Genomic DNA, 56,858 nt, shown 5'->3' on the forward strand with positions numbered 1-56,858 from the left:
TCCGGCACGGCCTGGAACAGATCGGCCTCCAGCCCGTAGTCGGCCACCGCAAAGATCGGCGCCTCCGGGTCTTTGTTGATCGCCACGATCACCTTGCTGTCCTTCATCCCTGCCAGGTGCTGGATGGCCCCCGAGATCCCCGCCGCGATGTACAGCTGCGGCGCAACGATCTTGCCCGTTTGCCCCACCTGCAGGTCGTTCGGGGCGTAGCCCGCGTCCACCGCTGCGCGGCTGGCGCCAATGGCCGCGCCCAGCTTGTCCGCCAGCGGGGTCATGACTTCGTTGAACTTCTCGCTGCTGCCCAGCGCCCGGCCGCCCGAGACGATGATCTTGGCGGCGGTGAGCTCGGGGCGGTCGCTCTTGGTGACTTCGCGTCCTGCAAAGCTGCTCTTGCCGGCGTCGGCCACGGCGGCGGTGGTTTCCACCGCGGCGCTGCCACCCGTGGCGGGCGCCGCGTCAAAGCCGGTGCCGCGCACGGTGATGACCTTGACGCTGTCCGCGCTTTGCACGGTGGCGATGGCGTTGCCCGCGTAGATGGGGCGCTCGAAGGTGTCGGCGGAGATCACTTTGGTGATGTCGCTGATCTGCGCCACGTCCAGCTTGGCGGCCACGCGCGGGGCGACGTTCTTGCCGCTGGCGGTGGCCGGGAACAGGATGTGGCTGTAGTTGCCGGCAATCTGCAGCACCTGGGCGGCCAGGTTCTCGGCCAGGCCGTCCTTCAGGCTGGCGCCGTCGGCGTGCAGGACTTTGGCGACGCCTGCGATTTGGGAGGCGGCCTGGGCGGCGGCCTGCGCGCCTTCACCGGCTACGAGCACGTGCACGTCGCCCCCGCAGGCGAGTGCGGCGGTGACGGTGTTCAGGGTGGCGGCCTTGAGGCTGGCGTTGTCGTGTTCTGCAATGACGAGTACGGTCATGTTGTTTCTCCTGTCCTGCCTTTAGATGACCTTGGCTTCGTTCTTGAGCTTGTCCACCAGCGTGGCGACGTCGGGCACTTTCACGCCGGCGCCGCGCTTCGGGGGTTCGGCCACCTTGAGGGTCTTGAGGCGCGGGGCCACGTCCACGCCGAGGTCTTCGGGCTTGATGGTGTCCAGCGGCTTTTTCTTGGCCTTCATGATGTTGGGCAGCGTGACGTAGCGCGGCTCGTTCAGGCGCAGGTCGGTGGTGATGACGGCCGGGGTGGTCAGTTGCAGGGTTTCCAGGCCGCCGTCGACTTCGCGTGTGACGCTCACTTTGTCGCCGGCGACTTCGACTTTGCTGGCGAAGGTGGCCTGGGGCAGGTCGGCCAGGGCCGCCAGCATCTGGCCGGTCTGGTTGGCGTCGTCGTCGATGGCTTGCTTGCCCAGGATGATCAGGCCCGGTTGCTCTTTGTCCACCAGGGCCTTGAGCAGCTTGGCCACGGCCAGGGGTTGCAGCTCGGCATCGGTTTCCACCAGGATGCCGCGGTCGGCGCCAATGGCCATCGCCGTGCGCAGCGTTTCCTGGCATTGCGCCACGCCGCAGCTCACCGCGATCACTTCCGTGGCCACGCCTTTTTCTTTGAGCCGCACCGCCTCTTCCACGGCGATTTCGTCAAAGGGGTTCATGCTCATCTTGACGTTGGCAATGTCCACTCCGCTGCCGTCCGACTTGACGCGGACTTTGACGTTGTAGTCCACCACGCGTTTGACGGGGACGAGGATTTTCATGGGTAGTCTCTTTCTGTTGGGGAGTTATCGGAGCATGCCCGCCAGGCGCTGGGTGATCAGTGCCTCGGCCTGGGCCATGATGGAATCGATGAGCTGCTGCACGGTGGGCACGTCATGGATCAGCCCGGCCACCATGCCGCAGGACCACACGCCGGCCTGCATGTCGCCCTGCTGCATGATGCGCGGGTAGACGCCGGCCACCTCGGGCGCAATGTCCGCGAAGGTGATGGCGGCGCCCAGCGCGCGCTCCTTGTCCAGCACCCGCTCGGTGGCGCTGTTGGTCAGCACGCGCTCGGTGTTGCGCAGCGGGCGCATGATGAGCCGCGTATCCAGTTCGGAGGCCGCAACGATCGCCTGCTTGACGTTCTCGTGCACCGGCGCTTCCTGGGTGGCGATGAAGCGCGTGCCCATGTTGATGCCGTCAGCGCCAAGCGCCAGCGCAGCCACCAGGCTGCGCCCATCGGCCATGCCGCCCGAGGCGACGAAGGGGATCTTGAGTTCTTCGGCAGCGCGCGGCAGCAGGATGAAGTTGGGAATGTCGTCCTCGCCCGGGTGGCCGCCGCATTCGAAGCCGTCCACGCTGATCGCGTCGCAGCCGATGGACTCGGCCTTGAGCGCGTGGCGCACCGAGGTGCACTTGTGGATGACCTTGATGCCGGCCTCCTTCAGCGCGGGCATCCACTTCTGCGGGTTGTTGCCTGCCGTCTCGACGATCTTCACGCCGCCCTCGATGATCGCCTTCACATAGCCCGGGTAGTCGGGCGGATTCACCGACGGCAGGAACGTGAGGTTCACGCCGAACGGCTTGTCGGTCATCGTGCGGCAGCGTGCGATCTCCTGCGCCAGCAACTCGGGCGTCTTCTGCGTCAGGCCGGTGATGATGCCCAGCCCTCCGGCATTGGAGACGGCTGCGGCCAGCTCGGCATACCCCACGTGGTGCATGCCGCCCTGGAGGATCGGGTGCTCTATGCCGAAGAGCTCGGTGATGCGGGTCTTCATGGCGCGCTCGCTCAGTCGTTGGCGATGCCCTTGTCGCGGATCACCTGGCCCCAGCGGGTGTAGTCCTGCTGCACGCGCTGGCCCATCTGTGCGGGGTCCATGAAATGGGCAATGGCCCCGGCGCCCAGCAGGCGGTCCTGCACTTCCTTCTCGGCCAGGATCTGGCGCACCTCATGGGCCACGCGGTCCACCACGGCCTTGGGCGTGCCCGGCGGCGCCACCAGGCCACCCCAGGACACGGCCTCGTAGCCCTTGAAGCCCTGCTCGGCGATGGTCTTCACCTCGGGCAGCATGGTCACGCGCTGGGGCGAGCCCACGGCAATGGCGCGCAGCTTGCCCGCCTGGATGTGCGGCAGCGCGGCGATGAGGTCTGAATACATCACCGGCACCTGGCCGCCGATGGTGTCGGTAATGGCGGGCGCGCTGCCCTTGTAGGGAACGTGCTGCATGTCGAAGCTGCCCATCTGCTTGAGCAGTTCCATGCTCAGGTGGCCGAAGCTGCCGGTGCCCGAGCTGGTGTAGTTCATCGGCACCTTCTGCGCCTTGGCATGATCGATCAGGCCCTGGAGGTTGGTCACCTTGGGCAGCTGCAGGGGGTTGACCACCACCACGATGGGCAGGTCATACACCATGGCCACGGGCGTGAAGTCCTTGACCGTGTCGTAGCCCGCCTTCTTGTACAGGTGCGGCGCCAGCAGCGTGGGCGTGGCCAGCATCATCAGCGTGTAGCCGTCGGCCGGGCTCTTGGCGACCTGCGCGGCCGCGATAGAGCCCGAGGCGCCCGCGCGGTTTTCCACCACCACGGACTGCTTGAGCCGCTCGGCCAGCTTTTGGCCCACGATGCGCGAGGCCGTGTCGGTGGGGCCGCCCGCCGGGAAGGGGACGATCAGCTTGACCATCTTGTCGGGCCAGGCGGCCTGCGCCAGGGCACCGCCGGCCATGCCGGCAAGCAGCGGCGCCGTGGCCAGGGCCAGGGCGGTGCGGCGGGTGATTGCAGAAAACTTCATGGTGCCTCCTTGAACGAAAAACGAGCCCAGCCCTTGACCATCAAGCGCTGGCAGCTATCTTTTTTGATAAATCATTGCGCCGGCAGCGTGAGCACGCCCTGCGCCTGCAGCGCCTGCAGTTGCTCGTCGCTCAGCGCCAGCAGGCGGTGCAGCACCTCGCGCGTGCCCTCGCCCAGCGTGGGCGGGGCGCTGCGGATCGGCAGGCGCTGGCCATCCAGGCGGTAGGGCGGCGCAAACACCGGCGTGGTGCCCACCACGGGGTGGGGCATGTCCTGCACCAGGCGCCCGCGCTGCGTGCGCTCGCTGGTCAGCGCCTCGTGCAGACCGGCCACCTTGCCGCAGGGAATGCCCGCCGCTGTCAGGCGCTGCAGCAGTTGGTCGCGCGGCTGGGCGCGGATCAGCTCCTTGAGCATCGGGCCCAGCTCCAGGCGATGCTTGGAGCGGTTGACGTTGGTGGCAAAGCGCGGGTCTTCGACGATGTCGGGGCGCTCGATCACCTGACGGCAGAACTTGTCGAACTGCGCGTTGTTGCCCACGGCGATGATCAGCGGGCCGTCGGCGGCCTCGTACATGCCGTACGGCACGATGGAGGGGTGGGCGTTGCCGTAGCGCTCGGGGTCGTGGCCGAGCTTGAGCGCGTCCAGGCCGTAGTAGCCGGTGATGGTGAGGCCGCAGTCGTACAGCGCCATCTCGATCAGGCGCCCGCGCCCCGTTCTGCTGCGCTGGAACAGCGCCGCCAGCACGGCCTGGCCGGCGTACATGCCGGTCATCAGGTCCACCACGGCGACACCGAACTTCAGCGGCGGCGTGCCCGCCTCGCCGTTGAGCGCCATGAGGCCGGTCTCGCCCTGGATCACCAGGTCGTAGCCGGGGCGCTTGGCCTCGGGGCCGCTGGTGTCGTAGCCGGCCACGGCGCAGTAAATCAGATCTGGCTTGATCGCCTTGAGCTGCTCGTAGCCCAGGCCCAGCTTCTCGGCGCCACCGGTCTTGAAGTTGTGGATCACCACGTCGCACTGCGGCAGCAGCTCGTGGACGATCTTCAGCCCCTCGGGGCTTTGCAGGTCGAGGGTGATGGACCGCTTGTTGCGGTTCATGCTGTTGTAGTAGGTGGTCTCGGTCTTGCCGATGCGCATGCCCCAGTCGCGGGTATCGTCGCCGCGGCCCGGGTGTTCCACCTTGATGACCTCGGCCCCCAGGTCCGCCAGTACCTGGCCGCACAGCGGCCCGGCGAACACGCGGGAAAGATCAAGCACCCTCACGCCGTCGAGCGGAAAGTCGATGTCGTGGGTCGGTGCGTTGGATGCCATGTGCTTGTCTCCTTGGATATCGGCCAATACGAAAATCAGTGCGCGCCGCGCAGTTTCGTGTAGTCGGGTGCGCGCTTTTCCAGAAAGGCCCCGATGCCCTCGCGCGATTCGGCGGTCTCCTGCGCGCGCACCATGCACTGCGCCTCCAGCTCCAGCTGCTGCTCCAGCGTGGTGCGCGGCGCGGCGCGGCACAGCTCCTTGATGCGGGCCATGGTCCACGCGGGGCCGCTGGCCACCTGCGCGGCCAGCGCCACCGCATCGGCCAGTGCCTGGCCGGGCTCGGACAGCCGGTTCACCGGGCCGAGCTGGTGCATGCGCTCGCCGCTGATGCGCTCACCCGTCAGGCACAGCTCGGTGAGCACCTGGCGCGAGACGAACTCGGCCAGGAAAGCCGTGGCGCCGCCGTCGGGCGTGAGGCCCACCTTGACGTAGGCCACGGAGAACACCGCGTTCTTTGCCGCCACCAGCATGTCGCAGGCCAGCGCCAGCGACAGGCCGGCGCCCGCGGCCGCGCCCTCCACCGCGGCGATCACGGGCTTGGGGCAGTCGCGCACTGCGCGGATCAGGTCGTGCAGGCCTTCCAGCTTGGCGCGGCGCTCCGCGATGGGCAGCTCGCGGCGCTTGGCCAGCTGGCGCAGGTCGCCCCCTGCGCAGAAGTGCCCGCCCTCACCGGTCAGCACCACGGCGCCGATGGTGGGGTCTGCCACGGCGTCCACCAGGGCCTGGGTGGCGGCGGCATAGAACGCGGGCGACAACGCATTGCGCGCCGCCACATTGTTGTGGGACAACACGAGCACGGCGCCTTCGCGGCGGGTGCGCAGGACGCCGTCTGGCGCGCCATCCAGGGCTTTGTCGGTCACGGGCATCTCCTATGCTATTTATTTTGTAGCTATCCGCGCTTGATGCGCAATGGCTCGTGGCTATTTTTATGCTTAACCCCCTCTTCCAACGAAGAAGGGGCTCCAGAGAACCGCCTCAGGCCGCCAGGGCCATGAAGCGCTGCAGGTGGTGGTCCTCGTCGCCAAACTGGTGGTCGATCATCACCAGACGCTTGGCGTAGTGCGCCAGCGGCAGTTCCCAGGTCATGCCGATGCCGCCGTGCAGCTGGATGCTCTCCTCGGCCACCAGCGTGCCCACGTAGCCCACGGTGTACTTGGCGGCGGACAGCGCCCGGTCGCGCGCGGCCCCCTGGGCGTTGTCGATGGCGTCGGCGGCGTTGATCACGGCCGAGCGCGCCTGCTCGACTTCCAGCAGCAGGTCCGCCATGCGGTGCTGCAGGGCCTGGAAGGTGCCGATGGCCACGCCGAACTGCTTGCGCGTGCGCAGGTATTCCAGCGTCTGGTCCTTGGCCACGTCCATCGCGCCCAGCGACTCGGCGGACAGCGCCAGCAGCGCATAGCCCGCGATGTGCTGCAGCACGGCGTGGCCCTCGCCCTCGGCGCCCAGCAGCGCGTCGGCCGGCAGTTGCACATTGTTGAAGGTGAGTTCGGCCGCACGGCCGCCCTCGAAGCGGTTGTAGGCGCGCTTGGCGATGCCGGCCGCGTTGCCATCGACCAGGAACAGGCTGATGCCCGCCTCGTCCAGCGGCCCGCAGGCCGTGCGTGCCGAGACCAGCAGCAGGTCGGCCTTTTCGCCAAAGGCCACCACGCCCTTGGCGCCGTTCAGCTCCCAGCCGCTGGCCGTGCGTGCGGCAGTGGTGGTCACGCGGTTCAGCTCGTAGTGGCCGCCGGGCTCGTCATGCGCCAGCGCGGCGATGGCGGTGCCGGCCACAAGGTCTTCCAGCCGCGCCTTCTGTGCGTCGCTGCCCGCGGCGATCAGCGCCTGGCCCACCACCAGCGCGCCCAGCAGGGGTTCGGCCACCAGGCCGCGGCCCAGGCTCTCGAACACCACGCTGATGTCAAAGCCCGCGCCGCCAAAGCCGCCTTCGGACTCGGGGAACAACGCGCCGATGGCGCCCAGTTCGGCCAGCTGCGCATACAGCTGCGGGCTGTGGCCCTCGTCGCCATAGGCGATGCGGTTGCGCGCCTCGATGGCGTACTGCTCGGAGACGAAGCGGCCGAGCGTGTCCGCCAGCATGCGGCGGTCTTCGGTGTGTGCGAAGTTCATGTGCTTTTCTTCCCGCGCGATCAGGTCACAGGCCCAGGATCATCTTGGAGATGATGTTCTTCTGGATTTCGTTGGAGCCGCCGAAGATCGACAGCTTGCGGTAGTTGAAGTAGCTGGCAGCGGCGGTGGCGGCCTCGTCGATGCCGCCCACGGGCGCCTCGTTCCAGCCCTCGTACTGGGCCTCGTCGATGTAGGGCACGGCATACGGCCCCATGGCGCGGCGGATCAGCGACAGGATTTCCTGTCGGATCTCGGTGCCGCGGATCTTCAGCATGGAGCTTTCCGCACCGGGCACGCCGCCGCCGGCCACGGCGGCGATCACGCGCAGGTTGGTGGTCTTCATGTTCTCCAGGTCGATCTCCACGCGGGCCATGCGGGCGGCGAACAGCGGGTCCTGGTTCAGCGGCTTGCCGTTCTTGTGCACCTTGGCGGCGATGACCTTGAGCTTGGCCAGCGCCGAGATGCAAAAGCCCACGCCGGCGATGCCGGTGCGCTCATAGGTCAGCAGGTACTTGGCATAGGTCCAGCCCTTGTTCTCTTCGCCGACCAGGTTTTCCACGGGCACCTTCACATCGGTGAAGAAGACTTCGTTGACTTCCTTGTCGCCGTCCAGCGTGCGGATGGGGCGCAGCTCCACGCCGGGCGCCGTCATGTCCACCAGCAGGAAGCTGATACCGGCCTGCGCCTTGGCTTCCTTGTTGGTGCGCACCAGGCAAAAGATCATGTTGGCGTGTTGGCCCTGGGTGGTCCAGGTCTTTTGCCCGTTGACGATGTAGTGGTCGCCTGTTTCGTCAGTGACTCGCACTGCCGTGGTCTTGACCGAGGCCAGATCCGAGCCCGCGCCAGGCTCCGAATAGCCCTGGCACCACCAGTCATCGCCGTTCAGGATGCGGGGCAGCCAGTACTTCTTTTGCTGCTCGTTGCCGTACTTGATCAGCACCGGGCCGAGCATGTTCACGCCAAACGGCACGATGCGCGGGCCGCCGGCCAGCGCGCATTCGGTGTCGAAGATGAACTTCTGCACCGCGCCCCAGCCGGGGCCGCCGTGCTCCTGGGGCCAGTGGTTGGCCAGCCAGCCGCGCTCGTTGAGGATGGCGTGCCATTCCTCCTGGTCTTCCTTGGTCAGGCGCTGGCCGGCCTTGACCTTGGCGGCGATGCGCGCGGGCAGCTTGTCTTTCAGGAACGCACGCACTTCGTCGCGAAATGCCTGCTCCTCGGGGGTGAATTGCAGATCCATGGAAGTCTCTTCAGAAAATTTCAAACAGCCCGGCCGCGCCCTGGCCGCCGCCGATGCACATGGTCACCACGGCCCATTTCACGGACGGGTCCTTGGCCTTGCGGCGCTGGCCTTCCAGCAAGACGTGGCCGGCCAGCCGCGCGCCCGTCATACCGAACGGGTGGCCGATGGAAATCGCGCCGCCGTTGACGTTCAGCCGCTCCATGGGAATGCCGAGCTGCCGCTGGCAGTACAGGGCCTGCGAGGCAAAGGCCTCGTTCAGCTCCCACAGGGCGATGTCTTCGACCTTCAGGCCCGCGCGCTCCAGCAGACGCGGCACCGCGAACACGGGGCCGATGCCCATCTCGTCGGGCTCGCAGCCCGCCACGGCAAAGCCGCGGAAAGCGCCCAGGGCCTGCAGGCCGCGGCGCTCGGCCTCTTTGCCTTCCATCATCACGCAGGCGGCCGAGCCGTCGGACAGCTGCGAGGCATTGCCCGCCGTGACGAACTTTCCCGCGCCCTTCACGGGCTCCAGCTTGGCCAGGCCTTCGAGCGTGGTGCCGGGGCGGTTGCAGTTGTCCATGGTGGCGACCACCTCGCGGTAGGTCACCTCGCCGGTTTCCTTGTTCTTCTCGGCCATGGTGGTGGCGCAGGGCACGATCTCGTTGTCGAACACGCCACTGGCCTGCGCGGCCGCCGTGCGCTGCTGGCTTTGCAGCGAAAACGCGTCCTGGTCCTCGCGCGTGATGCCATAGCGCTGGGCCACCACGTCGGCGGTGTCGATCATCTCCATGAACAGCGCGGGCTTGTGCTCCACCAGCCAGGGGTCCAGGTGCGAGGCGCCGCTGCGGCCGGCGGGGTTCATGAGCGAGATGCTCTCCACGCCGCCGGCCACCATGGCGGGCACGCCCTCCAGCACGATGCGGCCGGCCGCCACGGCGATCGCCTGCAGGCCCGAGGAGCAGAAGCGGTTGATCACCGTGCCGCCCACCGTCACCGGCAGGCCGGCGCGCAGCGCAGTCTGGCGGCCGATGTTGCGGCCGGTGGTGCCCTCGGGGTAGCCACAGCCCCAGACCAGGTCTTCGATCAGGCCGGGGTCGATGCCGGCGCGCTGCACGGCGGCCTGCACCGAGAAGGCCCCCAGCTGGGCACCCGGGGTTTGGTTGAATTCGCCGCGGTGCGACTTGGTGAGCGGCGTGCGGGCGGTGGAAACGATGACGGCTTCGCGCATGGCGGGTCTCCTGGGTGTCTCGGGATGCTGTGTTTTTGATAGCTGCTAGCGCTTGTTCAACGGGCCTTCAAGCATGAAAACCCATTGAAACCTTTGAATGACAAGCGCTGGCAGCTCCTGTTTTTGATAATCGGCCAGAGAATCAAGCTGCCTTGTTCAGGCTGTCGAAGTTGCGGCCCTCGGCCACCAGCTGTTCCAGCAGCGGCGCGGGCTTCCAGAACAGCGGGTCTTCCTTAGCGAAGGCGCGAATGTCGGCCAGCACCTTGTCCAGGCCGGTCATGTCGGCCCACTTCATCGGGCCGCCGCGCCAGCGCGGAAAACCGTAGCCGGACAGGAAGGTCACGTCCACATCCAGCGGGCGCAGGGCAATGCCCTCTTGCACCACCTTGGCGCCTTCGTTGACCATGGCGGCCATGTAGCGGCGCATGATCTCGTCGGCCGTGAATGGGCGCGGCGTGATGCCCTTCCTGGCGCGCTCGGCGTCCACGATGGCCAGCACCTCGGGGTCGGGCTGGCCCACGCGGGCGCCCTGCGGGTAGAGGTAAAAGCCCCGGCCGGTCTTCTGACCGAACCAGCCGCGCTCGCAAACGCGGTCGGCCACCTCGACGTAGCGGGCCTGAGGGTCGCGCGTGGCGGCGCGCCGCTTGCGCGTGGCCCAGCCGATGTCACCGCCGGCCAGGTCGGTCACCTGGAACGGGCCCATCGCAAAGCCGAAGCCGCGCACGGCCTCGTCGATCTCGTAGGGGCTGGCGCCGTCTTCCATCAGGTAGTCAGCCGCCTGCTTGTACACGGCCAGGATGCGGTTGCCGATGAAGCCGTCGCACACGCCGGCGCGCACGGGCACCTTCTTCATCTTCTTGGCCAGCGCGAAGGCGGTGGTCACCACGTCGGGCGCCACCTTGGCGGGCACCACGATCTCCAGCAGCTTCATGATGTTCGCCGGGCTGAAGAAATGCAGGCCGATCACGTCCTGCGGGCGCGAGGTGACGGCGGCAATCGCGTCGATGTCCAGGTACGAGGTGTTGGTGGCCAGCACCGCGCCCGGCTTGCAGACGCGGTCCAGCTCCTTGAACACGGCCTTCTTGACCTCCAGGTCCTCGAACACGGCCTCGATCACCAGGTCCACATCGGCGATGTCGTCGTAGCGGGTGCTGGGCGTGTAGCGCGCCAGGATGGCGGCCTTGCCTTCCGCGGTCATGCGGCCCTTGGCGATCAGGCCGTCGTAGACCTTCTCGACGTTCTTCTGGCCGCGCGCGATGGACTCGGCGTCGCGTTCGATCATGGTCACGGTGAGGCCGGCGTCCAGCGCGGCCACGGTGATGCCTGCGCCCATGGTGCCGCCGCCGATGATGGCGATCTTGGCAAAGTGGCGCGGCGCGGCGGCCTGCGCCTCGGGGATCTTGGCGGTCTCGCGCTCGGCGAAGAACGCGTGCACCAGGCCCTGGCGCTGCGGGCTGTTCAGGCATTCGACGAACAGCGCGCGCTCCTTGGCGATGCCCTCGTCGAACGGCAGCTCCACAGCGGCGCGCACGCATTCCACGATCTTGCCGGGCGAGAACAGGCCGCGGGTCTTCTTGGCGGTCTCAAGCGCCAGCGCGTCCAGCTCGGCCAGCGCGGCGGCCTGGTCGGCAATCTTCAGGTCCCGCGTGCGGCGCGGCTGCGCGCCCTGGGCCAGCAGCTCGTTGGCGTAGGCCAGGCCGGCGGCCACGGGGTCGGTGCCTTCGACCAGTCGGTCCACCAGGCCCGCCGCGGCGGCGGCCTTGGCGCTCAAATGCTTGCCGCTGAGCATCAGCTCGGCTGCCGCCTTCACGCCCATCAGGCGCGGCGCGCGCTGGGTGCCGCCGGCGCCGGGCAGCAGGCCCAGGTTCACCTCGGGCAGGCCCAGGCTGGCCGCGGGCAAGGCCAGGCGGTAGTGCGCAGACAGCGCCACTTCCAGCCCGCCGCCCAGCGCGGCGCCGTGGATGGCGGCGACCACCAGCTTGCCGCAGGACTCCAGGCGGTTGCACACCTCGGGCAGCGACGGCGGCACCGGGGGCTTGCCGAACTCGCGGATGTCGGCACCGGCGATGAAGGCCTTGCCCTCGCCCACGATCAGCAGGGCGCGCACGGCGGCATCGCCCTCGGCCTGCTCCACCGCGGCCAGCAGGCCGGCGCGCACCGCCTGCCCCAGGGCATTGACGGGCGGGTTGTTGATGCTGACCACCAGCACCGCACCTTCGCGGCGGGTCTGGACTTCAGGGGCCTGGGCGGCAGGGCTCATGCGTACGTCTCCGGTGTCTCGTAACGGAAAAGTCGCATTCTTGTTCTGATAATGGTTCTTTACAATCCACAGTCAAATTGACAGAGCGTCAAATCTTTTTGAACAAATACCTACCTTCCACCGGACCCTGACATGGACCTGAATGCCCTGACCCTGCTGGTGGAGATCGTGGACAGCGGCAACCTGAGCCAGGCCGCGCGCAAGCTGAAGATGACCCGCGCCAACGTCAGCTACCACCTGGCGCAGCTGGAGAAGTCGCTGGGCGTGCAGCTCGTCAAGCGCACCACGCGCCGCGTGGAGCCCACCGAGGTGGGGCTGCGCCTGTATGAACATGGCCGCAATGTGCGCAACGAGTTGGCCGCCGCACAGGAGACCATCACCAGCCTGGGCCAGGAGCTGCGCGGGCGCGTGGGCATCAGCGTGCCCAGCGGCTACGGCCAGATGGTGATGAGCGACTGGCTGATCGAGTTCAAGCAGCTGTACCCGGGCATCGTGCTGGACGTGCTGTTCGAGAACCGCGCCGACAACCTGCGCGACGAGGTGGACATCGCCATCCGCGTGATCCAGGAGCCGCCGCTGTCGGTGGTGGCGCGCAGCCTGGGCGACGTGCGCTATGTGGCCTGCGCATCGCTGGACTACGCCGCCCGCCACGGCCTGCCGCGCACGCTGCTGGAGCTGCGCAATGCCCCGGTGATCACGGCCGGCGTGATGGGGCGCCAGTTGCGCCTGGCGGCCTACCAGGGGCTGGAGCGGCAAGAGGTGATGCTGGAGCCCACGCTGATCTCAGAGCACTTTCCCTTCCTGCGCCAGGGTGTGTTGGCGGGCTTGGGCGTGGGCGTGGTGCCGGACTATGTGGTGCAGGACAAGATCGCCAGCGGCGAGGTGCTGACCACGCTGCAGGACTACCGGCTGAGCATCTTCGGCACCCACATGTACCTGCTGTACATGCCCAACCGGCACCAGACGCGCGCGGTGCGCACCTGCATCGACTTCCTGTTGGCCAAGGCCGGCCGCAGTGCGCTGCCGCCCGCCCCGCAGGCGGCGCCAGAGACAGCAGCGACCGGCGGTTGATCGCCGGTCGGGTTCAGCGCGGCCCCCAGCGCCCGCCGCCGCGGTACCAGCCCTGCGGGCCCTGTTGCCAGCGGTAGGGGTGCCACACGTGGCCGCGGTGCGGCGGCACGGCCCAGTAGCCCGGCGTCCATACATAGCGCCCGCCACCCCAGCCCCAGTAACCGTTGATCCACACATGCACCGGCGAGGGCGCGACAGGAATCACCTCGGTGCGCAGCGGCGGCGGGGGCGCCGGCGCATACACCACCTCGCCCTGCGGCACGACGGGGTACGCCGGCGCCACCACGCAGCCGGTCAGTGCCGCGATGGCGCTGGCCAGCGCCACGGCTGGCAGCACGCGGCGCATGCCCAGAGAAACAGGGAAGTTCATCGTCATGGCGCATTCCTGACAGTCATGCTTTTAAAACGCAAAAGCCCCTGCCGGTTGTTGACAGGGGCTTGTGAAGCGAAAGTAAAGACCGTGCGCTGGATCAGGCGCTCGGGCTGTTTTGCAGTGCGGCCACGCGCTCCTCGATGGGCGGGTGCGAGCTGAACAGCTTGCCGATGTTGCCCGTGATGCCCATGGCCTGCAGGCTCGGGGGCATGGCGCCCGGGCGCATGCCGCCCAGACGGCGCAGCGCGTTGATCATGGGCTGCTTGCGCCCCATGAGCTGGGCGGCGCCGGCGTCGGCGCGGAACTCGCGCTGGCGCGAGAACCAGGCCACGATGATGGCAGCCAGGAAGCCCAGCACGATGTCCAGCACGATGGTGGTGATCATGTAGCCGATGCCGGGGCCCGAGCTGTTCTCGTCGTTCCTGCGCAGGAAGCTGTCCACCGCGTAGCCGATCACGCGCGACAGGAACACCACGAAGGTGTTCATCACGCCCTGGATCAGCGCCATGGTGACCATGTCGCCATTGGCCACGTGCGCGACCTCGTGGCCGATCACGGCCTCGACCTCCTCGCGCGTCATGCCCTGCAAGAGACCCGTGGAGACGGCGACCAGGGCCGAGTTCTTGAACGCGCCCGTGGCGAAGGCATTGGGCTCGCCCTCGTAGATGCCGACCTCGGGCATCTGGATGCCGGCCTTTTCGGAGAAGGCACGCACGGTCTCCACGATCCAGGCCTCCTCCCCGTTGCGCGGCGTGTTGATGATCGTGACGCCCATGCTCATCTTGGCGATCGGCTTGCTCATCAGGAGCGAGATGATGGCGCCGCCAAAACCCATGATGAAGGCAAAGCCCAACAGGGCACCCAGGTTCAGGCCGTTGGCCGTCAGGTAGCGGTTCACCCCCAGCAGGCTGGCAACGATGCCCAGCACCACCACGACGGCGACGTTGGTCAGCAAAAAGAGCGCAATGCGTTTCATCGATGGCTTCTCCGTGGAAAGCGACGGTAAGGCCGCGGACAGGTGCGGCGGGCAGAAAACAAGTTGGGGATGGAGCGCGGCGCTTCAAGCCGCGCGGGCAGCGAAGGGTGCGCCTGTTGTGGTTGCGTTATGCGACGCGCGCGCTGCGGAAAACGAGGGAGTCATCATAGAAGCAAAAGTTCTCGTTCTCGGGCCACCAGCCCGGCACCCCCAGAATCGGCAGGGGATTGAACGGCTTGGCCGCGAGCCATGGCGCGCTGAGGTCTCGCGCCAGCGCCTGGTCCACCATTGCTTCGTTTTTGATAGCTGCCTGCGCTTGATAGACGTGCGCTGTGATCGATTTTCGGGGTGAAACCAGTTTTTCCAGCAGGGCATGGCCCAGGACCAGCAGCCGCGCCTGCCGCCACAGCGGGCGCAGTTCCACGCACAGCCGGCGCCACTGGCGCGCGGCCAGGGCTTCGTACAGAGGTTGCGGCGCCAGCAGCACGGCGCCGTTCTCGTCGAACACCGTGACCGCGTCACGCAGCGGCCCGCGCACCGCGCCCACGCCCTGCGCAGCGATGGCGCGGGCCTGCAAGTCGTTGAGACGCCGCTTGGTAGCCGGGTAGTGCAGCCAGATCAGGCCGTTGAAGAAGTCATGCAGGTTGTCGCGCGTGGGCACGCGGCGCTGGCCATGGACGAACTGTTCATAGGCCTCGCCCACTGGGAGTGCCTGCTGCGGCGCAAAGCGAATACCCGGCGCCAGCCCTGCGCCGTCCATGGCAGCGTTGAGCGCGTCGGCCACGCAGGCGCCGGCCTGCACGCGCGCCGCCACCTGTGGCCCCAGCACCGCCAGCGGCGCAAGCCAGGGGCGTTGCCAGTCGATGGCCGCCAACGCCTGCGCGGCGGAGAGTTCGCTCACGTGCTGGCCGGCCCACCGGCGGGCGGGGCCGGAGCACGCGCCGCGCGCTTGTCGCGCACGGCCACGCGCGAGGTGCCCTCGTCGCGGAACTCGAAGGCCTGCGTGGCCGCCAGCAGCTTGGACAGCGAGGCATAGCCGTAGTTGCGGGCATCGAACGAGGTCTTGTTGCCAATCTGTGTGCCCACCGCGCCCACGCGGGCCCAGCCGGTTTCGTCCGCGCACGCCTGCACGGCATCACGCAGCAGGTTCATGAGGCGCGTGTCCTGGCGCAGTTGGGCCGTGGGCACGCGCAGCGTTGCGGGGCACAGCGGCACGCCGGGGGCGGGCACATCCTCGGTCTTGGCGGGGGCGGGGGCGGGGGCGGGGGCGGGGGCGGGTTGCGCGGGCGCGGCCGTGGCCTCGGGCTGCGCCGGCAGGGGTGCGCCCTCGGCGTCTTCCTCGCTGACCAGCGACTCCAGGTACAGGAAACGCGAGCAGGCGTTCACGAAAGGCTTGGGCGTCTGCGCGGCGCCAAAGCCGTACACCGCCGAGCCCTTGGCCCGCAGGTGCATGACCAAGGGGGTGAAGTCAGCGTCGGACGACACGAGGCCGAACGCGTCGGGCCGCTCTGAATAGAGCAGTTCCATCGCGTCCACCGTCATCGCCATGTCGGTGGCGTTCTTGCGCTTGGAGTAGTCGAACTGCTGGATCGGTCGGATGGCGAACTCCAGCAGCCGCTGCTGCCAGCCGCCCAGGCCGGACTTGGTCCAGTTGCCGTAGGCGCGGCGCACGTTGATCTCGCCCAGCGTGGACAGTTCGGTGAGGATCTCGTCGATCTTGTCGGCCGGCGCGTTGTCGGCGTCGATCAGCAGCGCAATGCGCAATTGGCGTTCCGCCATGGGTGACCTCCCCCTGTGTGGGTTGTGACGCTTTTTATGCCACCAGGCGCCAGGGCAGCGCCTCGCCCGCGCGCAGCGGCTTGAGCGCGGCTTCGCCGAAGGCGAAGCTGTCGGGCGGCGTCCAGCTCTCGCGGCGCAGCGTGACCGTGCCCGTGTTGCGCGGCAGACCGTAGAACGCCGGTCCGTGGACGCTGGCAAAGCCTTCCAACTTGTCCAGCGCGCCCGCGTTGTCGAAGGCCTCGGCGTACATCTCGATGGCGGCGTGCGCGGTATAGCAGCCCGCGCAGCCGGTGGCATGCTCCTTCAGGTGCGCGGGGTGCGGCGCGCTGTCGGTGCCCAGGAAGAACTTGTCGCTGCCGCTGGTGGCCGCTTGCACCAGCGCCTGGCGGTGCACCTCGCGCTTGAGCACGGGCAGGCAGTAGTAGTGCGGGCGGATGCCGCCGGTGAAGATGGCGTTGCGGTTGTACAGCAGGTGGTGCGCGGTGATGGTGGCGGCCGTGAAGCGGCCACCCTCCTGCACGTACTGCGCCGCCTCTTTCGTGGTGATGTGCTCGAAGACGATCTTCAGTTCGGGGAAGTCGCGGCGCAGCGGAATGAGTTGCTGCTCGATGAACACCGCCTCGCGGTCGAACAGGTCGATGTCGCTGCTGGTCACCTCGCCATGCACCAGCAGCAGCAGACCGGCCTTCTGCATGGCCTCCAGCGTCTTGTAGGTCTTGCGCAGATCGGTCACGCCTGCGTCGCTGTTGGTGGTGGCGCCTGCGGGGTAGAGCTTGGCGGCGACCACGCCCGCATCCCTGGCGCGCGCGATCTCGTCGGGCGGCAGGTTGTCGGTGAGGTAGAGCGTCATCAACGGCTCGAAGGCCACCCCCTCCGGAACGGCGGCGAGGATGCGCTGCTTGTACTCAGCGGCCTGCTGCGCCGTGGTCACCGGCGGTCGCAGGTTGGGCATGATGATGGCGCGGCCGAACTGCGCGGCCGTGTGCGGCACCACGGTGCGCAGCGGCTCCCCGTCGCGCACGTGCAGGTGCCAGTCGTCGGGGCGGGTGATCGTGAGGGTGTCGGTGGTGGCGGTCATGGACCGCATTGTCCCATCCACTACGTGCGCAACACGCGCAAAAAAGAGCCCCGGCGCCGTAGCGGGCCGGGGCAAACCCCGTAGTAGGGGCGAGGGGTAAGCAAAAGAGAGCCGTAAAAGAGCGGAAGGAACCGGTGCTCAGCAGCCCGCCGGGCGGTTGGGCCGCATGGGGATCACGCCTGATACCGTCACCCGGGCGCCCGACCCGTCGGTGGCCGTCAGCGTCTTGTTGAACAGGCGGATGCGATCGGTGTCGCGCACCACGGCCACGTCGCTCCAGCCGTCGTCGGCGCGGAACTCGCGGTCCATGAAGGTGAAGAAGGCCTCGTACACCGACGTGGCATCGGGCTGGTAGCGGATGTCGCCAAACGCCTGGCCGCTGCCGCCCACGCGGTTGGCACCATCGAAGCGGAAGGTGCACACCTCGGGATAGGAGCCGATGGGGTTCTTCTTGTCCACATCGGTGAGGTTGATGTTGCCGTCGCCATACACCCCGTTGAGGCCGTCCACGGTAGAGCCGGTGACGGTCAGCACGCCCAGTTGGTCGCTGGGCGTGGGATCGTCGTCATTGCCTCCGCCGCAGGCGCTGAGAAGAAGGGCAGTGGCGGCCACCGCCGCGGCGCAGGAGGTTCTGACAAAGGTATTCATGGCGCTGTGTGCTGTTGGGGGTTGAACACCGCCAGCAACGCGTGCTGGCAACATGGGTTCGATCCTAGAAAGCGCGCCCGGGGGCGGCGTATGAGCCACGCACGCCGCCCCCTGTAGGAAAAGCCCCCGCGGCCCGGTCAGCGCGCCAACACCGGTGCCAGCGCCTTGCCGGTGTGCGTGCCCTGGCGCACCACGTCCTCGGGCGTGGCTGCCGCCACGATGCGCCCGCCGTCCTTGCCGCCTTCGGGGCCCAGGTCAATGATCCAGTCGGCCTCGGCAATCACGTCCAGATCGTGCTCGATCACGACCACGCTGTGGCCGCCGTTCACCAGGCGGTGCAGCACCTGGATGAGCTTGTGCACGTCGGCCATGTGCAGGCCCACGGTGGGCTCATCCAGCACGTAGAGCGTGTGCGGGCTTTTCTGCCCGCGCCGGCCTACGTCGTCGCGCACCTTGGTGAGCTCGGTCACCAGCTTGATGCGCTGTGCCTCGCCGCCGCTGAGCGTGGGGCTGGGCTGGCCCAGTGTGAGGTAGCCCAGGCCCACGTCCTTCAAGAGCTGCAGTGGGTGGGCAATGCCGGGCATGCTGGCGAAGAACTCCACGGCCTCGTCCACCTCCAGCTGCAGCACATCGCCGATGCTCTTGCCGCGCCAGGTGACGGCCAGCGTCTCGGGGTTGAAGCGCGCGCCGTGGCAGACCTCGCAGGGCACCTTCACATCGGGCAGGAAGCTCATCTCGATGGTGCGCACGCCCTGCCCTTCGCAGGCCGGGCAGCGCCCCTCGCCGGTGTTGAAGCTGAAGCGCCCGGGCGCATAGCCCCGCGCCTTGGCCTCCAGCGTCTCGGCGAACAACTTGCGGATGGTGTCCCAGAAGCCGATGTAGGTGGCGGGGCAACTGCGCGGCGTCTTGCCGATGGGCGTCTGGTCCACCTCCAGCACGCGGTCGATGGTCTCGAAGCCCGACAGGCCGGTGCAGCCAGCCAGCGGCGGCGCCTTGCCCGCATCCATGGCGTCGCGCCCGGCCTTGGTGGCGCGCTGGCCCACCCAGGCGGCCACGTTGGCCAGCAACACGTCGCGCGCCAGCGTGGACTTGCCCGAGCCGCTCACGCCCGTGACGGCCACCAGCCGCTGCAGCGGCACGCGTGCAGTGACCTGCTGCAGGTTGTGAAGGTGCGCGCCGTGCACGGTGAGCCAGCGCAGGGGTTCCGCATCGTTTTGGCCTCCAGCGCCCGCCGGATGGGCGCCATCAGCTACTTTTTCAATAGCATCCACCGGGCGCCGCGCCTGCAGCGGGTGGCGCATGGCATGCAGCAGGTAGCGGCCGGTCTGCGAGTCCGCAGCCGCCTGCACGTCGGCCACCGTGCCCTGGGCCACCAGGCGCCCGCCGCGCTTGCCCGCGCTGGGGCCGATGTCGATGATGTGGTCGGCGCGGCGGATGGTGTCCTCGTCGTGCTCCACCACCACCAGGGTGTTGCCCTTGTCGCCGAGCTTGTGCAGGGCGTTCAGCAGGATCTGGTTGTCGCGCGCGTGCAGGCCGATGGTCGGCTCGTCCAGCACATAGCACACGCCCTGCAGGTTGCTGCCCAGCTGCGCCGCCAGGCGGATGCGCTGCGCCTCGCCGCCGCTGAGCGTGGGCGCGCCGCGGTCCAGCGTGAGGTAGGACAGCCCGACCTCCTCCAGGAATTCCAGCCGGCTCTGGATCTCAGGCACCAGATCGCGCGCAATCTCCGCCTCGCGCCCCGACAGCTGCAGCCCGGCGATCCACTGCCGCACCTCGGCCACCGACAGACGCGCCACCTCGGTGATCGGCGTGCCGGCGAACCGCACGGCGCGCGCCACCGGGTTCAGGCGCGTGCCCTGGCAGGTGGGACAGGCGGCGTCGGCCACGTCCTCCACTTCGGGCTCGGAAAAGGTTTGCTCGCGGCCGCGGTTGTCCTCCGACTGCACGGAGTCGTCCAACACCTTGCGCTGCGCCGATGTGAGCTTGACGCCCGTGCCCACGCAGTCGGGGCACCAGCCATGCTTGCTGTTGTAGGAGAACAGGGAAGGCTGAAGCTCGGCATAGCTGGTGGCGCACACGGGGCAGGCGCGCTTGGTGGAAAACACCTGCAGCCGCCCGATGTGCGCCGTGGGCGCTCCGTCCTGCAGCGCCTGCTGCAGGCCGTCCAGGCCGCTCAGCACATGCACCACGCCCTTGCCCAGCTCCAGCGCCTTGGACAGTTGCGTGCGCAGCGTGTCTTCATGCTCCGGCGACACGTCCACGCTGGCCACGGGCAGCTCAATGGTGTGCTCCTTGAAGCGGTCGATGCGCGGAAAACCCGCGGTCGGCAGGAAGTGGCCGTCCACGCGCAGGTGGGTGTAGCCACGCGGGCGCGCCCAGTCGGCCAGTTCGGTATAGACGCCCTTGCGGTTCACGACCAGGGGCGCGAGCAGGCCGATGTGCTGGCCGCGGTAGTCGCGCAGCAGTTGCGCGGCGATGCTCTCGCTGGTCTGTGGCTGCACCGCCGCGCCGTCGTGCACGCAGTGCTGCACGCCCAGCTTCACATACAGCAGGCGCAGGAAATGCCACACCTCGGTGGTCGTGCCCACGGTGCTCTTGCGCCCGCCGCGCGACAGGCGCTGCTCGATGGCCACGGTGGGCGGTATGCCGTACACCGCGTCCACCTCGGGCCGCCCGGCCGGCTGCACGATGCTGCGGGCGTAGGCGTTCAGGCTCTCCAGGTAGCGGCGCTGGCCCTCGTTGAACAGGATGTCGAACGCCAGCGTGGACTTGCCCGAGCCGCTCACGCCCGTGATCACGTTGAACCGGCCGCGAGGAATGTCCAGCGTGAGGTGCCGCAGGTTGTGCTCACGCGCGTTCACGATCTCTATGGCGTTTTTGGCCTCTGGCGCTTTTCCATCCAGCGCGAGCAGCTTCTCTTTTCGTAGCACCGCCTGCTGCTCGTGCACCGAATGGCCGCCCTCGCCCAGCGCCAGTTCGTACTCGCGCAGCGCTTGCGCGGTGTGCGACGTGGGGTGCTGGCGCACCTCCTCGGGTGCGCCCTCGGCCACCACCTGGCCGCCGGCGTCGCCGCCTTCGGGCCCCAGGTCGATGAGCCAGTCGCTGGCGCGGATCACGTCCAGGTTGTGCTCGATGACGATGAGCGAGTGCCCCGCGTCCAGCAGCTTGCGCAGTGCGCGCATGAGCTTGGCGATGTCGTCGAAGTGCAGGCCGGTGGTGGGCTCGTCGAACAGGAACAGCGTGCCCTTGCGGGCCAGCGGCTGGCGCGACTTGGCCTGGCTCCGGGCCGCCTCGGCCAGGAAGCCCGCCAGCTTCAGGCGCTGCGCCTCGCCACCGCTCAGCGTGGGCACAGGCTGGCCCAGCTTCACGTACTCCAGCCCCACGTCCACGATGGGCTGCAGCGCGCGGATCACCTCGCGGTCTTTCGCAAACAGCTCTGCTGCCTCGTGCACGGTGAGGTCCAGCGCGTCCGCCACGTTGAGCAGCCTGCCACCGCGTTCGATGCGCACCTCCAGGATCTCGGGCCGGTAGCGCTTGCCGTCGCAGTCGGGGCAGCGCAGGTACACATCCGACAGGAACTGCATCTCCACATGCTCGAAACCCGAGCCGCCGCAGGTGGGGCAGCGCCCGTCGCCCGAATTGAAGCTGAACTTGGCCGCGGTGTAGCCGCGCTCCCGGGCCAGCGGCGCCACAGCGAACAGCTCGCGGATGGCATCCCACGCACCCACATAGCTCACGGGGTTGGAGCGCGCCGTCTTGCCAATGGGCGACTGGTCCACGAACACCACGTCGCTCAAGTGGTCGGCGCCCAGCAGGCGCTCATGCGCGCCGGGCGTCTCCGTGGCCTTGCCGAAGTGGCGCATGAGCGCGGGCGCCAGCACGTCCTGGATCAGCGTGGACTTGCCCGAGCCCGACACGCCGGTGATGGTGACCAGGCGCTGCAGCGGGAACTCCACGTTCACATCGCGCAGGTTGTGCTCGCGCGCACCCTCCAGCACCAGGCGCGGCGTGGCATCCGTCACCAGGCGCTTGAGCCCGGTGCCGATCTGTTTGTGCCCGCCGAGGTACTGGCCGGTCAGCGTGGGCGCGCGGCGCAACTCGCCCACCGTGCCGTCGAACACGATCCGTCCGCCGCGCTCGCCGGGCCCGGGGCCGAAGTCGAGGACGCGGTCGGCCGCGAGCATCACCGCGGGGTCGTGCTCCACCACCACCAGCGTGTTGCCCGCGTCGCGCAGGCGCAGCATGGCCTCGGTGATGCGGTGCATGTCGCGCGGGTGCAGGCCGATGCTGGGCTCGTCCAGCACGAACAGCGTGTTCACCAGCGAGGTGCCCAACGCCGTGGTCAGGTTGATGCGCTGCACCTCGCCGCCCGACAGCGTGCGGCTTTGCCGGTCCAGCGTGAGGTAGCCGATGCCCACGTCGCACAGGTACTTGAGGCGCGTGGCGATCTCGTCATGCAGCAGCTGCAGTGCCTGGCGATCGCCAGCCTGAGAGTCGTTTTGGCCTGTAGCGCTTACCTGGAGAGCGCCACCAGCTATTGAAACAGGAGCATTCTGCACACCCGCCATGCGCGCGAAGAAGCGCCGCAGGCGGTCGATGGGCAGCAACATCAGGTCGTGCAGGCACAGGCCGGGCAGCGCCTCCAGCTGCGCGCGCGTCCAGGCCACGCCCTGCGGCAGGAAGCGCTGCGCGGGGTCGAGCACGGCATCGGCATCCTCCTTGCTGCCCAGCCGCCACAGCAGGCTCTCGGTCTTCAGGCGCGCGCCGGCGCACACCGGGCATGGCGTGTAGCTGCGGTACTTGGACAGCAGCACGCGGATGTGCATCTTGTAGGCCTTGCTCTCCAGGTACTCGAAGAAGCGGCGGATGCCGTACCACTGTTTGTTCCAGTTGCCGTTCTTGAAGCCGGGTGTGCCTTCGATCACCCAGTGCTTTTGCTCCGCGGTGAGCTTGTACCAGGGCGTGTCGCGCGGGATACCGGCGGCCTCGGCGTGGCGCATGAGGTCGTCCTGCGCTTCTTTCCAGGCGGGGGTCTGGATGGTCTTGATCGCACCGGCGCGCAGCGTGAGCTTGTCGTTGGGAATGACCAGGCCGTAGTCCACGCCGATCACGCGGCCGAAGCCCCGGCAGGTGTCGCAGGCGCCCACGGCGGAGTTGAACGAGAACATGGACGCGATGGGCTCGGCGTAGCGCAGGTCGCTCTCGGGGCAATGCAGGCCGGTGGAGAAGCGCCACAGGTCTGCTTCGCCATCGTCCCGCAGGCGATAGACATTGAGCCGCCCCCCGCCGCGCTTGAGCGCGACCTCGATCGCCTCGACCGCGCGCGCGCGCTCCACGTTGCCCATGCGAAAGCGGTCGGCCACCACGTCCAGCAGCTTGCGCGGGCCGGTGGGCGTGGCCACCTCGCGCTCGGCCTGCACCTTGGTGAAGCCACTGGCCGACAGCCATTGCTCCAGCTGTTCCGCGGTGGTGCCCGCGGGCAGTTCCACGGGAAAAGTGAGCACGATGCGCGGGTCGCCCTCGGCGGCGCAGCGCCGCTGCAACTCGGCATGGATGGTGTCCGGCGAATCGTGGCGCACGGGCAGCGCCGTCTCGCGGTCGAAGAGTTGGCCAGCGCGCGCGAACAGCAGCTTGAGGTGGTCGTTCAGCTCGGTCATCGTGCCCACGGTGGAGCGCGACGAGCGCACGGGGTTGGTCTGGTCGATGGCGATGGCCGGGGGCACGCCCTCCACCTTGTCCACGGCGGGCTTGTCCATGCGGTCCAGGAACTGGCGCGCGTAGGCGCTGAAGGTCTCCACATAGCGGCGCTGGCCCTCGGCATACAGCGTGTCGAACACCAGGCTGGACTTGCCGGAGCCGCTGGGGCCGGTGACCACGGTGAGCTCGCCCGTGCGGATGTCCAGGTCGATGTTCTTGAGGTTGTGCTGGCGCGCGCCGTGGATACGGATCAGTCCCTGGGTCATGAGCGGGTCTTTCTGCAATGAGGCGGAACATTCTAGGGACGAGCCGGATTCCGCATCGACCGGGTGGACACCACACCACAGCCGGTCACGCAGGTGATGGCGCATCCGGCCCTATCCGTTAGACTGCGCCGCACCAACAACCAAAGAGAGGAGACGCCATGCAGCCATGGCATAAATGGGGGGCCGCCCTGGTCCTGGGCGCAACGCTGGGCGCAAGCCATGCACAGATCCTGGTGGGGCAAACGGCCGGGTTCTCCGGCCAGGTGGCCGCAGGGGTGCAGGAGACCACGCAGGGCGCCAAGCTGTTCCTGGACGCGGTCAATGGCAAGGGCGGCGTGCACGGGCAGAAGATCGAACTGATCTCGATGGACGACAAGTTCGACCCCAAGACCGCCGGCGAGAACGCGCGCACGCTGATCGAGGACAAGAACGTGCATGTCATGTTCCTCACGCGCGGCACGCCCCACACCGAATCCATGATCCCGCACCTGGACAAGCATGGCGTGGCCCTGGTGGGCCCGTCCACGGGCGCCATGGTGCTGCACCAGCCGGTGCGCAAGCACATCTTCAACGTGCGCGCCACCTACCAGCGCGAGGCCGAGAAGGCCATGACCCACCTGGCCTCGATGGGCATCACGCGCATCGCCGTGCTGTATGCGGACGACAGCTTCGGCGCCGATGGCGTGACGGGCGCGCAAAAAGGCCTGGCCCAGGCCAAGCTGCAGCCCGTGGTGCTGGAGAAGTTCAATCGCGCCAAGCCGGACTTCACCCCGCTGGTGGCCAAGATCTCCCAGGCGCAGGCCCAGGCCGTCCTGATGGTCGCCTCGGGCACGTCGGTGGTGGATGGCTACAACGCGCTGCGCCAGGCGGGCTCCACGGCACAGGTGGTCACGCTGTCCAACAATGCCTCGGGCGGCTTCATCAAGAGCCTGGGCGAAAATGCCCGCGGCGTGATCGTCACGCAGGTCTACCCGAACGAGCGCAGCCTGACCTTCCCGCTGGTCAAGGAAGCCATCGACCTGGCCAAGGCCAAGGGAATGACCGAGGTCAGCCCGGCCATGCTTGAAGGTTTTGCCGCCGCCAAGGTGCTGGTCGAAGGCCTGCGCCGCGCCGGCCCGAAGCCGTCGCGCGAGAAGATTCAGACGGCCCTGGAATCCATCCAGAAGTTCGATCTGGGCGGGCTGGACATCTCCTACGGCCCCGATGATCACACGGGTCTGGACTTCGCAGATCTTTCCATCATCGGCACGGACGGCAAGTTCCGCCGCTGAAGCCCTTTTCGTGAGGTCAGACGCCGCCCGGGTGATTGCGCGGCGTCTGCGGCACGTCATTCCAGCGTAGGCTGCCGCCGATACACTCGCCCCTGCTCGCACTCGCGCGCAAATACACAGGGAAGAGACACCTCATGAAGACACATTGGAAGACGTGGGGCGCAGCGTGCGCCCTGGCGGTGGTCAGTGCGGCCTCATCATTGGCCCACGCGCAGTTGCTCGTGGGTCAGACCGTCGGCATCACCGGGTCCGCGGCGGCAACCGTCAAGGAATCGATGCTGGGCGCGTCGCTGTACCTGGACCACGTCAACGCCCGCGGCGGCGTGAACGGGCAGAAGATCGAACTCGTCGCGCTCGACGACAAGTTCGACCCCAAGCTGACGCAGGACAACGCCCGCACGCTCATCGAGGACAAGGGTGTGCTGGCACTGTTCATGACGCGCGGCACGCCCCACACCCAGGGCATCGTTGCGCTGCTGGACAAGTACGGCGTGCCGCTGGTGGGGCCCTCCACGGGCGCCATGGCGCTGCACCAGCCCGTTTCCCGCAATATCTTCAACGTCCGCGCGCCCTACCAGCGCGAGGTGGAGAAAGCCATCGCCCACCTTGCGCTGCTGGGAGTTCAGCGCATCGGCATCGTGCATGTGGACGACGCCTTCGGCCAGGACGGCCTGGCCGGTGCGCAAAAGGGCCTGCAGAACAACAAGCTGCCCGCCTTGTTCGTGGAGAAGTTCGACCGGGCGAAGCCAGATTTCTCAGCCATCGCCCCGCGCGTGCGTGCGCAGGATCCCCAGGCCGTCATCTTCATCGGCACCGGCGCGGCGGTCGTGGACGGCATCAAGGCACTGCGCGCGGCCGGCGTGGGCGGGCAGATCGTCACGCTGTCAAACAATGCGTCGGGGGGCTTCACCAAGGCGCTGGGCGACCAGGCCCGCGGCGTCATCGTCACGCAGGTCTTTCCGTCCGAGCGGTCGCTGAACTACCCGGTGATCAAAGAAGCCCTGGAATTGGCGAAGGCGCAAGGGCTGAAGGAACTCACTCCGGCCATGGTCGAGGGCTTCGTGAACGCCAAGGTGCTGGCCGAGGGCCTGCGCCGCGCCGGCCCCAAGCCGGACCGTGCACGGCTGCACGCGGCCCTGGAAAGCCTGAGCAAATTCGACCTAGGGGGCCTGGAGCTTTCCTACAGCGCAAAGGAACACTCGGGGCTGGACTTCGCCGACCTGTCCATCATCGGAGCGGACGGCCGATTCCAGCGCTGAGCGGGCCGTAACACCACGGCGGCGGAGTCCACCGCCCCATCCAAAACGCGGAGCCTGGCTCCGCGTTTTGGATGGGTGGGGCCGGTTCACTGCGCTGCGCTGGCGCCGGACGCGGGAGCAGCTGCGGACTCGGGCACATGCGTCGCTTCCACCCCATGCTTTTCACCGCTCATATCCACCTGGTCTCCTGCCTTCATGATCACGAACAGCATGATCACTGCGAACACCACGAAACCCACCACGATCTTCCACATGCTCATCTCCTGAAAATTGTTGTCGACGGAAAAGGGCGGCACCAATAAAAAAGCCTCACACCATCGTGTGAGGCCTGTCTGATCGCAAGCCCGACTCCATTGAATCAGGCTTGCATTGCAGGCAGCTTACGCTGCCGGTGCATCAGAAGTTGTGGCGAACGCCCAGCGCCAGCGAGCTGAAGTCCTGGCCAGCGGCGCCCGTCATGTAGGTAGCACCTGCCTTGTTGTCCACCTTCGTGTAGAAAGCGTACACCTTGGTGCGCTTGCTGAAGTTGTAGTTGTAGCCCAGGGTCCACTGCGTAGCGGAGCTGTCGGCAATGTCGCTCCACTTGCCAGCGCGGCCCACGTTCACGTGGAACTCGGAAGCACCCATCATGTAGGCGCCCGCCAGGCGGAAGTTGTTGCGGTTGCCTGCGCCCGTGGCGAGGAGCTGGTTGTCGTCCTTGTTACGCTGGTAGTAGCCACCCACGACGAACTGGCCGAAGGTGTACAACGCGCGCAGGCCCAGCTGGCGATTGCTGTCCACTTGGCTGTAGCCGGCGCCCAGGTTCAGCGCGCCGATGTTGTAGTTGGCAGCCAGGTCATAGCCATTCTTTTGCGGAATGGCAGCGTTTTTCTCATGCAACGAGACGGAAGCGTCGACCGTCAGCCCACCGAAGCTGGGCGTGCGATAGCCGATCTTGTTGGTGGTGCTCAAGCCGCCGAACCACACGGGATCGTAGTACAGAGCGTCCGAAGACGTGCCCGTGTCATGGTTGTGCATGCTCACGTAGTCGGCCGTAGCGTAGTACGACTCGGGCGTGAAGTTGCCCAGGCGGATCATGCCGAAGCCGCCGGACAGGTTCACTTCGCTCTGGCGGGCGAAGGTCATGCCGGTGGTGGGGTGGGTCCAGCCCGAGCCCGTGCCGGTATCGGAGTTGAAGCCGCTTTCCAGCTGGAAGCCGGCCTTCAGGCCGCCGCCCAGGTCCTCAGTGCCCTTGAAGCCGAAGCGCGAGGAGTTGTTCTGCATGACGGTGTTGCTGGTACCGCCGACCTTCTGGCGTTCCACCGACGTGTTCACGCGGCCGTACAGGGTCACGCTGCTTTGCGCGAAAACAGCGGAAGTACCCAGCAGAGCCAGGGTAGCGAGCAGCAAACGACTTGGTTTTTGCATTTGAGTTCCTTGAATGCTTGTGTCCATCAGTTGTGGTAGGCACAGCTCGCCGCCCGCAGGGAGCCGATTAGCACAATGTGCAGCTACGGCGCAAATTCTAGGTGTAACCATCTGGGCCAACACAGAGGAAAGTCCCGCCTGTAATACCCCTGACGTATTGCCGCCACACTTTCGCACAGGCAAAGGTGTGGCGGCAGGGCTCAGCCAGGGAAAACCCTGACAAAAGAGCGGAACGAGGTCAGTCGTTGGCGTAGATGTCCACGTCCTTGGTTTCGCGGATGAACAGCGTGCCGATCACTGCCGTCATGCCGGCGATGATGATGGGGTACCACAAGCCGTTATACATATTGCCGGTGGACGCCACGATGGCGAACGATGTCGTGGGCAGCAGGCCGCCGAACCAGCCATTGCCAATGTGGTACGGCAGGCTCATGGAGGTATAGCGGATGCGCGTGGGGAACAGTTCCACCAGCATGGCCGCGATGGGGCCGTACACCATGGTCACCAGGATCACCAGATACGTCAGGATGACGATCATCATCACCTTGTTCATCTTGGCGGGATCGGCCTTGGAGGGGTAGCCGGCGAGCTTCAGGTATTCGGCCATCTCCTTCTTGAAGGCGGCGATGGCCTTCACGCTTGCCTCGTCGAACTTGTGGTTGACCACGTTGCCGGTGGGCGCGGTGATGGTCTTTTCGCCGATCTTCACGACCGCGGGCGAGCCCGCGGGGCCGGCCACGTTCTCATAGCTCACCGAGTTCTGCACCAGGTAGCGCTTGGCGATGTCGCAGGAGCTCTTGAAGTCGATCTCGCGTGCCACGGGGTTGCCCTGGAACGAGCAGGTGGCGGGATCGGCGATCACCACGACACCCGCTGTCGCCTGGGCCTTGGCCAGGTCGGGGTTGGCGGCTTCCGTCAGCATCTTGAAGGCCGGGAAGTAGGTCAGCACGGCCAGCACGCAACCCAGCATGATGATGGGCTTGCGGCCGATCTTGTCGGACAGCGAGCCGAACACCACGAAGAACGGGGTGCCGATCAGCAGCGCGGCAGCGATCATCAGGTTGGCCGTGACGGCGTCCACCTTGAGTTGCTGCGTCAGGAAGAACAGCGCGTAGAACTGGCCCGTGTACCACACCACGGCCTGGCCGGCGGTCAGGCCCACCAGCGCCAGGATCACGATCTTCAGGTTCTTCCACTGGCCGAACGATTCGGACAGGGGCGCCTTGGAGGTCTTGCCCTCGGCCTTCATCTTCTGGAAGGCGGGCGACTCGGACAGCGACAAGCGGATCCACACCGAGATGCCCAGCAGCAGGATCGACACCAGGAACGGAATGCGCCAGCCCCAGTCGTTGAACGCCGCCTCGCCCATGGCGGTGCGCGTGCCCAGGATGACCAGCAGCGACAGGAACAGGCCCAGCGTGGCCGTGGTCTGGATCCACGAGGTGTAGGCACCACGGCGGCCGTGCGGGGCGTGCTCGGCCACGTAGGTGGCCGCACCGCCGTATTCACCGCCCAGCGCCAGGCCTTGCAGCATGCGCAGCGCGATCAGGATGACCGGTGCCGCGATGCCGATGCTGGCGTAGGTGGGCAGGATGCCGACGATGAAGGTGGAGATGCCCATGATCAGGATGGTCACCAGGAAGGTGTACTTGCGCCCGATCATGTCGCCCAGGCGGCCGAACACCAGCGCGCCGAACGGGCGCACCAGGAAGCCGGCCGCGAAGGCCAGCAGCGCGAAGATGAACGCCGCGCCAGCATCCAGCCCGCTGAAGAACTGCTTGGCAATGATGGCCGCGAGCGAGCCGTAGAGGTAGAAGTCGTACCACTCGAACACGGTGCCGAGGGACGAGGCGAAGATCACCTTCTTTTCTTCCGCCGACATCGGTCGGGCGGCAGCGCCGGGGCGGCCGGCGTATGCAGTGCTGGTAGCCATGAATGCTGTCTCCTGCTTATTGGGATGGAATCGAAAATGCGCGTAAGAAAGCGCGAAAAACCGACGATCTGAAGCACTCTGCGGTGCTTGCGACGCAATATCGGGCCGCCATCTGACCGAAAGCTGACATGCGCCAAACGCTGCCGCCACCCCAGTCTTACGGCCATCTGACAAACTCCGTGGCAACCCGCAGATCGTTTTTCTTGATGCGAAAAATTGGACTGCGCGAGGCTGCGGTGAGTCCCGCGCACAGCACCAGACACGGGTAACCCCGCAGTTTTTCGCCAGGGTTTGCCCTCCCTAGGACAAACCCTTGACGCATGACAAACCCACACCCGCCGCACAGTGCTGGGCACGGCCCCATGCAAAAAGGCGCCGCAGACAGCGTTCTGCGGCGCCTTGGAACGCCTGCCGCGGCCCCGTCGGCCGCTGCCGAGGAATGCGCTTCAGCGCACGGAAGGCAGGCCCGATGGCACCGCGGGCGCCGCATCCCATGCCGGCCCGTCAAACCACGCGTCGCCGTCCAGGTAGGCGCGCAACATAGGCAGGCTGTCGAGCCCCCAGAACAGGCGCCCATCCACCTCAAAGGCCGGCACGCCAAACACGCCACGGGCCGACGCCTCGTCCGTGTTGGCGCGCAGCAGGGCCTTGGGCAGGGCGCCCGCGCCTTCGGCGTCGGGCCGCAACTGCTCTGCCAGGGCCTGCGCCAGCACGTCCAGGCGCGCGGGGTCCAGCGCATCCTGCCCGCCCAGCCAGACATGCCGCAGCACGGTGCCGGCGACATAGCGGTTGACCGTGCCATCGTCGCTGCACGCCAGCGCCTGGCGCAGCAACGGCAGCGGATTGAAGGGGTGGCGCGCCGGCATGTCCAGACCGCAGCCCAGCGTATGGCCCAGCCAGGTGGCGTGCCGGTACGTCCAGTCGCGCTTGGGCGGCACGCCGGCCGGCCCGGGGTTGGCATGCTGCTGCAGCAGCGCGCCCAACAACACCGGCTTGTAGTGCAGGTGGTAGTTCAGCCCCTCCAGTACCTGCGGCAGCCGCTCGAAGGCCAGCCACGCGTACGGCGAGACGAAATCCAGGTAGAACGTGATGTGCTTCATGCCAGTGGCTCCAACTCTTCGGGAAGGTCCACCCCCGCGCGTTGCAATGCGGCGGTCCAGATCGCGCGGCGCGCGGCGCCATCGGCTTGCGACCAGGCGCGGATCTCGTCGATCGTACGGAAGCACCCCTCGCAGTGGCTGCGGTCGGCCGTCATGCGGCAGACCGACACGCAGGGCGACGGAACCGGCTCCTGGGAATTAAAGCCAAATTGGCCTCTAGCGCTTATTTCACCAGCGCGAGCAGCTATCAATTCAGAAGCATTCACTGCGGCGTCGCTCATGCGCTGATCTCCTGCACCACGTCGGCCACCGGGGCACCGGTGAGCCGCTGCAGATCGTGCGGGCTCAACTGGAACACGCCGTGGGGATGGCCGGCGGCAGCCCAGATCACATCGAAGCGGAACAGCTCGCGGTCGATGAGGGTGACAGGGGCGGTGGAATGGGCTACGGGCGAGACGCCGCCGATGGCGAAGCCGGTCTTGGCCTTGACGAATTCCGCGTCGGCGCGGCCCGTCTTGCCCACGAGGGCGTCGACCTTCTTCTCGTCCACGCGCCGGTCACCGGAGGTAACCACCAGCACGGCTGCGTCATCGCTCTTGCGCCGGAAGATGATGCTCTTGGCGATCTGCCCCAGCGCCACGCCCAGCCCGTCAGCCGCCTGCTGCGCGGTGCGCGCGGCGTCGTCAAGCATGCGCGGCGCGTGGGGGTGGCGCAGGCGCTGCAACTCGGCAGCCACCCGCTGGGTGCTTTCAGGTAATGCGTGCATAACAGGGCAATCCGGGGCCTGGGACGGCGAAGCGCACGCACGGATGCGGAGTGCCTCGGCGCAACCACAAGCCCCAGGCGGGGTTACAGTGTGATGGCTGCCATCCATTGTCCATGAACCTGCTTCGCGCCTGCCTGCTCTTGTGGCTTCTCGTCGGCAAACTGGCCTGGGCCGGTGGCGCCCCTGCGGTGCTGGACGATCACCGCAAGGGCCTATCGCTGGGAAGCACCGGCCAGCTTTTGTGGCTCGTGGACGACCTGGGCACCCTCACCATCGACGATGTGCGCGCAGCGGCTACCGATGCGCGCTTCGGCCCGCCCCCCCCGCATGCCGCTGCGCGGGGCCACACCGGCCTACCACTGGTTCAAAGTGGTCCTGGAGCAGCGCGCGGCCAGCGGCGACTGGGTGCTGGCCACCCAGACCACGTCTTTGCAGGACGTGCGGTTCTACGGCCCGTTCGATGCGTCGGGCACGGCGCTTGCGCCGCCGGTACACACGGGCCTGGCGCAGCCCTTCGCCACGCGGCCCCTGGGCAGCGAGCGCTACCTCATGCGCCTGCAGCCCCCGGGCCCGGGCACCTACACGGTCTACGCCCGGCTGTACAGCGAGACGGCGCCGTCCTTCGACCTGTCCGTCTGGGACACGGCCGAATACCTGCAATGGCGCCAGCACAAGCGGCTGTTCGACGGCATCTGCTACGGCATCCTGATCGCACTGCTGGTCTACAACCTCACGCTCGTGGGCATCTTTCGGGACACCACGTACACCTTCCACGTCGGCCAGTGCATCTTCGCGCTGTTGACGCTGGCCACCTTCAACGGCCACACGGCCCATTACCTGTGGGGCGACGCGCCGTGGTGGCAGGAGCGCAGCTATTTCGTATTGCCCAGCCTGTGGCTGTTCTTCGGCGCGCTGTTCACGCGCAGTTTCCTGGACACCCGGCAGACGCCCTTGATGGACGGAGTGCTGGTGGCAATCGGCCTGCTGGCGGCGCTCACCGCCGTGCTCGGCGGGCTCGGGCAATTTGCCATCGCCCAGACGCAGAACGAACTGCTGGCCAGCGCCGGCATCGCGGCCGCGTCGCTCGCGGCCATTCTGGTGCTGCGCCGGGGCTTCACGCCCGCGCGCTGGTACCTGGGCGCGCAGGCGCTGCTGTTCGTCACGGTGGCCGGCGTGGTGCTGAGCAACTGGAAGGTGATCGACGCGCCCTTCATGCTCGCCAACGGCCTGCAGATCGGCGTGGCGGCCGAGATGGTGGTGTTCGCCGTTGCGTTGAGCACCCGCATCGACAGCCTGAACGCCTCCCAGATCGCCCTGCGGCTGCGCGCGGACCATCTGGCCAAGGCCGCGACCACCGACCCTCTCACGGGCCTGACCAACCGCATGGGGCTGACCCAGGGCGCAACGCAACTGCTGTCGGAAGGGGGCACGCACGCCCTGCTGCTGCTCGACCTGGACCGCTTCAAACCCATCAACGACACCTATGGCCATGACGCCGGCGACGAGGTGCTGCGCGCCGTTGCCACACGGCTGCAGACGCACACGCGGTCCGGCGACATCGTGGCCCGGCTGGGCGGCGACGAGTTCGTGGTCATGCTGGCCCACGCGCCCGCGGGCGACGCCCTGACGGCGCTGGTCAAGCATCTGGAGCTGGCTATCTGCCAGCCGGTGTACTTCCAGCACCAGGAACTGTGCGTGGGCGGCAGCACGGGCGTTGCGCACAGCCCGCAGGACGGCCCCACGCTGACGGAGCTGATGCGCTGCGCCGACCAGCGCATGTACCAGGCCAAGCAGGCGCACAAGGACGCGGCGCAGCACCCGGCAGCGCCGGCTCTGCCGTTGGCCTGACGCCGGGTGGCCGCTCAGCCCTTGCGCTTGGTGAGCACCGCCACGGCCACGCGCGACTGCGGCTTGCGGCCCAGGAAGTCGCTGATGTAGGCGCCGGCGTCGATCAGCTGGTCCAGATCGATGCCGGTCTCGATGCCCATGCCGTGCAGCATGTAGACCACGTCCTCGGTGGCCACGTTACCCGTGGCGCCCTTGGCATAGGGACAGCCGCCCAGGCCGGCCACGGACGTGTCGAACTGCCACACGCCCAGCTCCAGCGCCGCCAGCGTGTTGGCCAGCGCCTGGCCGTAGGTGTCGTGGAAGTGGCCGGACACGTCGTTCAGGTCGTAGTGCTTGAGCGTTGCCTCGATGGCGCGCTGCACCTTGCGCGGCGTACCCACGCCAATGGTGTCGGCCACGCCGATGTGCTGCACGCCGATGCCCTTCATGAGCCCGGCCAGGTATTCCACGCGCTCCGGCGCGATCTCGCCTTCGTACGGGCAGCCCACGGTGCAGCTCATGGCGCCACGCACATACACGCCAGCGGCGCGCGCGGCCTCGACCACGGGGGCGAAGCGCTCGATGCTCTCGGCAATGCTGCAGTTGATGTTCTTCTGGCTGAAGGCCTCGCTGGCAGCGCCGAAGACCACGATCTCGTCAGGCTTGTCGAGCACGGCCGCCTCCCAGCCTTTCAGGTTGGGCGTCAGTACCGAATAACGCACGCCGGGCACGCGTGTAATGCCTTGCATGACCTCGTGGTTGTCGGCCATCTGCGGCACCCACTTCGGAGAAACGTAGCTGGTGACCTCGACTTCCTTGAGGCCCGCCTGCTGCAGGCGGTGTACCAATTCGATCTTGACGGCCGCCGGCACCGGCTGCTTCTCATTTTGCAGCCCGTCGCGCGGGCCCACGTCCACAAGCTTGACGCGGGAGGGGATGTTCGGGTTCATCGGTGGGTGTCCTTGAGTGAGGGATTCGTCAGTAGCCGCGTCCGGCATCCACCACGCCGGCCACGGCCTCGCCGCGCGCCAGCGCCGCGATCTTGCCGGCGATCTGGGCAATGCTCTCGTCGCGCAGCGTGCGTGCCGAAGTGTGGGGTGTGAGGGTGATCTTGGGATGTCCCCAGAAGGGATGCCCGGCAGGCAACGGCTCGGTGCGGAACACGTCCAGCGTGGCGCCCGCCACATGGCCGGCGGCGATCAGCGCGAGCAGGTCCTCCTCGACCAGGTGCGCGCCACGCGCCACATTGATCACGTAGGCGCCGGGCAGGAGGCGGGCCAGCGTGTCGCGGTTCATGATGCCCTGCGTCTCGGGCGTGAGCGGGAGCAGATTGACCAACACGCGGGTAGCGGCCAGGAACTCGTTGAAGCCCTCCTGCCCACTGAAACAGCGCACGCCCGCCATCTGCTTCGGACTGCGGCTCCAGCCGAGCACGGGAAAGTCGAACTGCGCCACCGCGCGCGCCACGCGCTCGCCCAGTACGCCCAGGCCCATCACGCCCACGGGGAAGTCCTGGCGCAGGCGCGGCTTGCGGTAGCTCCACTGGCCCGCCTGCATGGCGGCCTCGTACTGGTCGAACTCGCGGAAATGCCGGATCAGCGCGTGGCACACGTATTCGGCCATCTGCACGGCCATGCCGGCGTCATCCAGACGCACGACGCGCACGGACGGCGGCAGGCGCAGCTTGAGCAGCGCATCCACCCCCGCACCGATGTTGAACAGCGCCCGCAAAGCGGGCTGTTCGTCGATGAACTGCTGGGGCGGTGCCCAGACCACGGCGTAGTCGGCCTGCGGGGCTCCGGGCTGCCAGACGGTAATGTCGGCTCCCGGCAGGGCGGCGGCCAGCCCCTGCAGCCAGGGTTCGGCCTTGGTATCGGTACAGCAAAAGGTGATCTTCATGGCCAACGAGCGTACCGCGGCTGGGCAAGCCCCCGCCGTCACTCGGCGGAAAGCCGCAGCAGTTCTGCGCCTTCGGCCACCTGGTCGCCTGGCGCGTAGAGCAGCTCCTGCACCACGCCATCGGCGGGGGCGGCGATGGTGTGCTCCATCTTCATGGCCTCCATCACCGCCAGGGGCTGGCCCTTGGTCACCTTGTCGCCGGCCTGCACGGCAAACGACACCACCTTGCCCGGCATGGGCGCGGTGAGACGCCCGCCCTCGCTGGCGGCTTCGCCCGCATGGGCCAGCAGGTCCAATGCCTCGATGCGCGTGGCGCCACGGGGGGTGAAGATGTGGTCGGTCTCGCCCTGGGCATAGACCGTTGCGCAGGTGCGCTGGCCGGCGTATTGCAGGTCCAGGCCGCCCGCCAAGGGCGTGAAAGCCAGCGGACCCCGCGCGGCTCCCTCGCCTTCTCCCACGGTCAGTTGGTAGCCGCCATCGCGTTCATAGGTCAGCCAGGCCTTGGCATGTGTGCCATTGAAGTCGAACTCGAAACGCCGGCGGCACGCTACCAGCGAACGCCAGCCGTCGCGGCGGCTGAACGGATTGGCGCCTTCCTGCGCCTGCTCACGCTGCAACTGGCTGGCCACGGCGGCTGCCGCGGCCAAAGGCAGGCCTACGCGCTCCTGGCCGAACAACACGGCCTCTTCGCGCGGGATCAGCGCGGTGTCCAGCCGCGCCTGGGCGAACGAATCGCTCTTCACCACATGGCGCAGGAACTGCACGTTGGTCGCCAGGCCCACGATGTGGGTCTGCGCCAGCGCATCGTCCAGCCGCGCCAGGGCCTGCGCGCGCGTGTCGCCGTGCACGATGAGCTTGGCGATCATGCTGTCGTAGAAGGGGCTGATGGCGTCGCCCTCGCGCACGCCGTCATCCACGCGCACGCTGCCCCGTTCGAAGCTGGTGCATGCCGGCTTGCGGTACACGTGCAGCTGGCCGGTGGCGGGCAGGAAGTTGTTGTCAGGGTTCTCGGCGCAGATGCGCGCCTCGATGGCGTGGCCGATGATCTTCAGCTCGTCCTGGCGCTTGGGCAAAGGCTGCCCGCTGGCCACGCACAGCTGCCACTCCACCAGGTCTTCGCCGGTGATGGCCTCGGTCACGGGGTGCTCCACCTGCAGGCGGGTGTTCATCTCCATGAAGTAAAACTTCATCTGCTCCGGCGCGTCGTAGCCGCCGGGCTGTTCCACGATGAACTCCACCGTGCCCGCGCCCACGTAGCCCACGGCCTTGGCGGCTGCCACGGCAGCCTCGCCCATCTGGCGGCGCAGGGCCTCGGTCATGCCGGGGGCGGGGGCTTCTTCCAGCACCTTCTGGTGGCGGCGCTGCACGGAGCAATCGCGCTCGAACAGATAGACGCAGTTGCCCTGCGTGTCGCCGAACACCTGGATCTCGATGTGGCGCGGGCGCAGCACGTACTTCTCCACCAGCACGGCATCATCGCCAAAGCTGTTGATGGCCTCGCGCTGGCAGCTGGCCAGCGCCGCGGCAAAGTCCTCGCTCTTTTCCACCAGGCGCATGCCCTTGCCGCCGCCACCGGCGCTGGCCTTGATGAGCACGGGGTAGCCGATACGGTCGGCCTCGCGCTGCAGCAGTTGCGGGTCCTGGTCCTTGCCGTGGTAGCCAGGCACCAGCGGCACGCCCGCCTTCTCCATCAGCTGCTTGGACTCGGCCTTCAAACCCATGTCCTTGATGGCCGAAGGCGGCGGGCCGATGAACACCAGCCCCGCATTGGCACAGGCCTGGGCGAAGTCTTCGTTCTCGCTCAGGAAGCCGTAGCCTGGGTGGATGGCCTGGGCACCCGTGGCCTGGGCGGCCTCGATGATGCGCTCCCAGCGCAGGTAGCTGTCCTTGGGGGCGCTGCCGCCGATATGCACGGCCTCGTCGCAGGCGGCCACGTGCTTGGCCTGGGCATCGGCGTCGGAGTACACGGCCACGGTCTTCACGCCCATGCGGCGGGCGGTTGCGGCCACACGGCAGGCGATCTCACCCCGGTTTGCAATCAGGATTTTTTGGAACATTCAGGCCACCTTGGCGGAATCGGAAAAGAAAGAGGAAATGCGCCGCAGCACGGCGCGCAGGAACTTGAACAGCACCACCAGCAGCAGCGCCGACAGCGCCAGCATCACCACCAGCGCGATACCGAAGGCCAGCGGATACTGCGTGGCCAGCCAGACCACGCCGACGACCAGGCCGTCCTCAAAGAACGACAGGCCCCAGTTGGAAAACGGCTCGGGCGAGGTGTTGGCCGCCGCCCGCGTGGTCATCTTGGTGGCCAGCGCCGTGGCCGAGAGCGAGCCGCCCAGCAGCCCCGCGGCCAGCGCCATGGTGGCGTTGTCGGCACCGAACACGCCGGCGGCCAGCAGCGCGCCGGCGGGCACGCGGATGAAGGCGTGGATGGCATCCCAGGCGCTGTCGAACCAGGGCACCTTGTCAGCGAAGAACTCCACCAGCAGCATGAAGCCGCTGGCCATCAGCACCAGCGGGTGCTGCAGCAGCGCCAGCCCCGGCGGCAGTGGCAGCCAGCCGGCCACGCCCATCACGCCCACTAGGAATACCACGGCGTACAGGCGAAAGCCGCTGGCCCAGCCCAGTGCGGCTGCCAGCGCCAGCAGGGCGGGCATGTCCAGCTGCTGCGTGGCGCGCGCAGCCCCTTCGGCCACCGCCTGGGCGGTACCCGCATCGACATGCAGCCCCACGCTGTGGAGCCACTGCACGATCTGGAGCCAGAGCGCGTCCATGGCGGATCAGCCCAGCCAGGAGGGCTTGCGCTTTTGCAGGAACGACTGCACGCCCTCGCGGCCCTCGCTGCTCGCGCGGATGTCGGCAATGCCCTCCACGGTGGCGGCGATGAGTGCGGCGTCGATCTCGCGCCCGGCCACGTCGCGCACCAGCGTCTTGCAGGCGCGCACGGCGTTAGGGCTCGCGGCCGTCAGTGCCTTGAGCAGCTCGTCCACCTGGGCGTCGAGTTGCTCTGCGCCGACCACTTGGTGCACGAAACCGATGCGCAAGGCCTCGGCCGCGCTGAAGCGTTCCGCGGTGAGGAAGTAGCGGTGCGCGGCGCGCGCGCCCATGGCGCGGATCACGTAGGGGCTGATGGTGGCGGGGATCAGGCCGATCTTCACCTCGGACAGGCAAAAGCCCGCGGTATCGACCGCCACCGCCATGTCGCAGGCCGCGACCAGCCCCATGCCGCCGGCGTACACGTCACCCTGCACGCGCGCCACGGTGGGCTTGGGGCATTCGTAGATCACGCGCAGCATCTCGGCCAGCTTGGCGGCGTCGGCAAGGTTCTCTTGCCGCGTGTAGTCGGCCATGCGGCGCATCCAGTTCAGATTGGCACCCGCGCAGAAGGCCGGCCCCTCAGCGGCCAGCACCACGGCGCGCACGTCCGCGCGGCCCCCGACTTCCGTGAAGGCCGCGGTGATCTCTGCGATCACTTCGTCGCTGAAAGCATTGCGGATTTCGGGCTGCGTCAGCGTGATGCGCGCCACCGCGCCCAACTGGGTGATGGAAAGGTTCTGGCTCATGGCGTATCCGGGTTCTGCAGGAAGTAGACAAGGTCGAGCGACGGGCACGGCTGGCCCAGCGCGGTGAGTGCCGCCGTGATCTGTCCGCGGTGGTGCGTGCCGTGGTTGAACACATGCGCCAGCGTGGCGGCAAACGGCAGCACGGCGGGCGTGCCGCGCGTGGTGGTGTAAGACAGCGCACCCTCCCAGCGCGCTGGCGCAAAGCCGGCGATCAGCGGCTCCCAGCGCGCGGTGCCTTCCCGCAGCCGCTCGGCCAGGCGCGCGCGATCGCTCTCCACCTCGGCATCCAGCGCCATGCGGGGCGACGCGCCTTCGGCAAAGCGCGCGAACCACAGCAGGTGCTCGCCCACCAGCAGATGGTTGAGCGTGCCATGGATGCTGCGAAAGAACAGGCCCATGTCGCGCCGGTAGTCCGCCTCGGGCAGCACCTGCACGGCTGCCAGCAGGCGCGCCGTGGCCCACACGTTGTAGCGCGCGAGCCGGCTGAAATGGGTAACGGCATCCATGGACGCGCCTTACATGCGGAACACGCCGAACTTCATGTCTCCGATCGGCGCGTGGCGCGAAGCCGCCAGCGCCAGCGCCAGCACGCGGCGCGTGTCGGCGGGGTCGATGATGCCGTCGTCCCACAGGCGGGCGGTGGCGTAGTAGGGGTGGCCCTGTTCCTCGTACTGGCGGCGGATGGGCGTCTTGAAGGCCTCTTCTTCCTCCATGCTCCAGCTGCCGCCCTTGCCCTCGATGCCGTCGCGCTTGACGGTGGCCAGCACGCTGGCGGCCTGCTCGCCGCCCATCACGCTGATGCGCGCGTTGGGCCACATCCACAGGAAGCGCGGCGAGTACGCGCGGCCGCACATGCCGTAGTTGCCCGCGCCGAAGCTGCCGCCGATGATCACCGTGAACTTGGGCACGTTGGCCGTGGCCACCGCCGTGACCATCTTGGCGCCGTGGCGGGCGATGCCCTCGTTCTCGTACTTGCGCCCGACCATGAAGCCGGTGATGTTCTGCAGGAAGACGAGCGGAATCTTGCGCTGGCAGCACAGCTCGATGAAGTGCGCGCCCTTCTGCGCGCTCTCGCTGAACAGGATGCCGTTGTTGGCCACGATGCCCACGGCCATGCCCTCGATGCGCGCGAAGCCGCACACCAGGGTGTTGCCGTAGCGCGCCTTGAACTCGTCGAACGCACTGCCGTCCACGATGCGGGCGATGATCTCGCGCACATCGAAGGGCTTGCGCGTGTCCACGGGGATCACGCCATACAGCTCGTCTGCTGCATATTTAGGAGCTACTGGCGCTTGATCTGCGGGTGCTACAGGCTGATTTCTATTCAAATTTCTGACGGCCCCGCGCGCCAGCGAGAGCGCATGCAGGTCATTCTGTGCCAGGTGGTCGGCCACGCCGGACAGGCGCGTGTGCACGTCGCCGCCGCCCAGGTCTTCGCTGCTGACGACCTCGCCCGTGGCGGCCTTCACCAGCGGCGGGCCACCCAGGAAGATGGTGCCCTGGTTCTTGACGATGATGGTCTCGTCGCTCATGGCCGGCACGTAGGCGCCGCCGGCCGTGCACGAACCCATGACCACGGCGATCTGCGCCAGGCCCTGCGCGCTCATGTTGGCCTGGTTGTAGAAGATGCGGCCGAAGTGGTCGCGGTCGGGGAAGACCTCGTCCTGGTTGGGCAGGTTGGCGCCGCCCGAGTCCACCAGGTAGATGCACGGCAGGCAGTTCTGCTGCGCGATCTCTTGCGCGCGCAGGTGCTTCTTCACCGTCATGGGGTAGTAGGTGCCGCCCTTCACCGTGGCGTCGTTGCACACGATCATGCAGGCGATGCCGGCCACGCTGCCGATGCCCGCGATCAGGCCCGCGCCGGGCGCGTCGTTGCCGTACATGTTGAGGGCCGCCAGGGGGGCGATCTCCAAGAACGGCGTGCCGGGGTCCAGCAGCATCTCCACGCGCTCGCGCGGCAGCAGCTTGCCGCGCGCCACGTGCTTGGCGCGGGCGGCCTCGCCGCCGCCCTGGGACACGCGCTCGATCTGGGCGCGCAGGTCCTCCACCACGGCGCGCATGGCGGCGGCATTGGCCTGGAAGTCGGCCGAGCGCGGGTTGAGTTGGGATTCAAGAATCATGGCGGTGGCTCGTTTCAAGCGGTTTTGTCTTCGGCAAGGCCCAGCTCGTCTTTCATGACGTCGCGGATCTTGAACTTCTGGATCTTGCCCGTCACCGTCATCGGGAAGCTGGTAACGAAGCGGATGTAGCGCGGCACCTTGTAGTGCGCGATCTGGCCTTTGCAGAAGGCACGGATGTCGTCCTCGCTGGGGCGCGTGCCGGGCTTGGCGATGATCCAGGCGCACAGCTCCTCGCCGAAGCGCTGGTCGGGCACGCCCACCACCTGCACGTCCTGCACCATGGGGTGGCGGTAGAGGAATTCCTCGATCTCGCGCGGGTACACGTTCTCTCCGCCGCGGATCACCATGTCCTTGATGCGGCCGACGATGTTCACGTAGCCCTCGTCGTCCATGGTGGCCAGGTCGCCCGTGTGCATCCAGCCGCCTTCGTCGATCGCCTCGCGGGTCTTGGCATCGTCGCCCCAGTAGCCGTGCATGACGGAGTAGCCCTGGGTGCACAGCTCGCCGCGCTCGCCGCGCGGCACCACGGCGCCGGTCTCGGGGTCGATGATCTTCACCTCCAGGTGCGGCTGCACGCGGCCCACGGTGGACACGCGCTTGGCCAGCGGCGTTTCGGCGTCGCTCTGGCAGCTCACGGGGCTGGTCTCGGTCATGCCATAGGCGATGGTGATCTCCGACAGGTGCATGTCGCCCACCACGCGCTTCATCACCTCGATCGGGCACGGGCTGCCAGCCATGATGCCGGTACGCAGGGTGCGCAGGTCGAACTCGGCAAAGCGCGGGTGGTCCAGCTCGGCAATGAACATGGTGGGCACGCCGTGCAGGCCGGTGCAGCGCTCGGCCTGCACGGTCTCCAGCACGGTCAGGGCGTCGAAGCCGTCGTTGGGGTACACGATGGTGCTGCCGTGCGTGAGGCAGGCCAGGTTGCCCAGCACCATGCCGAAGCAGTGGTACAGCGGCACGGGAATGCACAGCCGGTCCTCGGGCGTGAGGCGCATGCACTCGCCGATGAAGAAACCGTTGTTCAGGATGTTGCGGTGCGTGAGCGTGGCGCCCTTCGGGAACCCGGTGGTGCCGCTGGTGAACTGGATGTTGATGGGGTCGGTGTTGTGCAGCTGGGCGGCAATGGCGTCGATGCGCGCGTCCTGCGCGTCGCCCCGCGCCATCAGCGTGGAAAACCGCAGCATGCCCGGCTGTTCGTCGCCTTGGCCCGCCACGCCTGAGCCGGCCGCGTCGATCCACACCACCGTGCGCAGCGTGGGCAGGCGCGCGGCCTGCAGTGCGCCGGGCTGGGACGCGGCCAACTCGGGTGCCAGCTCGCGCAGCATGCCCAGATAGTCGCTGGTCTTGAACTGCGGCATGGCCACCAGCGCCTTGCAGCCGACCTTGTTCAGCGCGTACTCCACCTCGGCCGTGCGGTAGGCCGGGTTGATGTTCACCAGGATCAGGCCCACCTGCGCCGTGGCCAGTTGCATCAGCACCCATTCGGCGTTGTTGTGCGACCAGATGCCGATGCGGTCGCCCTTGGCGAGCCCCAGGCCCAGCAGCGCGCTGGCCAGTTGGCGGGCCGCCTGGTGCAGCTCGGCGTAGGTGTAGCGCAGGCCCTGGTGGCGGCTGACCAGTGCCTCGCGCGTGGGCTGGCGCTGCGCCATGCCGGCGAAGAAGTCGCCCAGCGTCTGCTCGATGAGGGGGGTGGCGGCACTGCCACGCGCATGGCTCAACGCGGCCGATGGGGTGGATGCGGGTTCCATGGGCTTGTCTCCTGATCGGGGGGGGCCAGCGCCCGCGCGGGGCCCGGCAACAGGCTGCACAGCATACGCCGCACCCCCGCACGCGCGGTGACCGGGATGGGTCAGAAAGGTTGCAAATTGCGCCACGGAGTTGCAGACTCCACGCATGCCCGACCGCCCTGACCCCGCGCCGCCACCGCCCGCACCCACCGCACTCCTCGCTACACCCACTGCCGCCACGCCCATGGCGTTTGTGCAGGCCATCGTGCAGGCCTACGCAGCGCGCGGAATGGACGCGGCGCAGGTGCTGGCGCTGGCACAAATCCCGCCAGAGCAGGTTGGCAACTCTGCGGGCCGCATCACGGCGCAGCAGATGGAGATGCTGTCCGCCGCTGCGATGCGCGAGCTGGACGACGAAGCCCTGGGCTGGTTCAGCCGCCGCCTGCCCTGGGGCAGCTACGGCCTGCTGGCGCGCGCCTCGCTGAGTGCACCCACACTGGGCCTGGCGCTGGCGCGCTGGTGCCGCCACCACGCGCTGCTGACGGACGACATCACGCTGCACCTACACGCCGAGGGCGAGCAGGCCACGCTCACCATCGCCGAGCAGCGCGACCTGGGCACGCTGCGCGAGTTCTGCCTGGTTTCCACGCTGCGCAACGCGCTCGGGCTGGCCAGCTGGTTCATCGACTCGCGCCTGCCGGTGCTGGCGGCCGAGTTCCCCTTCGCGCCACCGCCCCATGCGCAGGCCTATGGCGTGCTCTTCAGCGGCCCGACGCGCTTTCAGGCACCGCGCGCGGCGGTGCATTTCGATGCGCGCTACCTCGCGCTGCCGATCACGCGCGACGAGGCGGCCATGCGCCAGATGCTGCAGCACGCGCTGCCCCTCACCGTGCGCCAGTACCGCCGCGACCGGCTGCTGGTGCAGCGCGTGCGCCAGGTGCTGGCCGCCCTGCCCGACGCGACCCACAGCGCACACACGCTGGCCGAGCAGCTGCACGTCTCGGCGCGCACGCTGCACCGCCAGCTCAAGGAGGAAGGCGCGTCGCTGCAGTCGCTGAAAGACGAGGTGCGCCGCAGCCGCGCGATCGAGCTGCTGCACCGCAGCGACCGCCCCATCAAGCAGGTGGCGCAGGCCACGGGCTTTGCCAGCGAGAAGAGCTTCATCCGCGCGTTTCGCGGCTGGACAGGCCAGTCGCCCGCGGAGTTCCGCCGCGGCGCGCGCTCCGTAGCGGTATAGACGCTCATTTATTAGTAGCTGCTAGCGCTTACCCAGCAATCGCTAGAGCCCAATTTGGCTTAAACCGCAACGCGCATGGCCTGCAGCAGCGCGGGCAGTTCTGCCATATCGGCCATGACCTGCACGGCGCCAGCGGCGCGCAGCGCCTCGGCAGAGCCATGGCCCACGGGCGACGGGCTGTAGCCCAGCACCGTGGCGCCCGCGGCCACGCCGGCCGTGACGCCCGTCACCGTGTCTTCCACCACCAGGCAGCGCAGGGGCGGCACGCCCAAGGCTGCGGCCGCTGCCAGGTACACGTCGGGTGCAGGCTTGGTGGCGGGCATCTCGTGGCCGCTGAAAACGCGTCCCGCGAACAGCGGCGCCAGGCCCACCTGCGCCAGTTGCATCTCCACCTTCTGCCGGTCGGCGCCGGAGGCACAGGCGATGCGCCCGTGCAGCAGCCCGTGCACGGCGCGCACGGCTTGGGGCGCGTTGGGGATGGCTACCAGCTCGGCCTGCAGGCGTGCGTTGCGGCGCGCGTAGAACTCGGCCATCCACGCGTCGGTGAGCGGGCGGCCGGTCTCGGCCTCGATGCGCGCAGCCTCGCTGCGCACGGTCTTGCCGATGAACAGGCGCATGCACTCCTCGGGCGCCAGCAGCCAGCCGGCTTCATTGAGCATCTCGCACAGCACGCCGTTGGTAATGGGCTCGCTGTCCACCAGCACGCCGTCGCAATCGAACAATATCGCTTCAAATGTCATAGGTCAGCATGATCGCAGGCGCGGGCTGCCCGGCCTCGTACAGGGTGGCCGCGCACTGCGCGTCGTAGCTCACCACGCGGTCGCGGCCCAGCTGTTTGGCGCGGTACAGCGCGGCGTCTGCCTGCTGGAACAGGGGCTGGGCCGCGTCCACGCCGGCGCGCGTTTCGGTGCCTGCGGACACGACGTCGGCCGGACGCAGGTGGGCCAGGCCCATGCTTGCGGTGACGGTGAATCCGCCCGGGTTGGCGCGGTGCTCCAGCGACAGGGCGCGCAGCACCTCCTGCAGGCGGTGCGCCACGGCCAGGGCGGCATCGGCGTCCGCGCCCGGCAGCAGCACGGCGAATTCCTCGCCCCCATAGCGCGCCAGCAGGTCACCCGGCCGCCCCAAGGCCGACGCCAGCGCCGACGCTACGCGCTGCAGGCAGCGGTCGCCCGCCACGTGGCCGTAATAGTCGTTGTAGGCCTTGAAATGGTCCACGTCGATCATCAGCAGCGCCAGCGACGAACCCTCGCGCAGCGCCTGGCTCCAGGCGCGCGCCACGGCCTCGTCCAGCGCCAAGCGGTTGGCCACCTGGGTGAGCGGGTCCATGCGCACCTGCGACTCCAGCGCGTTGCGGTAACGCGCGAGTTCGTCCTCGGTGTGCTTGCGGTCGGTGATGTCCTGCACGGTGCCGGTCATGAGCAGCGGCTCGCCGTTGCCGGCGGAGTCGCCGTACTCGCCCCACACCTCGATCCAGCGCACCTGGCCGTCGCCGTTGCGTTGGATGCGGTACTGGGTGCGCAGCGGAATGCGCTCGCTCATGGCACGGCCGTGGATCTCCAGGGTCTGCGCGCGCTCGTCGGGGTGCAGCATCCCCACCCACTGGCGCAGCGTCATGCGCCCGTCGGATGGCAGGCCGAAGATGGCGCTGGCCATGCGCGACATGATGAATGCCTCGCTCTGCCCCTCATAGACGAAGTAGCCCACCGAGGCCGCCTTCTGCGCATTGTCCAGCCAGCGCAGGTTGCGCTCCAGCTCCGCCTTCAACGCCCGTTCGCGCCGCCAGGCCCGCCCCTGCCACAGCACCACGACGCAGCCCAGCGACAGCAGCCCCAGGCTGACGAACAGGCTCAGGGCCAGCCATTCGCGCCGCTGGGCAGCGGTGAAGGCGTCGGCCACGTCCACCTTGGACACCAGCAGCCAGGGCGAGTCCGGCACCGCGCTGGCCACCGCCAGCACCGGCTGGTTGCGATAGTCGCTGCCGTAGAAGGCGCCCCGCACGCCCGCGACGGCCAGCACCATGGGATCGCGGCTGCCCGGCTCCGCCGGAAGGCGCAGCGCCAGTGGTTCATCGCTGCGATGGCGCAAGGGGCTGAGGAACAAGGCCGTGTCGTCCTGCCGCTCCACCAGCACCGATTCGGCGGTGCGGCTGCTGGTGGGCCAGGTCTCCAGCAATGGGTAGAGCGTGGTGCGCGCATCCATCACCAGCCAGATGGCCCCCAGCGACGCGGTTCCGTCGTACAGCGGCGCCAGCAATCCGAAGAACGGAAAGGCGAAGGCCGGGTCGCGGCGCAGCTCGACAACGCCGGGCTCGGCCCGCGCCAGCGCGCCCTCCAGCGCGCGCATCTCGGGTGGCTGCAGCGTGCCCGTGGCCGGCCCGCCGGCATCCAGGATCAGCCGGCCCTGCGGATCGACGAAATAGGCAGCGGTATAGCGCACATGCTCGACCAGGATGCGCAACCGCTCACGCACCGCCTGTTCGGCGTCAGGCGCCGCCGTTGCGCGCCAGCGGGCCACCGCCTGTGCCAGAAGGCGGTCGTCGGTGAGTGCCGCCGCCTCCTGCAAGCGCCGGCGCCGCCAGTCCGTCACCCCCCGCACCTGCATGTGGTTCACGGCCTGCAGGCCGCCTTCGATCTGGTGGCGGTAGCGTTGCTCACGCGCCTGGTAGATGGCATGCACCCCCCAGCCAATCGCCGCAAACAGCAGGGCGACAAGCAACCCGAGCGCCCACCACGCGCGGGCAGGCGCCGGTAGGCGGAGCGAGGCCACAGGCGAAGTCATAGGTGAAAACGGCGCGGGTTGAACCCCCAGGGGACGATAGGAATAGCCAATGTGCCCCTACTATGTCACAGTCTGTAGCATTCGAGCACCGGGGCCACAGGCCCCCCATCCCTGATGGTGTAGCCCATGCCTGCGCAGCCTCCCACTTCCCTCACCCGCCGTGCCTGCCTGGCCCAGGCCCTCGCGCTGTGCGCCGCGCCGGCCGCCGCACAGGTCTCACCGCGTGCCGCGGAACGCTCCGTGGTGATCAACCTCTCCCTGGAGCCCGACAGCCTGGACCCCACCATGGCCGCCGCCGCCGCCGTGGGCGAGGTGACGCACTACAACGTGCTGGAGGGGCTGACGCAGATCACGGAAAACGGCGCGGTACAGCCACTGCTGGCCGAGTCCTGGAACACCGACCCGAACGGCCTCGCCTGCACCTTCCGGCTGCGCCAGGGGGTGCGCTTTCACGACGGCAGCGCGCTCAACGCGGCGGCCGTGCGTTTCAGCTTCGAGCGTGCCGTCGCGCCCGGCTCCACCAACAAGTCCCGCAAGGCGCTCTTCGACAACATCGCCACGGTGGTCACGCCCGATGCGCACACCGTCACGCTCACGCTGCACCACCCCGATCCGCACCTGCTCTTCCGCCTGGGCGAGGGGCCGGCCGTGATCCTGCACCCGGACACGGCCGCACAGGCGGCCAGCGCCCCGGTGGGCACGGGCCCCTACCGCGTACAGCGCTGGGAGCGCGGCCAGCGCATCACGCTGGTCAAGGCCGAGTCCCACCGCCACGCAGCCCAGGTGCGCATGGAGCGTGCCGTGTACCGCTTTCTGCACGACCTGGAGGCGCAGGACAACGCCCTGCGCGCGGGCGAGATCGACGTGCTGTTCAACTTCGCCACGCAGACGGTGCGGCGCTTTCAGGACAACAGCCATTACCAGGTGTTGATCGGGGCCTCCGGCGGCAAGGGGATGCTGGCGTTGAACCACCGCAGCAAACCCCTGGACGACGTGCGCGTGCGCCGCGCCATCACCCACGCCATCGATCGCGAGGGCTTTATCCGCACTGCGCTGGATGGGCGCGGCGTGGTGATCGGCAGCCACTTCAGTCCCACCGACGCAGGCTACGTGCACCTGGCCAGCCTGCACCCCTACGACCCCGCCCGCGCACGCGCCCTGCTGAAACAGGCCGGGGTGCAAACGCCGCTGCGGCTGGAACTGGCCCTGCCGCCCGCACCGTACGCACACGTGGGCGGGCCATTGATCGCCCGCGACCTGGCCCAGGTGGGCATAGAGGCCAACATCCAGCAGCTGAGCTGGCAGCAGTGGCTGCAGGGCCCGTTCAAGGGCCAGTTCGACATGACTCTCATCAATCATGTGGAGCCGCTGGACTACCGCATCTACACCGATCCGGGCTACTACTTCGGCTACGACAGCCCGGCCTTTCGCGCCCTGGTGGAGCGCCACGCCAGCGCCACCAACGCGCGCGAGCGCCAGATGCTGTTCTCCCAGATGCAGCGGCACTTGGCGCAGGATGCCGTCAACGCCTGGATCTTTGCGCCGCAAATCGGCACCGTGGTACGCAAGGGCCTGCGCGGCACCTGGATGAATTACCCCATCTTTGCGCACCAGATCGCCGCCATGTGGTGGGAATGACGGCTGAATTACTACAAATTCAATAGCCTCTCGCGCTCACCAGCAAAGGCCTCTGGCGCGACAACACCAGGACCGCAGCCCTGGCGTCACTTCAGGTCGCCATCCACGTAATACCAGCGCCCCTGCTCGTACACGAAGCGGCTGCGTTCATGCAGGCGCACGGCACGCCCGCCCACGCGGTAGCGGGCGACGAACTCGACCTCGGCGCTGTGCTCGCCGGTCTGCGCCCCGGCGCGCACCTCCAGGCCCAGCCACTTGGCACCGGGTTCGAAGTCGAGTTGCGCCGGGCGGGTGCTGGCGTGCCAGGTGGCCAGCAAATAGGCGGCGTTCTCGCGCACGAAGGCGCTGTAGCGCGAGCGCATGAGCGCCTCGGCGCTGGGCGCGGGCTCGGCGTCGAAATGCTCCACGTAGCGGCCGCAGCAGTCGGCATAGGCCAGCGGCCGGCGCCGGTGGGTGGCGCCGCAGGGGCAGATCGGCAAGGTCATGCGGCGATTATTGAACGTAGACTGCCCCCCTCACGTTGCAGATGGGGAGCCTTGCATGTGGTCTATGGGTGTTCCGTGGTGGGAATTCGTGCTGCGCGGCGTGGTGGTGTATGTCTTTTTGCTGGTGTTTCTGCGCCTGACGGGCAAGCGCCAGACGGGGCAGTACGCACCGTTCGATCTGGTGTTGCTCCTGATCCTCTCGAACGCGGTGCAGAACTCGATGAACGCGGGTGACAACTCGCTCATCGGCGGGCTGATCTCGGCCTCCACATTGATCCTGTGCCATGTGGCGCTGGCGCAGCTCACGTTCCGCATGCGGTGGCTGGAACGCCTGATCGACGGCCACGCTCAGGTGGTCGTGCAGGACGGACAGGTGGACGAGGCGCTGTTGCGGCGCGAGCTGATCTCTCCCAGCGACCTCGCTGCCGCGCTGCGCATGGGCGGCTGCCTGCACACCCACGAGGTGGAGCGCGCCACGCTGGAGACCAACGGCACCATCACCGTGGTGCTCAAGAAGCGCTGACGCTTTTACATCAAAATGGCCTGTCGCGCCCGTCTGGCGGGCGCGAGAAGCTATTCAATCAATAGCACCATCACGCCAGCGCACGCTGGATGATGATCTTCTGCACGTCGCTCGTGCCTTCGTAGATCTGGCACACGCGCACGTCGCGGTAGATGCGCTCCACCGGGAAGTCGTTCACCACACCATAGCCGCCCAGTGTCTGGATGGCGGCACTGCACACGCGCTCGGCCATCTCGCTGGCGAAGAGCTTGGCCATGGCAGCTTCCTTCAGGCAGGGGCGTCCCGCATCGCGCAGCGCGGCGGCGTGCCAGATGAGCTGGCGCGCGGCCTCGATCTGCGTGGCGCAGTCGGCCAGGCGAAAGCCCACGGCCTGGTGGTTGAAGATGGGCTGGCCGAAGCTCTCGCGCTCTTTCGAGTACGCCAGCGCCGCATCAAACGCGCTGCGCGCCATGCCCACGCTTTGCGCGGCGATACCGATGCGGCCACCTTCGAGCGCGCCCAGCGCGATCTTGTAGCCCTCGCCCTCCGCGCCAATGAGGTTCTCGGCCGGGATGCGGCAGTGGTCGAAGTTGATCTGCGCCGTGTCGCTGCTGTGTTGGCCCAGCTTGTCCTCCAGGCGCGCGACCACGTAGCCGGGCGTATTCGTGGGCACCAGGAACGCGCTCATGCCTTTCTTGCCCGCGCCCTTGTCGGTCACGGCAATCACGATGGCCACATGCCCATTTTTGCCGCTGGTGATGAACTGTTTGACGCCGTTGATGACGTACTCGTTGCCTTCTTTGACGGCCGTCGTGCGCAAGGCCGAAGCGTCGGAGCCCACATGCGGCTCGGTCAGGCAGAACGCGCCCAGCATCTCGCCGCGCGCCAGGGGCGTGAGCCAGTCGCGCTGCTGCTGTGCGTTGCCGTAGCGCATGAGGATGGCGTTGACCGGGCAGTTGGTCACGCTGATCGCGGTGCTCGTGCCACCGTCGCCGGCGGCGATTTCCTCCAGCACCAGGGCCAGCGTCAGGTAGTCCAGGCCCGCACCGCCCAGCTCCTCGGGCACGCAGATGCCGTAAGCGCCCAGTGCGGCCAGGCCCTGGTGCGCCTCGCGTGGAAAGTGGTGTTCCTTGTCCCAGCGCGCGGCATTCGGCCACAGCTCCTGCTGGGCGAAGTCGCGCACGGCGTCGCGGATCATTTCCTGGTCTTGGGTCAGCAGCATCGTGTCTCCGTAGGGTTCAGTGGTTCTTGAAGTGGCGCGTTGCGCGGGGCTTACCAGTGCGTGGCGCGCCGGCCGTCGTGGTGCAGCAGGCGTGCGCGGTCCGCGGGTGTGACCTGCGCCAGCACCGCGCGCATGCCGCGCACGCTGTCGGCCACGGTGAGCGGAGCGGCCTCGCCGCCCATGTCGGTCTGCACCCAGCCGGGGTCGATGGTGACGAGCGTCGCGGCCGGGTAATCGTGCTGCGCCGCTGCCACGGCCATGTTCAGCGCCGCCTTGCTGGTGCGGTACAGCCAGGCGTTGCTGTCCGGCACGCCGCCGATCAGCGACATGGACGAGGACACGAAGGCAAACACGCCGCCCGCGGCCTCCACCAGCGGCGCCACCTGCGGAATGACCTGCATGGCGCCCAGCACGTTGGTGTGCATGACGGCGTCGAAGTCCTCGCGCGTGGGCGGGGTGCGCGCACCGGGGCGGCGCATCACGCCTGCGACATACAACGCCAGGTCGGGCTTTTCGCCGTCCAGCATCCAGGCCAGTCCGCTTACGCTGGCGGGCTGGGCCACGTCCACGGTGAGGGCCTGCGCGCCCAGCGCCTGCACGCGCGCGCGGCCGGCTTCGTCACGCACCGTGGCCAGCACGCGCCAGCCGTCGGCCGCGTACTGGCGCACCAGCTCCAGACCGATGCCGCGCGACGCTCCAATCACTAGGACTGTGGACATAAGTGATAAGCCAAATAGGCCGCAAGCGCTTATTCAGCAAGCGCTAGCAGCTATAAAAAAAAAGAGCGCCACTGCGTGTGCAGGGGCGCCCATGGCTGGCGGGTCAGACCAGTTCGATGGCCATGGCCGTGCCTTCGCCGCCGCCGATGCACAGCGTGGCCAGGCCCTTCTTCTTGCCATGGCGCTGCAGCGCGTGGATCAATGTGACGATGATGCGCGCGCCGCTGGCGCCGATGGGGTGGCCCAGAGCGCAAGCGCCGCCATGCACGTTGACCTTGTCGTGCGGCACGTTCAGCTCGGCCATCAGCGCCATGGGCACGACGGCGAAGGCCTCGTTCACCTCCCACAGGTCCACGTCCTGCACCGTCCAGCCGGCCTTCTTCAGGGCCTTCTGGGTTGCACCCACGGGGGCGGTGGTGAACCACTCGGGCGCCTGCGAATGGGTGGCGTGCGCCACGATCTTGGCCAGGGGCTTGCAGCCCAGTTGCTGGGCGGTGGACTGGCGCATCAGCACCAGGGCGGCGGCGCCGTCGTTGATGCTGGAGCTGGAGGCGGCGGTGATGGTGCCGTCCTTCTTGAACGCGGGCTTGAGGCCGGCGATCTTGTCCAGCTTGGCCTTGGCCGGGCCTTCGTCGATGCTCACCGTCACATCGCCCTTGCGGGTCTTGACCGTGACGGGTGTGATCTCGGTCGCGAAGGCGCCGCTTTGCGTCGCCTGCTGCGCGCGCTTGACGCTTTCGATGGCAAAGGCGTCCTGCTGCTCGCGCGTGAAGCTGTACTTGGCGGCGCAGTCCTCACCGAAGGTGCCCATGGAGCGGCCAGCCTCGTAGGCGTCTTCCAGGCCGTCGAGCATCATGTGGTCGTACACCTTGTCATGGCCCATGCGGTAGCCGCCGCGCCCCTTCTTGAGCAGGTAGGGGGCGTTGGTCATGCTCTCCATGCCGCCGGAGACCATCACGTCACGGCTGCCGGCGATCAGCTGGTCATGGGCCAGGATGGTGGCCTCCATGCCCGCGCCGCACATCTTGGACAGCGTCACCGCGCCGGTGCTCTGCGGCAACCCACCCTTGAAGCCCGCCTGGCGCGCAGGCGCCTGGCCCTGGCCGGCCATCAAACAGTTGCCGAACAGCACTTCGTCCACCTTCTCGGGGGCAATGCCGGCACGCTCGACGGCGGCCTTGATGGCGGCGCCGCCCAAGTCATGCGCCGCGAGGTCGGCAAAGTCGCTCATGAAAGCGCCCATGGGCGTGCGCGCGGCGCTGACGATGACGACGGGGTCGTGGTGTTGGCTCATGTGGAATCTCCTTGGGTTTGAAATGAAGAAGGGCTTGCGCAGCGAAAGCGCCGCGCGCTGTCATAGGGAAACACGTCGTACACGTGGCCGGCCTGGATGCGTTCCTTGTGCGACTGCCAGAACTCCACGTCCAGCAGGTCGGCGTGGTGGCGCATGAACGCCTCGCGCACGGCGTCGTTACCCAGCAGGAACGGGCCGAAGGTCTCGGGGAACACATCGTGCGGCCCCACGGGCCACCAGACCTCGCCAGACACTTCGTCCTCCTCACAACGCGGCGGCGGCACGCGGCGGAAGTTGCAGTCGGTGAGGTACTCAATCTCGTCATAGTCGTAGAACACGACCTTGCCATTGCGGGTGATGCCGAAGTTCTTCCAGAGCATGTCCCCGGGGAAGATGTTGGCCGCGACCATGTCCTTGATGGCGTTGCCGTATTCGGTGACGGCATGCTCCAGCGCGCTGCGTGCCTCGGGCTTGTCCAGCCCGGTATCGAAGCATTCCTGCAGGTGGATGTTCAGCGGGATCATGCGCCGCTCGATGTACAGATGCGCAATGATGACCTCCTGGCGGCCATCGCCGTCGCGGTCGCTGATCTCCATCTGGCTCGGCGCATGCCTTCGGATCTCCTCGATGAGCTCGTCGGAGAAACGCTCACGCGGGAAGGCAACCAGGCTGTACTCCAGCGTGTCGGCCATCCGCCCCACGCGGTCGTGCTGCTTAACCAGCAGGTACTTGCCCTGCACCTGTTCACGCGTGGTGTCCTTCGGTGCTGGGAACTGATCCTTGATGAGCTTGAAGACGTAGGGAAAGCTCGGCAGGTCGAACACCAGCATCACCATGCCCTTGATGCCGGGGGCGATGCGGAATTTGTCGGTGGAATAACGCAGGTGGTGCAGGAAATCGCGGTAGAACAGCGTTTTACCTTGCTTGGCCAAGCCCAGCGCGGTGTAGAGCTCGGCACGGGGCTTGCGCGGCATGAGGCTGCGCAAGAACTGCACGTAGGCACTGGGGATCTCCATGTCCACCATGAAGTAGGCCCGCGCAAAGGAGAACAGCATCTGCAGGTCGTTCTCGCCGAACAGCACCGCGTCGATCAGCAGGCGACCATCCTCACCATGCAGGATGGGCAACGCAAACGGCAGTTCGTTGTAGCCGTTGATGACCTTGCCGACCAGGTACGCACCCTTGTTGCGAAAGAACAGGCTGGACAGCACCTGGACCTGAAAGTTGGTGCGCAGCTTGACCGCGCCCAGGCGCTGCTGCAGGGCCTGCACCACGTAGCCCGCATCGCGCGGCAGGTCCTCGAAGTCCCGCTGCAGCGCGCAGTGCTCGACGATGCGCACGACGGTTTCGTGCAGGTTGTCGCGCGACGGGTAGTAGGCGCGATAGGTGGGCCGCGCCCCTGGGTCGTCGCTTTCGATGTACTCCGTGCTCACCGCGGGTCGCACGAAGATGAAGTCGTTGTGGAAGTGCGTGCGGTGCAGGATCTTGGTGGTGACCGAATTGAAGAAGGTCTCGGCCAGCTCGGGCTGCAGGTGGTTCACCATGAGCCCGATGTAGTGCAGCTTGACCTGGTGCCACACGTCCATGGGCAGGGCGCCGGCGTTGAACTCCTTGTCGAGCCGGCGCACGCATTCGCGCACGCGCAGGTCGTAGAACTCGATGCGCTCGCGCTGCGCGCGCTGCTGCCCATGCCAGTCGGCCGTCTCGAAGCGGTGCTTGGCGCGCGCAGACTCGGCGCGAAACAGGCGGTAGTGGCGGTTGAAGCCATCCATCATCGCCTTGGCGATGTCGTAGGCCTGCGGGGCATCAAGTCGCTCGGGAAACATGACCGTGCCTGCAGAACCGCGCGCAGTGCGGTGCGCCCTATTGGCGCACGCGGCTGGCCACCAGGGCCACCGCTTGGCGGTGCGCCTCGCCGAGCCCCGCCACGTCAGGTACAGACATCTGCAGATTGGTGATCAAGCCGTTGTTCAGGCTGTAGCACCATCCGTGCAACTGCACCTTCTGGCCACGCGCCCAGGCATCCTGCATCACCGTGGAGTGGGCGATGTTCATCACCTGCTCGATCGCGTTGAGTTCGCACAGCGCGTCGTGGCGCCATTGCACGTCCATGCCTTCAAGCAGGGCGGCGTGCTTGTCGCGCACGTCCTTCACATGGCGGATCCAGTTGTCCGCCAAACCAATGCGTGCGTCCTGCAGCGCCGCCAATACGCCACCGCAGCCGTAGTGGCCCACGACCATCAGGTGCTCGACCTTGAGCTGATCGACCGCGTACTGGATGGTCGACAGGCAGTTGAGGTCGGTGGGCACGACCACGTTGGCGATGTTGCGGTGGACGAACACCTCGCCCGGCTCCAGCCCCGTGATCTGGTTGGCCGGTACGCGGCTGTCGGAGCAACCGATCCACATGTAGCGCGGTTTCTGCTGCGCCAGCAAGCCGGTGAAGAAACCTGGCCGGTCACGCTCCATCCGTTCCGCCCACTCGCGGTTGTGGGCAAACAGCTCGTCGATGGAGGCGGTGGTCATAAAGGCAATCCTTTTCTTCTTGCTGTGAATGAATGAGCGGCGTCGGCGCAGGCCATCAGCAGGTTTCGGCAAACAGCTCCCGGCCGATCAGCATGCGGCGGATCTCGCTGGTACCGGCGCCGATTTCGTAGAGTTTCGCATCCCGCCACAGGCGACCTAGCGGGTATTCGTTGATATAGCCGTTGCCACCGTAGATCTGCACACCTTCGCCGGCCATCCAAGTGGCTTTCTCGGCGCACCAGAGGATGACGCTGGCGCAATCCTTGCGCACCTGGCGCACGTGGTCGGAACCCAGCATGTCCAGGTTCTTGGCCACCGTGTAGGCGAACGAGCGGCCCGCCTGGAGCACGGTGTACATGTCGGCCACCTTGCCCTGGATGAGCTGGAACTCGCCAATGCTCTGGCCGAACTGCTTGCGGTCGTGGATGTAGGGCACCACGTTGTCCATCACGCTCTGCATGATGCCCAGCGGCCCACCCGTCAGTACGGCGCGCTCGTAGTCCAGGCCGCTCATCAGCACCTTGGCACCGTTGTTCACGCCGCCCAGCACGTTCTCAGCCGGTACCTCGACGTTCTGGAACACCAGTTCCCCCGTATGACTGCCGCGCATGCCGAGCTTGTCGAGCTTCTGCGCAACGCTGAAGCCTTGCATGCCTTTTTCGATAAGGAAGGCGGTCACGCCGCGCGCACCCAGTTCAGGCTCGGTCTTGGCGTACACCACCAGCGTGTCGGCATCCGGACCATTGGTGATCCACATCTTGGAACCGTTGAGCAGGTAGTAGCCGCCCTTGTCCTCCGCACGCAGCTTCATGCTGATCACGTCGGAGCCGGCACCGGGCTCGCTCATGGCGAGGGCGCCAACGTGCTCCCCGCTGATCAGCTTGGGCAGGTATTTCTTACGCTGTGCTTCGTTGCCATTGCGGTTGATCTGGTTCACGCACAGGTTGCTGTGCGCGCCGTAGCTCAAACCCACCGATGCGCTGGCGCGAGAAATCTCCTCCATGGCCACCATGTGCGCGAGGTAGCCCATGTCGGCACCACCGTATTGCTCCGGCACGGTGATACCCAACACGCCCAGATCACCGAACTTGCGCCACAGGTCCATGGGAAACTGGTCGTTGCGATCGATCTCGGCAGCGCGAGGCGCAATCTCGGCTTGCGCGAATTCGCGCACCGCGTCGCGCAGGGCGTCAATGTCTTCGCCCAACTGAAAGTTCAGGCCTGGCAACTGGGTGGCGGTGCTCATGGGTGTCTCCTCGGAAGATGATCTCTCACGGGTCGTTGGCTCGATATGTCCCCACTGCGATACGCCCAAGACGACGACGCTACAGGCCGGACAAAGCCAGGGCGCGCAAATATGACGTTTACGTAAACGTCAATTATCCACGACTTTGGGCGTTGGGGCTTCAATTTTTTGAAGCAGTTCCTGAGCCTCACGCTCATGCTCCCGCACCTCGTCCAGATTGGCTTGCAAGTCCGTCATCTGGGACTCCAACTGCCTACGATGAACCGCAAGAACCTCTAGGAACTTGCGCAGTTGCACCCCCGTGTCACGAGGGCTGTCGTAGAGGTCGATGATTTCTTTGGCTTCAGTGAGCGATAGACCCAGGCGCTTTGCCCGCAGTGTCAATTTGAGCCGTGTGCGATCGCGTGCGCTGTAAATCCGATTCCGCCCCCCTGGACCTGCCCGTTCCGGACGCAGCAAGCCCATGTCCTCGTAGAACCGCATAGCGCGAGTGGTGAGATCGAATTCTTTGGCAAGATCACTGATGGTGTAGGTAGCCATGCATTGCAGACCGGGAGGCTGCTCCAATGTAGCGTGTTAGTTGACGTGAACGTCAATGCTACAGCAGATACATCCCCGTCAACACATCAAG

48 protein-coding genes are annotated in these 56,858 nt (G+C 67.5%); 7 read left to right on the forward strand and 41 right to left on the reverse strand.

Features of this window, described 5'->3' with window-relative positions; genetic code table 11:
• The 10 genes from BV908_RS16200 to BV908_RS16245 all read right to left on the reverse strand — a co-directional run.
• Positions 1-914: electron transfer flavoprotein subunit alpha/FixB family protein (locus BV908_RS16200; RefSeq protein ID WP_103738003.1), on the reverse strand; the 914-nt coding region annotated here is incomplete at its 3' end.
• Between the two features lie 21 nt (positions 915-935).
• Positions 936-1,685, reverse strand: coding sequence for an electron transfer flavoprotein subunit beta/FixA family protein (locus BV908_RS16205; RefSeq protein WP_103738645.1), 750 nt, complete (start codon positions 1,683-1,685; stop codon positions 936-938).
• A gap of 24 nt (positions 1,686-1,709) precedes the next feature.
• Positions 1,710-2,684, reverse strand: a complete 975-nt coding sequence (locus BV908_RS16210) for a nitronate monooxygenase family protein (RefSeq protein WP_103738646.1) — start codon at positions 2,682-2,684, stop codon at positions 1,710-1,712.
• An 11-nt stretch (positions 2,685-2,695) separates the two neighbouring features.
• Positions 2,696-3,691 carry a tripartite tricarboxylate transporter substrate binding protein gene (locus BV908_RS16215; RefSeq protein WP_103738647.1) on the reverse strand — a complete coding sequence of 332 codons (996 nt, stop codon included), beginning with the start codon at positions 3,689-3,691 and terminating at the stop codon, positions 2,696-2,698.
• 71 nt (positions 3,692-3,762) lie between these two features.
• Complete coding sequence (locus tag BV908_RS16220) at positions 3,763-4,998, reverse strand: CoA transferase (RefSeq protein ID WP_103738648.1); 1,236 nt, start codon at positions 4,996-4,998, stop codon at positions 3,763-3,765.
• Between the two features lie 35 nt (positions 4,999-5,033).
• Positions 5,034-5,864, reverse strand: a complete 831-nt coding sequence (locus tag BV908_RS16225) for an enoyl-CoA hydratase (protein ID WP_103738649.1) — start codon at positions 5,862-5,864, stop codon at positions 5,034-5,036.
• 109 nt (positions 5,865-5,973) lie between these two features.
• Positions 5,974-7,104: an acyl-CoA dehydrogenase family protein gene (locus BV908_RS16230; protein ID WP_047350712.1), complete on the reverse strand. Its 1,131-nt coding sequence runs from the start codon at positions 7,102-7,104 to the stop codon at positions 5,974-5,976.
• Positions 7,105-7,129: 25 nt separating this feature from the next.
• Complete coding sequence (locus BV908_RS16235; protein ID WP_103738650.1) at positions 7,130-8,341, reverse strand: acyl-CoA dehydrogenase family protein; 1,212 nt, start codon at positions 8,339-8,341, stop codon at positions 7,130-7,132.
• Positions 8,342-8,351: 10 nt separating this feature from the next.
• The gene (locus tag BV908_RS16240) at positions 8,352-9,551 is read right to left on the reverse strand and encodes an acetyl-CoA C-acyltransferase (RefSeq protein ID WP_103738651.1); all 1,200 of its coding nucleotides are present in this window, start codon (positions 9,549-9,551) and stop codon (positions 8,352-8,354) included.
• 142 nt (positions 9,552-9,693) lie between these two features.
• Complete coding sequence (locus BV908_RS16245) at positions 9,694-11,811, reverse strand: 3-hydroxyacyl-CoA dehydrogenase NAD-binding domain-containing protein (protein WP_103738652.1); 2,118 nt, start codon at positions 11,809-11,811, stop codon at positions 9,694-9,696.
• Between the two features lie 132 nt (positions 11,812-11,943).
• On the opposite strand from BV908_RS16245, the gene BV908_RS16250 reads away from it, so the two are divergent.
• Positions 11,944-12,882 carry a LysR family transcriptional regulator gene (locus BV908_RS16250; RefSeq protein WP_103738653.1) on the forward strand — a complete coding sequence of 313 codons (939 nt, stop codon included), beginning with the start codon at positions 11,944-11,946 and terminating at the stop codon, positions 12,880-12,882.
• Between the two features lie 13 nt (positions 12,883-12,895).
• Here the strand turns inward: BV908_RS16250 and BV908_RS16255 are convergent, their stop codons facing one another.
• The 7 genes from BV908_RS16255 to uvrA all read right to left on the reverse strand — a co-directional run bounded on the left by BV908_RS16255 (position 12,896) and on the right by uvrA (position 23,699).
• Positions 12,896-13,258, reverse strand: a complete 363-nt coding sequence (locus tag BV908_RS16255) for a YXWGXW repeat-containing protein (RefSeq protein ID WP_047350710.1) — start codon at positions 13,256-13,258, stop codon at positions 12,896-12,898.
• A gap of 94 nt (positions 13,259-13,352) precedes the next feature.
• The gene (gene htpX / locus BV908_RS16260) at positions 13,353-14,231 is read right to left on the reverse strand and encodes a protease HtpX (protein WP_103738654.1); all 879 of its coding nucleotides are present in this window, start codon (positions 14,229-14,231) and stop codon (positions 13,353-13,355) included.
• A gap of 127 nt (positions 14,232-14,358) precedes the next feature.
• Positions 14,359-15,132, reverse strand: coding sequence for a DUF3025 domain-containing protein (locus BV908_RS16265; RefSeq protein WP_103738655.1), 774 nt, complete (start codon positions 15,130-15,132; stop codon positions 14,359-14,361).
• Positions 15,129-16,010: an NYN domain-containing protein gene (locus BV908_RS16270; RefSeq protein ID WP_103738656.1), complete on the reverse strand. Its 882-nt coding sequence runs from the start codon at positions 16,008-16,010 to the stop codon at positions 15,129-15,131. Before BV908_RS16270 ends, BV908_RS16265 begins: the two co-directional genes overlap by 4 nt.
• 34 nt (positions 16,011-16,044) lie before the next feature.
• Positions 16,045-17,088, reverse strand: coding sequence for a dihydroorotase (gene pyrC / locus BV908_RS16275; RefSeq protein ID WP_103738657.1), 1,044 nt, complete (start codon positions 17,086-17,088; stop codon positions 16,045-16,047).
• 138 nt (positions 17,089-17,226) lie between these two features.
• Entirely contained in the window at positions 17,227-17,736 is a 510-nt protein-coding gene (locus tag BV908_RS16280) for a hypothetical protein (RefSeq protein WP_103738658.1), read from the reverse strand.
• Between the two features lie 137 nt (positions 17,737-17,873).
• The gene (uvrA, locus tag BV908_RS16285; RefSeq protein ID WP_103738659.1) at positions 17,874-23,699 is read right to left on the reverse strand and encodes an excinuclease ABC subunit UvrA; all 5,826 of its coding nucleotides are present in this window, start codon (positions 23,697-23,699) and stop codon (positions 17,874-17,876) included.
• Positions 23,700-23,857: 158 nt separating this feature from the next.
• On the opposite strand from uvrA, the gene BV908_RS16290 reads away from it, so the two are divergent.
• Together BV908_RS16290 and BV908_RS16295 are read left to right on the forward strand one after the other, a co-directional pair.
• Positions 23,858-24,970 carry an ABC transporter substrate-binding protein gene (locus tag BV908_RS16290; RefSeq protein ID WP_088888310.1) on the forward strand — a complete coding sequence of 371 codons (1,113 nt, stop codon included), beginning with the start codon at positions 23,858-23,860 and terminating at the stop codon, positions 24,968-24,970.
• A gap of 134 nt (positions 24,971-25,104) precedes the next feature.
• The gene (locus BV908_RS16295) at positions 25,105-26,229 is read left to right on the forward strand and encodes an ABC transporter substrate-binding protein (RefSeq protein WP_103738660.1); all 1,125 of its coding nucleotides are present in this window, start codon (positions 25,105-25,107) and stop codon (positions 26,227-26,229) included.
• An 86-nt stretch (positions 26,230-26,315) separates the two neighbouring features.
• Here the strand turns inward: BV908_RS16295 and BV908_RS22485 are convergent, their stop codons facing one another.
• From BV908_RS22485 to BV908_RS16325, 6 genes are all read right to left on the reverse strand, one after another.
• Positions 26,316-26,483: a hypothetical protein gene (locus BV908_RS22485; RefSeq protein ID WP_172734575.1), complete on the reverse strand. Its 168-nt coding sequence runs from the start codon at positions 26,481-26,483 to the stop codon at positions 26,316-26,318.
• A 142-nt stretch (positions 26,484-26,625) separates the two neighbouring features.
• On the reverse strand, positions 26,626-27,636 hold the full coding sequence (locus tag BV908_RS16305) for a porin (protein WP_047350703.1): 1,011 nt from the start codon (positions 27,634-27,636) through the stop codon (positions 26,626-26,628).
• A gap of 238 nt (positions 27,637-27,874) precedes the next feature.
• A complete protein-coding gene (locus tag BV908_RS16310) occupies positions 27,875-29,569 on the reverse strand; it encodes an MFS transporter (RefSeq protein WP_103738661.1) in 1,695 nt (564 codons plus the stop codon).
• A gap of 446 nt (positions 29,570-30,015) precedes the next feature.
• Entirely contained in the window at positions 30,016-30,669 is a 654-nt protein-coding gene (locus BV908_RS16315; protein ID WP_103738662.1) for a 2-hydroxychromene-2-carboxylate isomerase, read from the reverse strand.
• The gene (locus BV908_RS16320) at positions 30,666-30,950 is read right to left on the reverse strand and encodes a DUF1289 domain-containing protein (protein WP_011806845.1); all 285 of its coding nucleotides are present in this window, start codon (positions 30,948-30,950) and stop codon (positions 30,666-30,668) included. The genes BV908_RS16315 and BV908_RS16320 overlap by 4 nt, the downstream gene beginning before the upstream one ends.
• On the reverse strand, positions 30,947-31,435 hold the full coding sequence (locus BV908_RS16325) for a YbaK/EbsC family protein (RefSeq protein WP_015914310.1): 489 nt from the start codon (positions 31,433-31,435) through the stop codon (positions 30,947-30,949). Before BV908_RS16325 ends, BV908_RS16320 begins: the two co-directional genes overlap by 4 nt.
• 327 nt (positions 31,436-31,762) lie before the next feature.
• On the opposite strand from BV908_RS16325, the gene BV908_RS16330 reads away from it, so the two are divergent.
• Complete coding sequence (locus BV908_RS16330) at positions 31,763-33,283, forward strand: diguanylate cyclase (protein WP_047350715.1); 1,521 nt, start codon at positions 31,763-31,765, stop codon at positions 33,281-33,283.
• 14 nt (positions 33,284-33,297) lie between these two features.
• Here the strand turns inward: BV908_RS16330 and BV908_RS16335 are convergent, their stop codons facing one another.
• Genes BV908_RS16335 through BV908_RS16370 form a run of 8 tightly spaced genes read right to left on the reverse strand, consistent with a single transcriptional unit; the run spans position 33,298 to position 42,598 of the window.
• Positions 33,298-34,212: a hydroxymethylglutaryl-CoA lyase gene (locus tag BV908_RS16335; protein ID WP_103738664.1), complete on the reverse strand. Its 915-nt coding sequence runs from the start codon at positions 34,210-34,212 to the stop codon at positions 33,298-33,300.
• 28 nt (positions 34,213-34,240) lie between these two features.
• Positions 34,241-35,161 (reverse strand): glyoxylate/hydroxypyruvate reductase A, encoded by a 921-nt coding sequence (locus tag BV908_RS16340; protein WP_103738665.1) that lies wholly within the window; start codon positions 35,159-35,161, stop codon positions 34,241-34,243.
• Positions 35,162-35,199: 38 nt separating this feature from the next.
• Positions 35,200-37,218, reverse strand: coding sequence for an acetyl/propionyl/methylcrotonyl-CoA carboxylase subunit alpha (locus BV908_RS16345; RefSeq protein WP_103738666.1), 2,019 nt, complete (start codon positions 37,216-37,218; stop codon positions 35,200-35,202).
• A complete protein-coding gene (locus BV908_RS16350; protein WP_103738667.1) occupies positions 37,219-37,938 on the reverse strand; it encodes a DUF4126 domain-containing protein in 720 nt (239 codons plus the stop codon).
• Positions 37,939-37,944: 6 nt separating this feature from the next.
• Positions 37,945-38,727, reverse strand: a complete 783-nt coding sequence (locus tag BV908_RS16355; protein WP_103738668.1) for an enoyl-CoA hydratase/isomerase family protein — start codon at positions 38,725-38,727, stop codon at positions 37,945-37,947.
• Positions 38,724-39,233: a DinB family protein gene (locus tag BV908_RS16360; RefSeq protein ID WP_103738669.1), complete on the reverse strand. Its 510-nt coding sequence runs from the start codon at positions 39,231-39,233 to the stop codon at positions 38,724-38,726. Before BV908_RS16360 ends, BV908_RS16355 begins: the two co-directional genes overlap by 4 nt.
• Positions 39,234-39,242: 9 nt before the next feature.
• A complete protein-coding gene (locus tag BV908_RS16365; protein ID WP_103738670.1) occupies positions 39,243-40,847 on the reverse strand; it encodes a carboxyl transferase domain-containing protein in 1,605 nt (534 codons plus the stop codon).
• Between the two features lie 14 nt (positions 40,848-40,861).
• Entirely contained in the window at positions 40,862-42,598 is a 1,737-nt protein-coding gene (locus BV908_RS16370; protein WP_103738671.1) for an AMP-binding protein, read from the reverse strand.
• A 145-nt stretch (positions 42,599-42,743) separates the two neighbouring features.
• Between BV908_RS16370 and BV908_RS16375 the strand changes: the two genes are divergently transcribed.
• Positions 42,744-43,814 carry an AraC family transcriptional regulator gene (locus tag BV908_RS16375; protein WP_103738672.1) on the forward strand — a complete coding sequence of 357 codons (1,071 nt, stop codon included), beginning with the start codon at positions 42,744-42,746 and terminating at the stop codon, positions 43,812-43,814.
• A 59-nt stretch (positions 43,815-43,873) separates the two neighbouring features.
• Here the strand turns inward: BV908_RS16375 and BV908_RS16380 are convergent, their stop codons facing one another.
• Positions 43,874-44,554: an HAD family phosphatase gene (locus BV908_RS16380; RefSeq protein WP_103738673.1), complete on the reverse strand. Its 681-nt coding sequence runs from the start codon at positions 44,552-44,554 to the stop codon at positions 43,874-43,876.
• Entirely contained in the window at positions 44,544-46,583 is a 2,040-nt protein-coding gene (locus tag BV908_RS16385) for a diguanylate cyclase (protein ID WP_246867530.1), read from the reverse strand. Before BV908_RS16385 ends, BV908_RS16380 begins: the two co-directional genes overlap by 11 nt.
• A gap of 138 nt (positions 46,584-46,721) precedes the next feature.
• Here BV908_RS16385 and BV908_RS16390 point away from each other — a divergent pair, with 138 nt between their 5' ends.
• Positions 46,722-48,233, forward strand: coding sequence for an ABC transporter substrate-binding protein (locus BV908_RS16390; RefSeq protein WP_103738675.1), 1,512 nt, complete (start codon positions 46,722-46,724; stop codon positions 48,231-48,233).
• Between the two features lie 86 nt (positions 48,234-48,319).
• On the opposite strand, the gene BV908_RS16395 is transcribed toward BV908_RS16390, so the two are convergent.
• Positions 48,320-48,718, reverse strand: coding sequence for a YchJ family metal-binding protein (locus BV908_RS16395; protein ID WP_103738676.1), 399 nt, complete (start codon positions 48,716-48,718; stop codon positions 48,320-48,322).
• A 55-nt stretch (positions 48,719-48,773) separates the two neighbouring features.
• Between BV908_RS16395 and BV908_RS16400 the strand changes: the two genes are divergently transcribed.
• Positions 48,774-49,241: a YetF domain-containing protein gene (locus tag BV908_RS16400; protein WP_015914325.1), complete on the forward strand. Its 468-nt coding sequence runs from the start codon at positions 48,774-48,776 to the stop codon at positions 49,239-49,241.
• 70 nt (positions 49,242-49,311) lie between these two features.
• Here the strand turns inward: BV908_RS16400 and BV908_RS16405 are convergent, their stop codons facing one another.
• From BV908_RS16405 to BV908_RS16435, 7 genes are all read right to left on the reverse strand, one after another.
• Positions 49,312-50,442, reverse strand: a complete 1,131-nt coding sequence (locus BV908_RS16405) for an acyl-CoA dehydrogenase family protein (protein ID WP_011806864.1) — start codon at positions 50,440-50,442, stop codon at positions 49,312-49,314.
• 50 nt (positions 50,443-50,492) lie between these two features.
• Positions 50,493-51,161: an SDR family oxidoreductase gene (locus BV908_RS16410; protein ID WP_015914327.1), complete on the reverse strand. Its 669-nt coding sequence runs from the start codon at positions 51,159-51,161 to the stop codon at positions 50,493-50,495.
• A gap of 103 nt (positions 51,162-51,264) precedes the next feature.
• The gene (locus BV908_RS16415) at positions 51,265-52,455 is read right to left on the reverse strand and encodes an acetyl-CoA C-acyltransferase (protein ID WP_103738677.1); all 1,191 of its coding nucleotides are present in this window, start codon (positions 52,453-52,455) and stop codon (positions 51,265-51,267) included.
• Positions 52,452-54,281, reverse strand: coding sequence for a bifunctional isocitrate dehydrogenase kinase/phosphatase (gene aceK, locus BV908_RS16420; protein ID WP_103738678.1), 1,830 nt, complete (start codon positions 54,279-54,281; stop codon positions 52,452-52,454). The genes BV908_RS16415 and aceK overlap by 4 nt, the downstream gene beginning before the upstream one ends.
• A 37-nt stretch (positions 54,282-54,318) precedes the next feature.
• Positions 54,319-54,981 (reverse strand): carbonate dehydratase, encoded by a 663-nt coding sequence (can, locus tag BV908_RS16425; RefSeq protein ID WP_015914330.1) that lies wholly within the window; start codon positions 54,979-54,981, stop codon positions 54,319-54,321.
• Positions 54,982-55,036: 55 nt separating this feature from the next.
• Positions 55,037-56,227, reverse strand: a complete 1,191-nt coding sequence (locus BV908_RS16430; protein ID WP_088888287.1) for an isovaleryl-CoA dehydrogenase — start codon at positions 56,225-56,227, stop codon at positions 55,037-55,039.
• Between the two features lie 129 nt (positions 56,228-56,356).
• Complete coding sequence (locus BV908_RS16435) at positions 56,357-56,767, reverse strand: MerR family DNA-binding transcriptional regulator (RefSeq protein ID WP_011806870.1); 411 nt, start codon at positions 56,765-56,767, stop codon at positions 56,357-56,359.
• Positions 56,768-56,858 lie beyond the last annotated feature (91 nt).

This window comes from Diaphorobacter sp. LR2014-1 (genome assembly GCF_002916785.1).
Classification (GTDB): Bacteria; Pseudomonadota; Gammaproteobacteria; order Burkholderiales; family Burkholderiaceae_C; genus Diaphorobacter; species Diaphorobacter nitroreducens.

What these genes read in the sequence shown, in the direction of transcription:
- BV908_RS16205 (WP_103738645.1), bottom strand. Translation starts at nt 1,685, where the DNA reads ATGAAAATCCTCGTCCCCGTCAAACGCGTGGTGGACTACAACGTCAAA.
- BV908_RS16210 (WP_103738646.1), bottom strand. Translation starts at nt 2,684, where the DNA reads ATGAAGACCCGCATCACCGAGCTCTTCGGCATAGAGCACCCGATCCTC.
- BV908_RS16215 (WP_103738647.1), bottom strand. Translation starts at nt 3,691, where the DNA reads ATGAAGTTTTCTGCAATCACCCGCCGCACCGCCCTGGCCCTGGCCACG.
- BV908_RS16220 (WP_103738648.1), bottom strand. Translation starts at nt 4,998, where the DNA reads ATGGCATCCAACGCACCGACCCACGACATCGACTTTCCGCTCGACGGC.
- BV908_RS16225 (WP_103738649.1), bottom strand. Translation starts at nt 5,864, where the DNA reads ATGCCCGTGACCGACAAAGCCCTGGATGGCGCGCCAGACGGCGTCCTG.
- BV908_RS16230 (WP_047350712.1), bottom strand. Translation starts at nt 7,104, where the DNA reads ATGAACTTCGCACACACCGAAGACCGCCGCATGCTGGCGGACACGCTC.
- BV908_RS16235 (WP_103738650.1), bottom strand. Translation starts at nt 8,341, where the DNA reads ATGGATCTGCAATTCACCCCCGAGGAGCAGGCATTTCGCGACGAAGTG.
- BV908_RS16240 (WP_103738651.1), bottom strand. Translation starts at nt 9,551, where the DNA reads ATGCGCGAAGCCGTCATCGTTTCCACCGCCCGCACGCCGCTCACCAAG.
- BV908_RS16245 (WP_103738652.1), bottom strand. Translation starts at nt 11,811, where the DNA reads ATGAGCCCTGCCGCCCAGGCCCCTGAAGTCCAGACCCGCCGCGAAGGT.
- BV908_RS16250 (WP_103738653.1), top strand. Translation starts at nt 11,944, where the DNA reads ATGGACCTGAATGCCCTGACCCTGCTGGTGGAGATCGTGGACAGCGGC.
- BV908_RS16255 (WP_047350710.1), bottom strand. Translation starts at nt 13,258, where the DNA reads ATGACGATGAACTTCCCTGTTTCTCTGGGCATGCGCCGCGTGCTGCCA.
- htpX (WP_103738654.1), bottom strand. Translation starts at nt 14,231, where the DNA reads ATGAAACGCATTGCGCTCTTTTTGCTGACCAACGTCGCCGTCGTGGTG.
- BV908_RS16270 (WP_103738656.1), bottom strand. Translation starts at nt 16,010, where the DNA reads ATGGCGGAACGCCAATTGCGCATTGCGCTGCTGATCGACGCCGACAAC.
- pyrC (WP_103738657.1), bottom strand. Translation starts at nt 17,088, where the DNA reads ATGACCGCCACCACCGACACCCTCACGATCACCCGCCCCGACGACTGG.
- BV908_RS16280 (WP_103738658.1), bottom strand. Translation starts at nt 17,736, where the DNA reads ATGAATACCTTTGTCAGAACCTCCTGCGCCGCGGCGGTGGCCGCCACT.
- uvrA (WP_103738659.1), bottom strand. Translation starts at nt 23,699, where the DNA reads ATGACCCAGGGACTGATCCGTATCCACGGCGCGCGCCAGCACAACCTC.
- BV908_RS16290 (WP_088888310.1), top strand. Translation starts at nt 23,858, where the DNA reads ATGCAGCCATGGCATAAATGGGGGGCCGCCCTGGTCCTGGGCGCAACG.
- BV908_RS16295 (WP_103738660.1), top strand. Translation starts at nt 25,105, where the DNA reads ATGAAGACACATTGGAAGACGTGGGGCGCAGCGTGCGCCCTGGCGGTG.
- BV908_RS22485 (WP_172734575.1), bottom strand. Translation starts at nt 26,483, where the DNA reads ATGTGGAAGATCGTGGTGGGTTTCGTGGTGTTCGCAGTGATCATGCTG.
- BV908_RS16305 (WP_047350703.1), bottom strand. Translation starts at nt 27,636, where the DNA reads ATGCAAAAACCAAGTCGTTTGCTGCTCGCTACCCTGGCTCTGCTGGGT.
- BV908_RS16310 (WP_103738661.1), bottom strand. Translation starts at nt 29,569, where the DNA reads ATGGCTACCAGCACTGCATACGCCGGCCGCCCCGGCGCTGCCGCCCGA.
- BV908_RS16315 (WP_103738662.1), bottom strand. Translation starts at nt 30,669, where the DNA reads ATGAAGCACATCACGTTCTACCTGGATTTCGTCTCGCCGTACGCGTGG.
- BV908_RS16320 (WP_011806845.1), bottom strand. Translation starts at nt 30,950, where the DNA reads ATGAGCGACGCCGCAGTGAATGCTTCTGAATTGATAGCTGCTCGCGCT.
- BV908_RS16325 (WP_015914310.1), bottom strand. Translation starts at nt 31,435, where the DNA reads ATGCACGCATTACCTGAAAGCACCCAGCGGGTGGCTGCCGAGTTGCAG.
- BV908_RS16330 (WP_047350715.1), top strand. Translation starts at nt 31,763, where the DNA reads ATGCCGCTGCGCGGGGCCACACCGGCCTACCACTGGTTCAAAGTGGTC.
- BV908_RS16335 (WP_103738664.1), bottom strand. Translation starts at nt 34,212, where the DNA reads ATGAACCCGAACATCCCCTCCCGCGTCAAGCTTGTGGACGTGGGCCCG.
- BV908_RS16340 (WP_103738665.1), bottom strand. Translation starts at nt 35,161, where the DNA reads ATGAAGATCACCTTTTGCTGTACCGATACCAAGGCCGAACCCTGGCTG.
- BV908_RS16345 (WP_103738666.1), bottom strand. Translation starts at nt 37,218, where the DNA reads ATGTTCCAAAAAATCCTGATTGCAAACCGGGGTGAGATCGCCTGCCGT.
- BV908_RS16350 (WP_103738667.1), bottom strand. Translation starts at nt 37,938, where the DNA reads ATGGACGCGCTCTGGCTCCAGATCGTGCAGTGGCTCCACAGCGTGGGG.
- BV908_RS16355 (WP_103738668.1), bottom strand. Translation starts at nt 38,727, where the DNA reads ATGAGCCAGAACCTTTCCATCACCCAGTTGGGCGCGGTGGCGCGCATC.
- BV908_RS16360 (WP_103738669.1), bottom strand. Translation starts at nt 39,233, where the DNA reads ATGGATGCCGTTACCCATTTCAGCCGGCTCGCGCGCTACAACGTGTGG.
- BV908_RS16365 (WP_103738670.1), bottom strand. Translation starts at nt 40,847, where the DNA reads ATGATTCTTGAATCCCAACTCAACCCGCGCTCGGCCGACTTCCAGGCC.
- BV908_RS16370 (WP_103738671.1), bottom strand. Translation starts at nt 42,598, where the DNA reads ATGGAACCCGCATCCACCCCATCGGCCGCGTTGAGCCATGCGCGTGGC.
- BV908_RS16375 (WP_103738672.1), top strand. Translation starts at nt 42,744, where the DNA reads ATGCCCGACCGCCCTGACCCCGCGCCGCCACCGCCCGCACCCACCGCA.
- BV908_RS16380 (WP_103738673.1), bottom strand. Translation starts at nt 44,554, where the DNA reads ATGACATTTGAAGCGATATTGTTCGATTGCGACGGCGTGCTGGTGGAC.
- BV908_RS16390 (WP_103738675.1), top strand. Translation starts at nt 46,722, where the DNA reads ATGCCTGCGCAGCCTCCCACTTCCCTCACCCGCCGTGCCTGCCTGGCC.
- BV908_RS16395 (WP_103738676.1), bottom strand. Translation starts at nt 48,718, where the DNA reads ATGACCTTGCCGATCTGCCCCTGCGGCGCCACCCACCGGCGCCGGCCG.
- BV908_RS16400 (WP_015914325.1), top strand. Translation starts at nt 48,774, where the DNA reads ATGTGGTCTATGGGTGTTCCGTGGTGGGAATTCGTGCTGCGCGGCGTG.
- BV908_RS16405 (WP_011806864.1), bottom strand. Translation starts at nt 50,442, where the DNA reads ATGCTGCTGACCCAAGACCAGGAAATGATCCGCGACGCCGTGCGCGAC.
- BV908_RS16410 (WP_015914327.1), bottom strand. Translation starts at nt 51,161, where the DNA reads ATGTCCACAGTCCTAGTGATTGGAGCGTCGCGCGGCATCGGTCTGGAG.
- BV908_RS16415 (WP_103738677.1), bottom strand. Translation starts at nt 52,455, where the DNA reads ATGAGCCAACACCACGACCCCGTCGTCATCGTCAGCGCCGCGCGCACG.
- aceK (WP_103738678.1), bottom strand. Translation starts at nt 54,281, where the DNA reads ATGTTTCCCGAGCGACTTGATGCCCCGCAGGCCTACGACATCGCCAAG.
- can (WP_015914330.1), bottom strand. Translation starts at nt 54,981, where the DNA reads ATGACCACCGCCTCCATCGACGAGCTGTTTGCCCACAACCGCGAGTGG.
- BV908_RS16430 (WP_088888287.1), bottom strand. Translation starts at nt 56,227, where the DNA reads ATGAGCACCGCCACCCAGTTGCCAGGCCTGAACTTTCAGTTGGGCGAA.
- BV908_RS16435 (WP_011806870.1), bottom strand. Translation starts at nt 56,767, where the DNA reads ATGGCTACCTACACCATCAGTGATCTTGCCAAAGAATTCGATCTCACC.